Below are 57671 nucleotides of genomic sequence, written 5' to 3'. Positions count from 1 at the left end.
ATAAGTACCTCCGTTTCACTCCATTGGTCATTTTGGAGCTCAAGAACGACGATCGCGTTAAATGGCTGCCCATCTTCTTCGTATGTGTAATACGCATACGCCTCATTTGTTTCTTTAAAATCAGGTGCGAGCACAAAACCGAGCAGACCTGCTTCTGCAGCAGAAGAAAGCGGTCTTTGCAGTTCAACAGATTGCCGGATGCTTTCTCCATTTTCCACTTTTGTAATTGTGCCTGTCCGTTCAGACAAGTAAAAATCACCATCTAGATGGTTAATTTGCCAAGGTGTGTTCAGCTTTGCTGCTAAAGATTCCTCATTCTCTACTGTTGCAGTTGTGACTTCCTGATCCTCCTGCTGCCTGTTATGTTCATCAGAACATCCAGCCAGAATCAATAGTATAGAAACAAGTGCAGCTGCTTTTTTCATCCCATCACCTCTTGTTTATAATACGTCTAGAATCGCTTTTCCTACACCGCTCTCTTCATTTGTGAGGGTAACCATGTGGCATTGCGACTTAATGTAATCGTCTGCATTGCCCATAGCAACCGCTCTTCCTACAACTTTAAACATCGAAAGGTCATTATAATTATCGCCAAGCGCCATCGTTTCTTCTAAAGAAATCCCTTTTTCTCTGACAAACGCTTCTAATGCAACACCCTTCTGTGCACTTTTGCTCGTAAGCTCCAAGTTTCCATGCCCGGATGAACTGATGATTAAACCTTCGAAATTCTGCAATGCTTCCTTTGCTTCTTGCATACGCCCTGGATCAAACGTAAAGGCTAAAAGCTTATATATTTGATGATCTTCACTTTCAAAAAGGACATCATAGCTGTCCACTTTATGTACGAGGCCTTTTTCAAACCTTTCTTCAGCCGCCTTCAAAACCTTTTTAACATCGGCTTCCTGATTACCGCTAAGAAAAATGTCAGCCATAATGGTAATGCCTCTTTTTTCATCTACTGTATATGTACCTTGATTAGTATATACCTCATAATAAACTTCCAGTTCTGTTAAAGCCTTCGCTGTGCGCGTAGCCAATTCTTTATCAAGCGGGCTGTTTGACACAATTTGTCCTTGTGCTGAACGGACTTCTGCTCCATTTGCACAAATGATCGGACACTCTAATCCTGCCTCCTCTAAGACAAAGATCGCTTCCTGATAGGATCTGCCTGTAGCTACAACCACTTCTATTCCCTTTTCCTGCGCTTTTTTTATCGCTGCAATATTTTCATCAGTGACCGTTTGAGTTGCGGTTAATAATGTACCATCCATATCACTTGCAATACACTTAATCATCCAATTCACCTCATATTTTAGTAACCTGTTATCTTGTCATTTTATCATGTTCCTGACACGAACCAAAATAATACACAAAGTATGAATCATGTCCTATATGGCTAATTTTTACTATATTTCTAAAAAATAGAAGGATCCGCCAGTACGAATTAAACAAAGAAAGCAAGCGTTACTTTACTGTAGACCTGCTCGTCCTTTAGGATGCAACAAAAAAGAAGATTCCTCCGAACCTTCTTTTTGCTGGGTGGAGACTTAAAATCCGCCTCCGCCATTATTATTATCTTTTATTTGGTCCATATATGATTCTGCATAAGCTCGTTCTGATGGTGACACATGTTTTGCATTTTCTTCTGGATCATAGTTGGTAAGCCCCTTTTTCTTGGCTCCCCAGTCTACCAAAAAACCAATTCCAAGTAATGCTGCACAAAGGATTAATATCCACATCTAAATCACCCCTTTTTATTGTACCAAATTTTTACTATTGTTTCCATTTTTATTCTTTTTTGCTATACACTAATCATATCCGAAAAAACAGAAAAATATTTTTATTTAACGCTTGATTCATACGTTACGTGAGGTTTTATGATAAAGACAGAAAGAATCTCAGGAGGGAACATATATGAGCGAAACATACTCAATTGGCCAATTTTCAAAAAAGACAGGAACAACCATTCGTACATTGCATTATTATGATGAACTCGAATTGCTTAAGCCATCCATAATTACAGAATCAGGACGCCGATATTATTCTGATGAAAATATCGTTCAGCTTCAGAAAATAATATCGTTAAAATTTCTAGGATATTCTTTAGAGGATATAAAAGAATTTTTGCACTTAACTGACTGGAAATTAATGGACTCCCTTCTTTTTCAAAAGGACGAAATGCTGAAAAAGAAGGCTCATATTGAACGGGTTATCCGTGCATTAGATCAAGCCATTGATATTACAGAGTCACAAGGACAAGTAGATTCCTCCATTTTTCTTATGATCATTCAAAATATTCAAATGGAAGAAGAGTTTAAAGATTGGCTAAAAAGATTATTGCCAAGTGATCGAGTGGAAGATATTTACAATATACCTGATGAAAAACAGCGCGAGCTGAATAGAACTATGACTACAACTTGTATTCAGCTTAAAGAAGCCGCTGGAAGTAAACCAGAGGACCCAGCTGTTCAAGAGCTTGTCGGTCAGTTATTCATGATGACAGCAGAATTATTAGGCGGAGAAGATGTGCTATTTCAAGAGATTATTGAGAATGAACAGATTTCAGAAGAAGACCTTGATAATGATCCATTTTCCCTTGCTTCACCATTTTCAAAGGAGGAAGAGGAATGGCTGGCTAAAGCGATGGAAATCTATTTACTGAATAGAGGTGCTGATGAATATGACAGCGAATAAGACCGAAGTTTCCGCCTCTGTTGGAGGATGGAAATCCTTCTGGCAGTTAATTAAAATGTCCAATCCCCCGAAATGGCTCTTCATTATAGCCATTTTGTTAAGTCTTGTTGAGACGGCTGCTGGTTTGGTTGTACCCCTTTTAACTAAATCACTTGTTGACCAAATGGCAGCTTCTGCACTTGAAGCTTCACTCATTATCTTTTTTGCAGCAGCATTTATTCTGCAGACCATCTCCTCAGGATTTTCTTATTATTTTATGACATATATGGGAGAAAAGATTGTCGCTTCCCTAAGACAGCGGCTTTGGAGGCATGTGTTAACATTGCCGATCCCGTATTTTGACCAGCACGAATCCGGAGAAACCATGAGCAGGATTACACAGGATACGAATATTGTGAAAGCATTGATTACTCAGCATTTAGTCACCTTTATTACAGGGTTAATTTCCATCATTGGAGCCATTATTATTTTACTTGTAATTGATTGGAAAATGACGTTAATTATGCTGATATCTGTTCCTATTTCCGTCCTGATCATCCTGCCATTAGGACAAAAAATTTATAAAATCTCTCTTTCTACACAAGATGAGATGGCTCATTTCTCGGGAAATTTAGGCAGGGTATTGGCTGATATCCGGCTTGTAAAAGCCTATCATGCTGAAAAGACAGAAATCCAACGCGGCGAAAAGGGAATAATGCATCTCTTTCAGTTCGGTTTAAAGGAAGCTAAAATCCAAGCCATCGTCTCTCCTTTTATGACATTGATTATGATGCTCGTTCTTGTAATTCTCATTGGATATGGAGGCGTAAAAGTCGCAGCAGGCACTCTCTCAGCAGGCGCACTAGTAGCCATCATTATTTATCTGTTTCAGATTATCGTTCCATTTACACAAATGGCTTCTTTTTTTACAGCCTATCAGAAAGCACTTGGTGCGACTGAAAGAATACAGGAAATGCTCGAACTTAACAGTGAAGCGTCTGGTTTGGCAGTGCCTGAAAATAGCAGCAGTCAAAATATTTCTTTTCATCAGCTTGTTTTTTCCTATCAAGACAAACCAGTTATACAAAAGATCAATCTTCAGGTTCCATCTGGTAAAACAACCGCCTTTGTTGGGCCAAGCGGCAGCGGGAAGACTACCCTCTTTGCCTTGCTTGAACGCTTCTACTCCCCATCAGACGGAGCCATCTTCCTGGGGGATCAGAATATAGATGAATTTGATCTTCACAATTGGCGCAGTCAAATTGCCTATGTGTCTCAGGAAAGCCCGCTTATGTCCGGTTCAATTCGTGATAATATCTGCTACGGTTTGGATCGTCCTGTTTCAGATGATGAATTGCTTCAGGCTGCAAAGGTAGCCAATGCAGCTGAGTTCATTGAAAACCTGCAAGATCAATATGAAACAGAGGTAGGTGAACGAGGAATAAAATTATCTGGCGGACAGCGACAAAGAATTGCGATCGCAAGAGCAGTCATTCGTGATCCTAAAATTTTATTATTAGATGAAGCTACTTCTAACCTGGACAGCGCATCTGAACAGCTCGTACAGGAAGCTCTGCAGCAGCTGATGAAAAATCGAACAACACTAGTGATTGCCCACAGGCTCTCAACCGTTTTGGATGCAGATCAAATTGTCGTGTTAGAAAAAGGCAGCATTACAGGAATCGGTACACACATGGAACTGTTTGAAACTCATGAATTGTATAAAAAGCTTGCAAAACAGCAGTTAAAAACTGAAGCATAGCATGAACCGAAAAACAGACCTCCAAAAAGGGGGCCTGTTTTTTAATGTCTTATTAATGAAATTCCAATTTCTTCTTTAAAAAAGGTTTAAAAAAGACAGCAATGGTGGAATTTAGGTAGAGGGTAAGCAAATAGTAAAGCAAATACATAAAAGAGTTGGCAATCTTACTAAAATGTATTAAAATTAGTTTTTGCTTATAAATATTAATAGAAAAGGTGAATGAATTGCAGCAAACAACAGAGAAGAAATATGCATCCGCTGATCTAATAAAATTCATCATCCCTTCCCTCATTGGGATTGGTTTTTTTATGGTGCCTATTTCTTATGACGGGGAAATTACGATCCCAATCGCCATTCTATCTAATTTCGTACAGGATATACTCGCAGGATATATCCCTGCGATCATGACGGTTTTGATCATTATTACATTATTCGGCACACTTGCGGCTAAGTGGATAAAGCCGGCTTTTATAAAAAACAGTTCATTTTTTACAACCTTATTTGATGTTAGCTATATTTGGGTGATTGCGCGGGTAATTGGCAGTTTATTTGCCATTGCAGCATTGTTTAAATTAGGTCCGGAAGCGGTTTGGTCTGAAAATACGGGCGGATTGCTGCTGTATGATCTGCTCCCGGTTTTATTTGCGGTCTTCTTATTCGCAGGTTTATTTTTACCACTGCTTCTGAATTTCGGGCTGCTGGAATTCTTCGGTACACTTTTAGCGAAATTTATGCGTCCTGTCTTTAAACTTCCAGGACGATCTTCCATCGATTGTGTTGCTTCATGGCTTGGCGATGGGACCATTGGTGTTTTATTAACAAGCAAGCAATATGAAGAAGGTTTCTATACAAAAAGAGAAGCTGCGATAATCGGCACAACTTTCTCTGTCGTATCGATTACATTCTCTTTAGTTGTCATCTCACAGGTTGGTCTTGGCAGCATGTTTGTCCCATTTTATATCACTATCTTAATTGCAGGACTGGCTGCTGCTTTAATTAGCCCGAGAATCCCGCCTTTGTCACGAAAACCTGATACGTATTATAATGGCGAAGCCAGCAAGGGTGATGAAAGCATTCCAGAAGGGTACACTCCTTTTAGCTGGGGAGTTACAAAAGCTGTGGCAAAAGCAAGATCTCATAGTGGAGTGGGTGCATTTTTTAAAGATGGAGCAAAGAATATTCTCGATATGTGGATGGGTGTTGCCCCTATTGTCATGGCACTTGGAACACTCGCCTTAATTGTTGCGGAATACACACCTGTTTTTCAAATTCTTGGAATGCCGTTTATTCCTCTATTAGAATTGATGCAGATCCCAGAAGCAAAGGCTGCTTCAGAGACCTTGGTTGTCGGCTTTGCTGACATGTTCTTACCATCTGTAATCGGTTCTGGCATTGAAAGTGAAATGACACGATTTGTTGTAGCAAGTGTATCTGTTACACAATTGATTTACATGTCAGAAGTAGGAGGCTTGCTGCTTGGCAGTAAGATTCCTGTTACATTCCTTGAGCTAGTCATTATTTTTATTCAGAGAACCCTTATTACATTGCCGATCATTGTGATTGCGGCTCACATTATTTTTTAATACTACTTAAATACCCGCCGTTATGGCGGGTATTTCTATTTCCTCCAGATTTACATCCTTCCAAATTTACAATATATTTACAAAAAATTAATAATCATGGTAAGTCCGTTTTTTCAATTCCGCATTATTTCAAGCGTCTAATTGAAAACAGAAAAAGTTTTGTAAATAATTTTACGTTAAATTTACATTATATTAATAATAAATTTACACTGAATGTTTATAGTCATTATGCGTAGATTAAATAGAAAAAAGCAATTTAAATGGGTCTGCTAAAACAAAAAAGTCAGAAGACTGTTTCATCTCTTTAATAGAGCCGTTTTCTCATCATCTTTTTTACAAATCCTTATGGTTTAGTTTTGTCCATATCACAGGATATACAGCGACAGCAAAAAATCGCACTTATCTTGATCATTCTTATGTTAAACAGGTTAGAAAACACGAAATGTATAAACTCTGGAGGTATTTCATGAACTTTAAGAAAAAACTCATGACAGGAATTGCTTCGCTTAGTCTCATACTTGTCATTTCTGGCTGCAGTCAAGATAACACGGATGCAGAGCCTTCATCAGGCAATCAATATACGCTTGCGATTTCGGGATCTACATCTGTTGGGCCACTGGCGGAAAAGCTCGCTGAGAAATTCGAAGGTAAAAATGCTGAAGTCAATATCGAAGTCAATCAGATTGGCTCTTCTGCAGGTATTACAAATTCTTTGAGCGGTGTTTCTGAAATTGGCATGTCCTCTCGCGATTTAAAGGAGGAAGAAAAGCAGGAGGGTTTGGCAGAAACCGTCATTGCTTATGATGGTATTGTCGTTGTCACGCACCCTACCAATAAGGTTAAAGATCTAACACTTGATCAAGTCAAACAAATATTCACCGGAGAAGTCACAAATTGGAAGGAACTAGGCGGAGATGACATGGAGATTGTGGTTGTCTCTCGTGAGGATGGTTCAGGTTCCCGCGATGCCTTCCAAGAAATTGTTGGATACTCATCAGGTGAACTTATTAGAAGCTCCATTGTAGCCAGCGGAAATGGAAATATTAAAACAACCGTTGCTATGAATCAGCATGCTGTAGGATTTATCTCATTTGAGTACATAGATGAGACGATATCTACGGTTAAAATTAATGGTGTTAAAGCAACAGCCGAAAATGTTCTGCAGCAAAAATACTTGCTATCAAGACCGTTTTTATTTGTTCACAAGCCAGAGAATTTAACTGAATCAGGTCAAAAATTTATTGATTACATTTTAAGTCCTGAGGGACAAGATATTGTGTCTGAGGCTGGAGCTATCAGAGTAAAATAATATCTTTGCAACATTATTTCCACACGAAAGACCTGGGAGGAAAACGGAATGCCAAATCATGCTAATGAAGAGTTAGTTTCTCAGATCGAGAGTTCAAATAAACGTAAATATTTCTTAGAGAAGTTGTCAGAAAAGGTCTTTCTGTTTTGCTCACTTCTCTCTGTGATCAGCTTATTACTGATTATTGGTTTCGTCTTTTACAAAGGCACCCACCCCTTCTTCGCTGAAGGATATAGCTTTATTGAATTTATTTTTGGATTAGACTGGGTTCCAAGCGAAGACAAGTTTGGTATATTGCCAATGATTGTAGCTTCCATCTTCGCTACAATCGGAGCCTTAATTATCGGCGTGCCTATCGGGCTATTTACAGCTATATTTTTAGCTGAGATTGCCCCTAAGAGTATTGCCAGGATCATATCACCAGCTGTCCAGCTACTGGCTGGGATCCCTTCAGTCTTATACGGTGTGTTTGGTCTAGCCATTATTGTACCTTTCTTACAAAATAATCTAGGCCTGGCTAAAGGGCAAAGCTTAATTGCCGTGATTCTCGTGCTGGCAATCATGATGCTTCCAACCATTGTTACTGTCGCCGAAACATCAATTCGCGCAGTTCCAAAAACTTATAGAGAAGGCTCTCTTGCATTGGGAGCTTCACCGATCGGCACGATCTTCAAAGTAGTTGTACCAGCTGCAAAATCCGGAATTATGGCGGCTATTGTCCTAGGCTTGGGAAGAGCAATCGGTGAGACAATGGCTGTTATTCTCGTCGCAGGAAATAGCCTCGTACTCCCGACTAGCCTTACAGATAGCGTTCGTCCTTTAACAACGAATATTGCTTTGGAGATGGGCTATGCATTCGGAACACATCAGGAAATGCTATTTGCTACAGGGATTGTTCTATTCTCATTCATTTTAATTTTAAACCTTGTTTTGGCTAAAATCGGATCAAAAGGAGGGAAATAGGTTGAGGAAAGCAAAGGATTATTTTTTCCAAAGTCTGCTTTGGCTATCAGCCATTATAACTGTTGCAACACTTTGTATCATTGTAGGGTTTATCTTCTATAAAGGCATTCATTTAATCAATCTGGACTTTATTTTTGGTGACTATTCTCCTTCTGGAGGAGGCGGTATTTTACCGATGATTGTTACCACCATTTATACTATCGTGATTTCGTTATTAATCGCGACTCCTATTGGGATATTAGCAGCCGTGTATTTGCAGGAATATGCCAAACAAGGCAGGCTGATCAGAGTTATCCGGTTTGCAACAGAAAGTTTAACAGGAATCCCCTCCATTATCTACGGATTATTTGGAGCTGTATTTTTTGTTACTGTCTTGAAAATGGGTATGTCCATTATTGCTGCATCACTGACATTAACTATTATTGTACTTCCTGTTATTATCAGAACCACGGAGGAAGCATTAAAAACGGTTCCTCTTACCTATCGGGAAGGTTCACTTGCACTGGGAACAACTAAGCTTCAAACCTTATATAAAGTAATTTTACCTAGCGCAATGCCTGGAATTCTCTCAGGAATTATTCTTTCAATCGGAAGAATTGTCGGGGAATCTGCCGCTATTTTTCTAACAGCAGGGACTGTAGCCGCAATGCCGGAGAACATTTTCTCTTCTGCAAGAACGTTAACGGTTCATTCATTTCTTGTGACTCAGGAAGCTGGAGATATTGAATTGGCAGCAGCAGTAGGCATTGTTCTCATCGTGATTATTTTGATACTTAACCTTTCAGCCACTTTTATTTCAAAAAAGTTAAACAAGGCCGACTATTAGTGAGGTGCTAAAGCATGAATACAACGAAGATGGATAGAAATAAAGGGAATGAGCAGCAAATACAGAATAAAATAAGTGTAAATGATTTAAACTTGTTTTACGGTGAAAAACAAGCCCTATTTAGTATCTCTATAGATATTCAGGAAAAAGGGGTAACGGCTCTAATTGGACCTTCAGGCTGCGGGAAATCAACCTTTTTGCGCACGTTAAATCGCATGAATGACTTAATTGACGGTGTAAAAATCAGCGGTGATATTGTAATTGACAACGAAAATATTTATCGATCAAATGATGTAATCAAGCTGCGCACAAAGGTTGGGATGGTGTTTCAAAAACCAAACCTATTCCCGATGAGCATCTACGATAATGTTGCGTATGGACCGCGTATGCAAGGCATTAAAAGCAAGAAGGTCCTCAATCAACTGGTAGAGGATAGCCTGAAAAGCGCAGCTATATGGGATGAGGTAAAAGACCGTCTGAAGAGCTCTGCTCTTGGTCTGTCTGGCGGACAGCAGCAGCGCGTATGTATTGCCAGAGCGATCGCAATGAAGCCTGAGGTTATTTTAATGGACGAGCCCACTTCAGCACTTGATCCTATTTCAACATTAAAGGTTGAAGAGCTGATCGCCAATATGAAAAAAGATTATACAATCGTTATCGTAACGCACAATATGCAGCAGGCTGCACGTGTTTCTGATAAAACTGCTTTCTTTTTAAATGGCGAAATTATTGAATATGCTAACACAGAGACCATCTTCTCAATGCCAAAAGATCAAAGAACAGAAGATTATGTAACCGGCCGTTTCGGTTAATTCAGGAGTGATATGAATGGTTGTTCGTGAAAATTTTGAAAATAATCTGCAGGAACTTCAAAATAAAATGTCTGAAATGAATACGCTGACGCTTGAAGCATTTGAGAATGCATTTACTGCATTTAAAACCCAAGATGTAGAGCTGGCTTTAAGAGTAATTGAAGAAGACAATGAAATTGATGTTTTGGAAACAGAGATTAACCAATTTATCGTATGGCTTATGGTAAAAGAACAGCCTGTTGCTCGTGATCTCAGAAGAATTATCGGTGCTTTAAAGATTTCGGCTGAGATTGAGAGGGTAGCTGATTTTGCAGTCAATATCGCAAAATCGACTATAAAAATCGGAAATGCCAATTCACTTATTAAAGGAACAAAATTAGAGGAAATGAAAATAATCTCTATGGATATGCTGCAAAAAGCAGTTAGTTCATTTATTGATGAGAATATCCTCCTTGCTAAAGAAGTCGGTTCATTAGATGATCAGGTAGACGATTTTTATAGTGAAAACTACAAACAATTGACAGTGTACTTGTCCAGCAGTGCTGCTGACACAAATCAAGCAGTTCAGTTATTATTTGTAAACCGTTACTTAGAACGTGCAGCTGATCATATTACAAATATAGCTGAAAGTGCTGCCTATTTAATTAAAGGTGAGATTTACGATTTGAACACATAATTAAAAGCCAAAAAATGCAGCAGTGCATTTTTTGGCTTTATTTTTTTAGAAATTAAAAACAGCGGAAGCTGCTGACTCTTCTTAAATCAGTTCCATAGTACGTCCAGCGGTTTCTTCTCCAGCGCCAGCCAGCTACTGAAGTTCTGCCTACAAATGTTGGATAGAACCAGAAACTGTTTCCATTCTCAAGCCACACATATGTGAAGCGGAACAGACAGCCTCTAATTGCTCCCGGGTCCACTGCAAAAACAGATGCTCCGCCGCTGCTGCTGAATTGCTGCTGCTGCATTTGCGGTATAAAGGATGGTGGTGGTGAAGATGGAGGTCCATCTTGTCCTTGGCCTCCGCCTCCGCTAAATCCAGGAGAGCCACCTTGGCCTGGTCCAAATCCCGGCGGCTGTGACGGAAATCCCGGTGGAAACCCTTGTGACGGAAATCCCGGAAAAATTCTCATTTGCTCTTCTTCGTACCCAAATGGATATGGATTAAAATACATGATTCAATCTCCCCTCAAGACAGTCTTTATTTGTGTTTATTCGAATTGGTTCAGACTATATTATGCAGTTTGGCTAAGGCGGGTGTTTGACCACTTTGATTTTTCCGGAAACTGATGACTTGTTTCTGTATTGTAGTTTTGCCCTTAAATGGGGATATACATTTATGTGGGATGATTAGATTTGATAGGAAATCGCGGGATTTGATTGGAAGTTTAATTATTTTGATAGGAAATCCTAAATGTTTGATAGGAAAGTCCGTTTTTTTGATAGGAAACATTAAATGTCTGATGGGAAAGTCCGTTTTTTTGATAGGAAACATTAAATGTTTGATGGGAAAGTCCAATTTTGGGATCGCATATACTCTTAGATGAATGCTACACATTGGCACTATCAGTGATTTACTTAATTCTGATTATAAATTGGTCATATTGATCGAAATTGATCGAAAATCTTTAAAGAGTGATCGAATAATTTCAGGAAATGATTGATATCCCATACATATCCGCCACCTCAAAAGATTCCTAAGCCAATTTACAAATACACACTATAATAATCTTGCTCCTTCCCCTTTCTGCACAGCAAAACAAAAAGAGACAGGTTCCCCCGTCTCTTAGTTTGCTGTGATTTCCGCCAGCTTAGCAGAGATCGCATTTATTAGTTGTTCTGTTTCTAATTCTATTTGGGCACCAATACGGCCGCCGCTGACGATAATACGCTTCAGATCGTCAGCCTCTTGCGCCAGGAAAGTTGGGTACAGCTTCTTCATGCCCAGCGGCGAGCAGCCGCCGCGTATATAACCAGTCAGCTTTTGAATATCGTTGACCGGCACCATTTCAATCTTCTTTTCTTCCGCTGCTTTCGCCGCTTTTTTTAGATCCAGTTCTTTTTCTACAGGAACTATAAAAACATATACACCATTGCTGGAGCCTTTTAGCACCAAAGTTTTATAGACCATCTTTGGATCTTTTTTAATTTTCTCTGCAACTGAGATTCCATCAATTCTCCCGTCATTTATTTCATAAGAAATAAATTCATAGTGAACTTTGTGCGAATCCAGAAAGCGCATCGCGTTCGTTTTTCCTTTGGCCATTTTTAAACACCCTATGTCATTTTAAAACCATTATAACATTTTTCCCCAATTCAAAAGCCAGGAGGGATCAATAGTTAGATTCTATATACACGGGCTTCATATGGCTTTAAGGAAATTTCCTTCGTTGGTTCATGAAGAATATCACGGTAATTGTGCAATAGTATCTTTTCTTGGTTCAGCGTAAATTCAGAGGTGAAAGTGGCTTCCTCCATGGATAGATTAGTGATGACCACAACCTGCTCTTTTTCATAAGTTCTTGTGTACGCATAGATTTGTTCATCCTCTTCCAGCAGTAAATCATAAATGCCATACGTAAAGAGCTCATGATTTTTTTTCAGCTGAATCATTTTTTTATAAAATGATAGAACAGAATTTGGATCCTTCTGCTGTTCTTCCACGTTAATATGGAGATAATTAGGGTTCACCTTCATCCAAGGCTGCGTGTTTGTAAATCCAGCTTGATCCTGAGAGGACCATTGCATCGGAGTTCGGCTATTGTCACGTGAAGATGCCCAAAGAATCTTCATAATTTCTTCATGAGGAACTCCTTCTTCACTCTTAAATCGATAAATATTCTTAGTTGCCACATCATCATAATCATCAATGGAAGGATAGTGCACATTCGTCATGCCGATTTCCTGCCCCTGATAAATAAATGGTGTTCCTTGCATAAGAAAATACATCGTTGCCATAGCTGTTGCACTTTCATACCAATATTTATCATCATTGCCCCACGTTGATACAATACGCGGCTTATCATGGTTTTCAATAAAAAGGGCATTCCAGCCATCATTTTCTAGCCCTTTTTGCCATCTTGAGAGGACTTTTTTCAATTCTACAATATCAAGAACAGGATTCGTTTCAGCATCCCATAACCCTAAATGCTCGAATTGAAAAATCATATCCATTTTTCCTTCTTTTTCACCAACCCATAGATCTGCTTCATCAACTGATACACCATTTGCTTCTCCAACAGTCATGACATCGTAGTTGGCATAGGTGCGCTCTTTAAATTCTTCTAAGAAAGGATGAATGCCTTCCTGATTCATATGCATATCAAATGATGACACATATTGTTTCTTTTTCGGGTTAGGCATATCAGGCAAGCCTGGACGTTTCTTTATGTGACTGATCGCATCAATTCTGAAGCCATCAATTCCTTTTTCCAGCCACCAATTAACTGCGTCATAAAGCGCATCTCGCACCTCTTCATTTTCCCAGTTTAAATCTGGCTGTTTTGTAGAGAAAACATGAAGATAATATTGATCTGTTGTTTCATCGTATTGCCATGCTGAACCTCCAAAGATGCTCTCCCAGTTGTTTGGTTCTTTGCCTTTTTTGCCATCTCTCCAAATATACCAGTCACGCTTTGGATGATCCTTTGAGGATTTTGATTCAATAAACCATTCATGTTCGTCACTTGAATGATTTAAAACGAGGTCAAGAATCAGCTTCATCCCGCGTTTATGAACTTCTTCTAAAAGTTCATCAAAATCCGCCATTGTTCCAAAGTCTTCCATTATATCCTGATAATCTGAAATATCATATCCGTTATCATCGTTCGGTGATTTATACATTGGACAAATCCAAATGACATCTATTCCTAAATCTTTAATATAATCCAGCCGTTGTATGATCCCTTTAAGATCACCAATTCCATCACCATTTGAGTCTTGAAAACTGCGGGGATAAATTTGGTACCCTATAGCTTCTTTCCACCATATTTTTTTCATATGAACCCCCCATTAAATAGAGTTTCTATCCGTATTTTTTCCTCGTGCGCAAACGTTTGCATTTCACTTCAAAAAAAAGCTGTGAAACATTCACTATTGCTATGCTCAGTGTAACGCTTACAAAGAATTTTTTCAACTGTTTTTAGATAATAAAAAAGACTTAGGAACTTTCGCGAACAGGTGCTTATTTTTAAGGATTTTACATTAAAACAACAACAAGCCCCACACCCAAAATGCCGACAGCCAATGAAAGGATATACTGTTTGGACCCTTTAAGATATTTCCAGTCTATGAAAGTTTGAAACCCCATTGTTGTGATGACAACAGCAATGAAGAACCACTCTATCATATTTTCTTCTATAAAGAGTGAACAGATCATAATCATCATGAGAAAAAGAAGAGGCTTTCCAATTAGATCTGCTTTTACTGCCCCGTACTCCCGCTCTGCTTTTTCATTGCCAAAAAAGAGTTTTCTTAATAATAAATGAGAAAGAGAAAGAAGGATCACGATTAATGGCAGTATGATAAGATTGTCCATTATTTATTCCTCCCTCTCATTATCGGCCATGCATTTTATAAAAGAATTAAGCTCCTACCAGCAGTTGATCTCGATATGGCTGAAGAGAATGCGTCTTGATGACTTGGAAGAGTTCATTGTCGCTACCGATGACATTCTCAGCAAAATTCCAGGCATTTTCTTCAATCTGCAGCGCTATGCCAAGCCTTTCTGTTTCTGTTTCAGCAAGATCAAGCTGATCAGCAAGCCATAGTAAATTTCTGTCTTCAGCATGACCAATTTCATGCGCAAAAACAATTTCTATGTATTCATTAAAGAAATCTAATGATGAAAATAACTGCAAACATTGACCTTTTATCTCTTCTAAATACAATGTAATTGTATGTGTACCAATATGGTATTTGCCTCCAGCAAAACGCTCTCCCGGGAAAAATGCTTCAAATTGAACGATTGCTTTACTTCCGGACCGTTCCAGCAAAGAATAAAGCCTATTTTTTAGTCCTGTTTCCAAAATTTCACCTTTTCTATATTTAATCTTACACCATTATATGCAAAAACAGGAAGTTAATAAATGTTATTTTATTCCTTTCTAATCTTTTTACTGATTCGGCATAAGTGATTTATGAATCCAAATGGCTGCTTGTGATCCATCGCCCATTGCAATGGTGACCTGCTCCGAGTGAGCAATCACATCACCAATTGCCCATACATTAGGAACATTTGTCATTTTTGTTCGCGGGTTTACAATGATATGCCTGTTTTCCATAATTTCAGCCCCAAGCTGCTGTGCTAAGCTGGAATGAACCGCCGTACCTCCAAACCCTAAAAAGGCCTTTTCAGCATATAAGCGTTCTCCATTTTTTAAAAGAACGCCTTGAAAAGCATCCCCTTCTGACATTACTTCTACTATTTCTGCCTGAATGAGCTGTATTCCTTTTCTTTGCATTTGTTTTTGCAGAATCTCATCCGGCATTCCTTCTTCATGATTAATCATGACAATATCAGTGGTCCAGTAAGCGATTGTAAGAGCTTTATTCGCTCCTGCATTGCCAGAACCAATGACAATTGTTTTTTTATTTAATACTTCATAGCCATCACAGTCTGGACATACATAAATGGATGTACCAAGACATGGCATGATACCGGGAATTGGAGGAATTCTGTCCATTACGCCTGTTGCAAGCAATAATCGGCCACTTTGAAACGCTTCTCCTGATCCAAGCGTAATAACAAACTGGTCTTCTTCCTTCTGAGCCTTAACGGCCTTTCCTTTTACAAACTGAATTCCCAGGCTTTCTGCTTGTTTCTTGCCAAGATCTCTCAGAGTTTGACCGCTTACTCCGTCGGGATATCCAAGAATATTATGATAGCTTTTGCAGATTTCTGATCGTCCTCCTCCAGCATCGATCACCAGGACACGATGTTTATATCTTCCTAACTGAATAGCTGCCTGCAACCCCGCTATGCCGCCGCCGATAATTAAACAATCATAGTTCATTTTCAAGACCCTTCCTATTTAAAGAATAAAAAACAAAAGGACACCCTAATAAAATAGGATGTCCTTCTCACATATTAGCGATTCATATGAGCTAAAAATCCGCCTAAAAGCTCGTCCAAATCCTCTGTTTTTTCTTCACTTTTAACTGAGCGCTCCTGTTCAAGATCTTTTTTAGCATCTTCCCAATTAAAATCTGCAAAATCATCATCTGAATCACCTTGCATGATGTCATTTTGCTCTTGAAACAGTTCTTCCTCCAGGGTGTCAGGCAGAGCAGACATTTCCTCAGCCGACTTATCGGAAGCAGCCGCTTCCTGTAAGTACAAAGCTTCTTCAATATCAGTTGATTTGCTGTTAAGGGCCGCTAGCAGTGTTGTTGCTCTGACCGGGTCATTAATGAGCTGATAAACAATACTTCCCAGCAAGGCCTCAGAGTGCTCATGCTTCAGCCAGTCTTTCTGTGACTTCGTTAAGTTCCTTGGCATTGGAATACGAATCGTTTCCCGTCCGCTTGAGCTCATGGTGCTGACTCCGTTTATAACGAATTCCGCCATCTTGCTCGAAAAATTTCTTCTTTCCGTCTCACGGAGCTTTTGTAAACTCTTTATAATATGGTCAGGAGTATCAGAGGGGATGCGGAAGGAAATCGATTGCCCTCTTTTCATTTCAGAAGCCATACAGCATCACCTAGTTCGCCTCTACTGGCTTTTTATTCTGCGCAGCAGAATCCTTGTCCACTCTTCTTTTATAATCTGATATTAGCTTATAATAAGCATTGGACATCATCCAAATACTTTCTTTTTCATCCTCAAAAAAGTCGATATTATAACCGTCTAAGCTATTATTTAAGGCCTTTAAATAATCCTTTAATACGGTTGACCCGCCGCCAACAAAATAGCAAATTTCAGTCTGTGAATTCTTCTGCCATATATTGCGCAGAAGGCGATACTGTTTTTTGGCAAGGTCTAGCAGGATTCTATCTGTAATATCATGAACGCTCGTTCTGCTTCCTTTTACCATAATATGATTGCGGTCATTCTTTTTTGTAATAATTTCTACGACATCTCTGCGGCTGTCTAATTCAACACCATGCTTGCTGCGAATCTCTTCGCGGATGGCTTCCAGTGCTTCTGACACACCTAGATTAAAGCCCTGAGCCTTATCATCATCTACATTGCGGTCTTTAATGACTGCAATATCAGTGGAAAGTCCGCCAATATCCTGAATTAAAATTCGCTTATCAATTAAATCCTTATTAATGATGTTTAAGTCATTGTCCATGACCAAATTAATAAACGCTGCAAAGCCTTCCGGATAGACCTTTACTTCTTCAAATTTTATATTTACTTTAAGCCCTTGATATTTAGGTGTGATCAAAAATTCCACTTGATGAACAGAGCCTAATAGCTTAGAACGATAGCCGGCATCCTTTCCTTCTTTTACTTCACGAAGCGGCAAACCTGTTCCAAGCATATAGCTTGCATCAATGGTATTTCCTGACTTTTTGAATTTTTCCGTTTTTTCAGCTTCTACTGCATCCAGTGCAAGTGCAGCGAATAGCATAATGAGCGTTTGATCTTCTTCCGACTTGCTGCTGCCCGGATCTAATTCTGATGCATTATCACTTTTAGTGGCTAAACTGCCCACTCTGTATATTGCATTATTTTCTTTTAAAGCAGGGGAGTGGACTCTAATATGTAATCCGTCTAAAGGGTTTTTACTGTCCAGCTCTTCAATACCAATAACTGGTCTGTCCTCAATATCTCGCGCAATTACATTTGGGATGCTCATCTCTGTTTCAAGCTTACCAAAAATGGCTTTTACCGAATCATTTCCAACATCAACAGCAGCAATCCTTGAATTAACCATCCTTCATCCAATCCTTTCAACTCTTTTAATAGAAAAAAGAGGTAATACATCAAGAGTAAATGAGATTCGTAGATTAATCAATTACTCTTGTAAAAACGTAATATAAGCGTAAAAACGTAAACAAAGTGTAAACAACTGTGATTTGTCTGCATTCTCCGTTTACACGTATACACATCTGCATACATGCTGATATAACAGCATGTATGCGTATTTGCAAACATGTATACACTTTTGTTTACATTTGTATTCAATAATGTATACAAGTTTTCAAATTTGCATACAAACCTTTTTCTGTCTTTCATTCATAGATTTCAGCACACCGAGATCTGCTTCATCCTCTATAACACCGTATAAAGCTGGCAGCAGGACACGACTTACGGAACTTGACCCGTGTTTAAGCTGCATGTAATCCATAGCATACCAGCAATGATCCTATTTATAGATGTAAGTTTACAAAATAAACAAACTATTATTTTAGAAAAATGTAAGGATAATCGTTCAGAGTAAATACATTCCATATTTAAAAATATTTCAGAGTATTTCCAGAATAAAGTTTTGACACAAAAACCAAAAAAGTATTATATTAATATATTATACAAGGAGGTTGTACAATGTCAGACTTTAATAAACAGAAAATTGTGGCCAGTGTCCCTCAACGTGGCTTTTTTGGACATCCTAAGGGACTCTTCACCCTGTTCTTTACAGAGTTCTGGGAACGATTCTCTTACTATGGAATGCGCGCTATTCTCGTCTATTATATGTATTATGAAGTATCAAAAGGCGGCCTTGGCATAGATGAACCTACAGCTTTAGCTATTATGTCCATTTATGGCTCCCTCGTTTATATGTCAGGTATTATCGGAGGATGGCTGGCTGACCGCATCTTTGGCACCTCAAAAGCTGTATTTTATGGCGGAATCTTAATTATGCTGGGACATATCGTTTTAGCGATCCCTGGAAGTCTCGCAATGTTCTTTACTTCTATGGTATTAATTGTTCTAGGTACAGGTTTATTAAAACCGAATGTTTCAAGTGTTGTTGGTGATATCTATAGTGAAGAAGATCATCGCCGTGATGCCGGCTTTAGTATCTTCTACATGGGGATTAACCTTGGTGGTTTCCTTGCACCGCTGATTGTTGGTGAAGTTGGAATGAAGCACGATTTCCACCTTGGCTTTGCAATCGCAGCAGTTGGTATGTTTATTGGATTATTGGTATTCTTATTTACAAAAAAGAAAAACTTAGGTTTAGCAGGCACATATGTAGCAAACCCGCTCTCCCCTGCTGAAAAGAAGAAAGTATATACAATTTTCGGAATTGGTCTAGTTGTCATAGCCATTCTTGTTGCCATAACAATTCCGCTGGGTATCTTAACTTTTGATAGCTTTATCACGCTGATTGGTATACTGGGCATCGGTATTCCTACTGCTTACTTTATTGTCATGTACCGCAGTCCAAAAACAACGGCAGTCGAGCGTTCAAGAATTATTGCATATATTCCTTTATTTATTGCGTCAGTTATGTTTTGGGCTATCCAAGAACAAGGGTCTACGATCTTAGCAAATTATGCAGATAAGCGAACACAGCTTGAGATTGCAGGCTTTGATATTTCACCAGCTTGGTTCCAATCATTAAACCCATTATTCATTATCATTTTTGCGCCGGTATTTGCTTGGCTATGGGTAAAGCTTGGAGATCGCCAGCCATCTGTTCCTAAGAAGTTCTCCTTAGGTCTTCTATTTGCAGGAGTTTCATTCTTAGTTATCCTATTGCCTGCATATTTTGGCGGCACAGATTCACTTGTAAATCCTTTATGGCTTGTTTTAAGCTACTTTATCGTCGTTTTAGGTGAACTTTGCTTATCACCTGTTGGTCTTTCTGCAACAACAAAATTAGCACCTGCAGCATTTTCTGCGCAAACCATGAGTTTATGGTTTTTATCTAACGCAGCTGCACAAGCAATCAATGCGCAGATCGTTAAATTTTACACACCGGAAACAGAAATGCTGTATTTTGGGGTCATCGGAGGAGCATCAATTCTTCTTTCCATTATCTTATTTGCCCTATCCCCTAAGATTCAGTCATTTATGAAGGGTGTCAGATAATCTAATAAGTAAAAAAGACAGGTCATTCGCCACACGGCGCGCGTCCTGTCTTTTTTATTTTGCTCGTCTAAAATTGTTACTCCCCTATCGCTTCATTTCAATCATGAATTTATACCGATCTGCGCGATAAATGGATTTAACGTATTCAACTGGTGTGCCGTCATGTAAAAATGTATTTCGTTCAATTAGAAGCACTGGTCCACCAGATTTAATTCTAAGATAGTCAGCTTCATTCTGACTGGAAATAGCTGATTCTATCGTTTGAGTAGCATAATCTATCTGCAGGCCAAGCTTCCCTTCCATATATGCATATAACGATTGATTAACAATTTCTTCTGTAAGCCCCTTCATTAAATTGGCTGAAATATAATTCGTTTCTAATGCCATTGGGACATCATCTGCTAATCGAATTCTTTTAATTTCATATACTGGACCATGTTCAGGGATGGAAAGCTGCTGTGCTATTTTTTTTGTAGCCGGGATTAGCTGAAAGTGAACTAGCTGGCTTCCAGGTATCATTCCTCTTTTTTTCATATCTTCAGTAAAACTAGTAAGTCCCTGTAATGGCTGTTCAAGCTTACGCTCCGCCACAAATGTGCCTTTTCCTTGGACACGATATAAAAAGCCATCGTTCACAAGTTTAGTAAAAGCTTGTCTTACAGTCATTCTGCTGATTTGGAACCGTTCAGCGTACTCTCGCTCTGCTGGCAGTGCATCACCTGGCAAAAGCTCACCCTTTTCAATTAACTCTTTTATAATTTCCTCTAGCTGATAATAGATCGGGACGGGGGAATTTTTATTAATCATGCTCCTCTCAACTGCTTCCTTTCTATATAAAGTTTCCTGGATATATATCTATTTTAAGCTTCTGTTCACGTATGTATAGAAAATACGTTAAGATCTAGTATAAAGTTTCATTATCATCAAGACTACTAGGAATTATAAACCGGGAATTATGTTTGCAGTCCAAAGCCTGCTAGTTATAGGTAAGGTTTAATCTGTCTGTCTAATTTCCGGAACGTTCTATAGTCTATTTTCACCTTAAAGAAAAAAGCCAGAAGAACCGTTCCTCTGGCTTATTCACCAATTGCCGCTTTGTCTGCAATTATTGTAACATATGGGTGATTTCTTAATATAGATGCTGGGAAGTTTTCTTGGATTTCTCCCTCTATTAGCTGCTTGTAAGCTTCATGCTTGTTTTCACCAGATATCAGCAGGAGGATTTCTCTGCTCTTCATAATAGAGGCAATGCCCATGGTGATTGCTTGGTTTGGCACCTCATCAATATTGGCAAAATATCTCGCGTTTGCCTCTTTCGTTGATTGAGCAAGATCGACAATATGCGTAGGGCTTTGAAAGCTTGTTCCCGGTTCATTAAATCCGATATGGCCATTTCCGCCGATTCCAAGGATTTGCAGATCAATGCCGCCTACGCTGGCCATTAGAGCTTCGTATGCTTCGCACTCTGCTTCTGCATCAACTGTGTTGCCTCGTGGCACATAGGTATTTTCCTTGTTAATATCAATATGATTAAAGAAGCGCTCATTCATGTAATGACGATAGCTTTGGGGATGATCTCCTGATAATCCTACATATTCATCCAGATTAAAGGTTGCAACTCCATCATAAGAAGTTCCATTCTGATCATGGTCCTCAATCAATCGCTTATAGGTTCCTTCTGGCGTTCCTCCGGTAGCAAGACCCAATACCATTTTTGGATTTGCTTTCACTTTATCTATAATATACTGAGACGCTTTTTCGCTCATTTCCTGATAATCATTTACTTTAATAATGTTCACTTTATTCATTCTCCTTTCGGTAGGCAACTTCACCACGGCATAAGGTCATAACAACATCATGCTCTTCATTCAAAATAACGATGTCTGCATCTTTTCCTGCTTCAAGGCTTCCCTTGCGGCTAAATACACCAAGCTGTTTTGCAGGATTAACGGAAGCCATCTGGATCGCATCCTCTAACGAACACCCGGTAAATTCAATCATATTTTTAACTGCGTGTCCAAGGCGTAATATACTTCCTGCTAATGTCCCATCCTGAAGTACTGCTTTCCCATCAGCAACGGTAACATCCTGCCCGCCTAAATCATAATGCCCATTTTTTAGGCATTTGGCTCTCATGGAATCTGTGATTAAAATTAATCCTTCTTCACCCTTTTGCTTAAAAGCAAGCTTGACCATTTCAGGTTTGACATGAACACCATCTGCGATGAGCTCAACCATCAATTCATCATGCAGCAGGGCTGCTCCTGCAACACCTGGCTCACGATGATGCAGACCGCGCATTTGGTTAAATAAATGGGTAACATGCGTGCATCCCGCCTCGATTGAATCTTTCACTTCTTCGTATGTGGCATTTGAATGGCCAATGGAAGCAACAATGCTTTTGCTGTTTAAGTATGATGCCAAATCCTTGCCGCCCGGCCGTTCAGGTGCAAGGGTTACTAATTTAATATTCCCTTGAGATAGGTTTTCCCATTTTTTAAAAAGTTCTACATCAGGATCAATAATATATTGAGAAGGCTGTGCTCCTGCCATCTCTTTGTTCACAAATGGGCCTTCAAGATGCACCCCTAAAATTTCAGCTCTTCCCCCAGGCTGCGGTTTACTCATATAGACTGCTGCAGTTTTTAGCGCTTTTTCAATTTCTTCCTGCTCTTGTGTCATGGTAGTTGCTAAAAAGCTGGTCGTTCCTTCTGCAGGCAAGCTATTCGCCATAGTCATAAGAGCAGATTCCGTTCCATCCATTACATCTGCTCCGGCAGCACCATGTATATGCACATCTATAAAACCCGGTACCGCTGTAAGATTTTCCTGAAAATCAAAGACGACAGCTTCAGTTATATCTTGCAGATCTTCTAATCGACCGATCTCACTTATTTTTTGGTTCGTAATTTTAATATATCCTGTATAAAATTGATTCTTTTCTGAATAGATTTGCATACCCTTTAACAAAATAGGCTTATCCATCATATTTCATCCTTTCATTTTCAAGGTCATTTTAGCATTATACTCATATAGTTGTCTATACCAATTACTCGTAAATTCATATAGACAACTAATAAACTAGCTGTTATGATTATTTTCATGAAAAGCGCTTTCAGCTTAACAAGCAAAACAAAAATATAATTAAGGAGTTGGTATTTATGTTAGGTTTTTTACAGCGTATTGGTAAAGCTCTAATGCTTCCGATCGCAGTACTGCCGGCAGCAGGTTTGCTGCTTCGCTTCGGTCAGCCTGACTTACTGGATATTCCCTTCATGGCTAATGCAGGGGACGCTATTTTTGGAAATTTAGCTTTGATTTTTGCTATTGGTGTTGCCATGGGATTTGCAAAAGACAGCAACGGTGCGGCCGCTTTATCAGGAGCGATCGGCTATTTAGTTTTAACAGAAGGTGCTGTAGCTATTGATCCGGATATTAATATGGGTGTTCTTGGTGGTATCATTGCCGGAATCATTGCAGGGCTATTATATAATAAATTTCATGATATTAAATTACCGGATTGGTTAGGCTTTTTCAGCGGACGACGGTTTGTTCCAATCGTAACATCTGTTACCATGATTTTGCTCGCATTTATTGCAGGTTATGCATGGCCGCCTGTTCAGGCAGGAATAGATGGAATTGGGAATTGGATTATTGAATTGGGTGCAGTTGGTTCTGGTATCTTTGGATTTTTAAACCGTTTATTGATTCCATTAGGACTCCACCATGTTCTGAACAGCTTATTCTGGTTCCAGTTTGGTGAATTCAATGGTGCAGCTGGAGATATTGCCCGTTTCTTCGCTGGAGACCCAACAGCCGGCGGATATATGACAGGCTTCTTCCCAATCATGATGTTTGGTTTGCCTGCAGCAGCGTTTGCAATTATCGCAACAGCAAAGCCGGAAAACCGTAAAGCAGTCTCTGGTATGTTTATTGGCCTAGCGTTAACTTCCTTCTTAACGGGAATTACTGAGCCAATTGAATTCTCATTTATGTTTATTGCACCACTTCTTTACGGAGTGCATGCTTTATTAACTGGGGTATCAATGTGGTTAACATCCATGTTAGGCATTAGAGATGGTTTTACCTTCTCAGCTGGTGCAATTGATTATTTGCTCAACTTTAATATTGCCGAAAAGCCGCTTCTTCTTTTACTAATTGGTCTCATCTATGCGGCAATCTACTTTGTCCTATTTTACTTCCTGATTCGGGCCTTTAACTTAAAAACACCTGGCCGCGAGGATGAAGATGAATCTCTTACTGAAGATGAAGACACGGAAACAATTGGCGGTACTAAATATGATAAAATGGCTAGTCAATTCATCAAAGATATTGGCGGCACAGAGAACATCGATGTCATTGATAACTGCGCAACCCGCTTACGTTTAAATGTGCATGATATGAATAAAGTAAATGAGTCTGCATTAAAAGCACACGGCGCCAAAGGCGTTATGAAGCTCAACAAAACAAATCTGCAAATCATCGTAGGTACAGACGTTGAATTTGTCGCAGATGCTATGAAGAAACAGAATAAGTAAAATGAAAGCTGACCGGGGACTTTTCCAGTCAGTTTTTTTATACCTTTTCCCCTTTTCTGTAATGAGGCGAGGCGGGGCTTCGTTTGATTCTAACTTAATATCTCTTCTCAATTTATGGGATTAGCACTGTTAAAACTTTATTTATGTAATTGATTACCCTTTTATAGTGTTTATAATTCAGCTTTTCGTTAATCTCTGCTTACTAGTCACGGATTTCAGAGCTGTGTTTCTGCTCTTTTTGTATTTTTATACCACTTATTGGGTTCCGTGTCCTGGTGCTGCTCTTTTTGTCTCTCTATTTTCCACTTACTGGGTTTTAGTGTCCTGTTTCCGCTCTTTTCGTCTCTCCATTTTCCACTTACTGGGGTTCAGTGTCCTGTTTATGCTCTTGTCGTCTCTCTATTTTCCACTTATTAGGACTCACTGTCCTGTTTATGCTCTTTTCGCCTCTCTATTTTCCACTTATTGGGACTCAGTGTCCTGTTTATGCTCTTTTCGCCTCTCTATTTTCCACTTACTGGGATTCAGTGTCCTGTTTATGCTCTTTCCGTCTCTCCATTTTCAACTTACTGGGGTTTAGTGTCCTGTTTCCGATCTTTTCGCCTCTCTATTTTCCACTTATTGGGATTCACTGTCCTGTTTATGCTCTTTTCGTCTCTCTATTTTCCACTTACTGGGTTTTAGTGTCCTGTTTATGCTCTTTCCGTCTCTCCATTTTCCACTTACTGGGGTTTATTGTCCTGTTTATGCTCTTTCCGTCTCTCCATTTTCCACTTACTGGGGTTTATTGTCCTGTTTATGCTCTTTCCGTCTCTCCATTTTCCACTTACTGGGGTTTATTGTCCTGTTTCCGCTCTTTTCGTCTCTCTATTTTCCACTTACTGGGGTTTATTGTCCTGTTTCCGCTCTTTTCGTCTCTCTATTTTCCACTTATTAGGTTTACGTGTCCTGGTGCTGCTCTTTTTGTCTCTCTATTTCCCATTCACTGGGGTTCACTGCCCTGTTTCCGCTCTTTTCGTCTCTCCGTTTTCCACTTACTAGGATTCACTGTCCTGTTTATGCTCTTTTCGCCTCTCTAATTTCCACTTACTGGGTTTTAGTGTCCTGTTTATGCTCTTTTTGTCTCTCCACTTTCCATTTTCTAGGATTTAGTGTCCTGTTTATGCTCTTTTCGCCTCTCTATATACCATTTAATGGGATTATATGTCCTATTTCAGCTCTTTCAGTCTCTCTACTTACCATATATCATGATCCCCCGTCCCGTTTTTCTCATCTCTACTAACCTATATACCCATTATTGGATTTCCGATTCGTTTTACTTGTCTCTAGCTATAATATGCTGGTCTATATGTTTATACTTCTGAGATTTTTTGAACGCATCCTTAACGATTTCACACTCATTACTCATTCTGATAAGCTCTCCTGCAGAAATTTTCCCTCTCTCACAACCTTTTCCAGTTTTAGGTACATTTGCATATCCATTGCTATCGAGAAAGCAGTCTATTATACTATGAATATATTGTCTTTTTTCGACAATATTGGACATAATGCGTAATTTTTGCATGAACCCCTGAAAAAAGGAGGTCTATTAATGAAAAAAAATCAGCGCAAAACGGAGTTCACTTCTGCACAGGAGGAGGTAGCTGCAACTGCAGTTATGCGAAGCAGCCGAAAAACAGGATTTTCATTCTCCTTTTTCAAGCCTCTTAAATTGAAGTTGTTTTTTGCTGTCCTTTTCACCGTGATGCTTATTGGTACAGGGATTTTTATGTACCAAAAACTTTTTACAGGCAGTACCTATGCCAGTGAAACCGTGAGTATTGTTGAGGAAGTTCGTGAACTATCTTCTCTCGCGACTGCTGAAGCCGTGATTACTACTGTCATCAAAGAAGAAAACAATAAAATTTTTAATAAAGATATAAATGTAAACTTCCCTGGTACGAAAAGAACGATCCTGCTTGTTGTTCCAGCAACTGTTCTTGCAGGTGTGGATTTACAATCAATCAGCAATGAGAGCTATACGGTAGACGAAGAAAAGAAGCATATTACGATGACACTTCCGCATGCAGAGCTGCTGCAGGAGCCATCAATTCAAATGGACAAGGTTCAGACATTCTCCGACCAAGGAATCTTCCGAAGTGATGTAGATTGGGAGGAAGGCTTCGATTTAGCAGCTGTCGCTTCAGATGATATAAAAGAACAGGCTGTTAATTTAGGACTGTTAACAAAAGCAGAGCAAAGTGCAGTTAATGCGCTCACTGGCCTTTTCAGCGGTCTTGGCTACACAGCGTCTATAGAATTTAAATAATAGAAGCGAATGCAAGTGGAGAATGATCTCTGCTTGCTTATTTTTTGTCTAGCGGAAGTTTGTTTATTGACCTTTCTTTTTTCTCTTTTATTCCTTATCATGAAAGAGAGTAATCGTATACATATTAGATCTCACTGGAGATACAGCCAGTGAATTGGAGTGACTGATCAGTGGAAACCAAAAAAGCTTTGCCTGTTCTTTTTGCCGTGATGTTTCTTGTCATGGTTGGTTTTGGAATTATTATTCCGGTTATGCCCTTTTACGCGGAAGAGATTGGAGCTTCTCCTACACAACTCGGATTGTTAATGGCAGTTTATTCCCTTATGCAGCTGCTTTTTGCACCGATGTGGGGAAGAATTTCAGATAAAATCGGCCGGAAACCTGTCATTATGATTGGGATTTTTGGTTTAGGTATTTCCTTTCTTTTGATGGCACTCTCGACGGAGCTGTGGATGCTCTTTGCAGCGCGTGTGCTTGGCGGCTTTCTTTCCAGTGCCAATATGCCGACTGTTATGGCATATGTAGCAGATATTACGAGTGAAGAAGATCGCGGCAAAGGGATGGGTATTGTTGGAGCTGCCGTTGGCATGGGTTTCGTGTTTGGACCTGCTATTGGCGGTGTGTTTTCCAGCGAAAGCCTGCATATACCATTCTTTATTGCCGGAGCTTCTTCCTTTATCACATTCTTTTTCGTATGGTTGGTTTTAAAAGAATCACTCACACCTGATCAAAGAAGCTCTGCAAATAAGAGAGCTCCGCTTCGGCAGGCATTCAATGGGCCCACCTCCATGCTGTTTTTACTGCAGCTCTTTGTTTCTTTATCTCTATCAGGACTAGAAGCGACTTTTGCCTACTTTGCTGCTGAAAAGGCAGGCTTAGGCACTGTTCAGCTCGGCTATATCTTTATGATCATGGGACTGGCAGGAGCCATTGTCCAGGGAGGAATCGTTGGCAGACTGACGAAAAAATGGGGTGAAGGTGCAGCTATTCAAATTGGAATTGTTGTCTCAGCTATCGGTTTTGGACTTATTCTGCTGACTGACAGCTTTTGGAGTGCTGCTTTATTTTTAAGCGTGTTTGGAATTGGAAATGGCTTTATTCGGCCAAGCGTCTCTTCTTTGCTGACCAAGCAATCTGTTTCTGGCCACGGAAGTATGACAGGGCTATTATCATCCTTTGATTCGTTCGGGCGTATTATTGGCCCTCCCCTCGGCGGCTGGCTTTTTGCCGTTGCGATTGGGCTTCCTTATATTTCTGGTATGCTTCTATCCCTGCTGGCGCTGTTTCTTTTCCAAGTCTATAAGAGAAAGTCAAGAACAGCTATTGATCACAGCGCTCCTATAAAATAGATACATTGAAACTCGGCTGACATTCGCTGCTGCATAAGAAGCGAATGTCAGCCTTTTTCCTGCTCCATTATGATTGCACAGGTATTGAAGATTAGGATCTTAACACTCATGGTTTAATAAAACAATGATTCGGGGAAAAATACTGTCATCTTTACCTAGAGTTAATGATTAGGAGGATTTTATATGGACCTTCATAACGGTAAATTGTTTTGGGAGGAAATTACTGAGGATATTGAAGTGAAAACAGAATCTCAGCCAAAAAGTCATTATGATGTCATTATTATCGGCGGAGGCATGTCAGGAGCATTAAGTGGATACATACTGGCAAAAGAAGACTTAAGAATTGCCATTGTTGATAAACAAAAAATGGGCACAGGGAGCACACTGGCTAATACTGGTTTGCTGCAGTATTCGAATGACATCATGCTTTCTGAATTAATACAACAGATTGGCAAAGATAAGGCCGTCCGATTCTATCAGCTTTGCCGGGAAGCAATGGATCAGTTGAGAGAGGTCGCAAAAGAAATCGGTTCACAAGCTGACTTTTTGGACAGAAGCAGTTTTTATTATGCAAGCGAAGAATCTCACATTGAACTGCTGAAAAAAGAATATCAGGCTCTTGCTGAAAATGGTTTTGAGGTCGAATACTTATCAGAAGAGGATATCAGGGATCAATACCCTTTCACAAAACCGGCTGCTCTTAGAACGCACGGCGATGCTGAAGTGAATCCTTTTAAATTTAACCGGGACATTTTAGCAGAACTGAGTAAAAAGGAAAATGTTGATTTATTTGAGAATATTGAGGTAACAAAAACAAAAGAAAAGGATAATGAAATTGAACTTGTGACGTCTTTAGGGGTTTTAAAAGCAAAACACCTGATATTTGCAACCGGTTATAATAAATCACTTGCATTTCCCGGTACAGAAACTGAAATCAACCGTTCTTATGCCATAGCAACTGAACCGATTGCTGATTTATCACCTTGGAAGGACAGAGAAATGATCTGGGAGACCAAACGGCCGTATCTGTATTTGCGGACAACAGCAGACGGACGCATTATAGCTGGCGGGCTTGATGAAGATAAATCCCAAGCACCTAAAAAAGAGAGAACCATAGAAGAACATGCTAAAGAACTGCAAGAAAAAGTGCAGGCTCTGTTTCCTATGTTTACGATTGAGATTGCTTATTCCTGGGGAGCTGTTTTTGGAGAGTCTGCAGATGGACTTCCTTTTATCGGGCGTATTCCAAATAAAGAGCGGACCTATTGCCTGTTAGGCTATGGAGGAAATGGTACAGTCTACAGTATGCTTGGGGCTCATATCCTGCGCGATTTAATAACAGACCAGCATAATCCGGACGCTGAGATCGTTCAGTTAAATCGAAATTAAGACTCCAGTTTTCTTGGTACTCATTATAAAGGCAAAAGGGTTCTCCATTCACAAAACTTTAAGAAAACCCTTTTGCTATTTAATTTGTTGGAGGCGGTTCTTCCATCCAGCTATGCTTGATCATCAGTTTTGCCCCTTTATGGGCATATTCGAAAACATCTTTCATAATCCCAGCTAATGTAGCTGCGATATCATTTCTTAGGCTAAAAGCTGTGCCTAATGAATTTCCTCCTAATGAGAAGCTGCAGAACAGACTGACACAATACATCATCAGTTTATCTGAAAAAGGAGCTAGTGTAGACTTTGTGATGTTTCCTCCCGGCGGTACAGGCACTTTTAAGTCACTTGCAGCCAGCAGCTGGCTTAAGTCCTTTATAATCTCCTGTGCTAACTTTCCGCCTTCAGAAAAATAATCCTTAACTTCCTGTTCATGAGCACATTGTGCAAATCCCTTAATGAGCGTCATGCCAAAGAGATTTGCTTCAATCGCATGGTACATATGCGAAACTTCCACTGTATTTAAAGATCTTTTAGTGGCAAGAGGGTTGATACCGCCTAAATAGCTGTTGTCTTTAACAAAGTCTACTTTAACTGGCATTGGTACACTAGGAGACCTCGTTAATAGCCCTCGCTGCAATAAATATGCTGTACAAATCTCATAATACCGCTGTGTGATGACCGTTAATTCTCTAAATAAGTTTATAATATCTTCCCGATACGCCATCGTTAAGTTTAAGGTGTGCATGCCCATGCTTATTTGTTTTAAGAGGCGAAGAAGCATAATATCAAAGCCATTATCGTATAACTTTGGCACCCCTTTATTCACATCTGCTTCTGTAAAACCAAGAGGAACCACCATTCCTTCTTCTTTGAAAATATCAGCGATCCGTTGTATATACGGCTTAATTTCACTCTGCAGGCTTGTCATTATTTCCTTTGCTTCCTCATCATCAGCTTGCTCAATAAAATAGTCCAGCATGCGGGTAATCATGGTTTTCTGCTTATATGTCATCCAGAGTATGCCTATTTCAGAAGAAGTGATTGCAGTTCGCTTTGACATCCTTTTCCCTCCATGAAAGTTTACAATTCATCATTCCAAGTTATTTTTCACATGGAACGCAGAAATCATTCTCTCTAATAGAAAGTATTTAGCCTCAACTTTAGCGGGCTTTACACATTGCGAACCATTCCCCTCTTGCCTAGCTGCTGCTTGTCATTTAGAAACTTTTTCCTTTAGAATAAACATCATAAAGGAGAGTGCTTAACATGTTTTCTATTTTGCTGATTGAGGATGATACTTCCTTGTACACAGAGATAAAAGAACGGCTTGGTCAATGGTCTTACACTGTTCATGGTGTACAAGATTTCAGCAATGTTTTAGCCGAATTTTCACAATTAAAGCCTGATCTTGTCATCATTGATATACAGCTTCCTAAATTTGACGGTTTTCACTGGTGCAGAGTGATTCGCGCTGTTTCAAATGTACCGATTATTTTTCTGTCATCCCGCGATCATCCAACTGATATGGTGATGTCCATGCAGCTTGGCGCAGATGATTTTGTCCAGAAGCCATTTCACTTTGAAGTTCTCATTGCTAAAATTCAGGCTATTTTAAGGCGTGTCTACAATTACAGTTCAAATCAGTCAGAATTTAAAACCTGGTGCGGAGCTGCTGTTGACTTTGAAAAAAACACAGTTTCTAATGAACATGGAACGATTGAACTCACCAAGAATGAGATCTTTATTTTAAAACTGCTGATTGAGAAGAAAAATTCCATTGTTACACGAGATTCATTAATGAATAGCTTGTGGGACGATAAACGATTTATCAGCGACAATACACTTACTGTCAATGTAAATCGCTTGCGGAAAAAGCTTGATGAAATTGACTTAGGCAAGCAGATTGAGACAAAGGTCGGACAAGGCTATGTGGCGCTGGAAGAGGAAGTTTCATGATGATCGGCACTTATTTACGCGAAAGATTGAGCTGGATCCTTCTCTTTTTCGCAACACAGGTACTGGTTCTTTTTATTGTCTTTATTGATTCAAGTATTCCTTTTGGCTCTGTGCTGTACATACATTTGCTGTCATTCCTTCTGTTCGCCATTTTTTTAGCTGTTCGTTATCATAAAGAAACAAAATTTTACCGAAGTCTTGCAGAAAGAGAGTACAACCTGGATATTACAGGCATCATTCAGGCTGAAAGTCCATTTGAAAAGCTTGTTGAGGAAACCATTACAGAGCAGACGGCTCTGTTAAAGCGAGAGGCAGCTCAAAATTTTATCCTGCTTGAACAAGAGAAGGACGATTTGTTAGCGTGGATTCACGAGGTGAAAACACCGTTAACTGCCTTGAAGCTTATGATTGATCGTCTGGATGATGAAACGATGAAAAAGCAAATGACATACGAATGGCTGCGGGTTCATTTGCTGCTTGATCAGCAGCTCCATAAGAAACGGCTGCCTTTTATGCAGAATGATTTATATATCGAGAAAACAGAGTTAGAACCGATTGTTTTTGAGGAGATCCAAACATTGCGTGCATGGTGCATGCAAAAAGGGCTTGGCTTTCACATTGATCTGCATGAAGAAAAGGTCTACACGGATGCAAAATGGCTTGGCTTTATCCTTAGACAAATCCTGTCTAATGCAATCAAGTATAGTGAACATGGGGATATTACTGTAAGAAGTGAAAGAAAAGGTGATCAGCATATCCTTCAGGTGCAGGATTTTGGCAAAGGCATAAGTGCAAAAGATCTCCCCCGTATATTTGATAAGGGCTTCACATCAACTGAACAGCATCAGAATAACGCTGCAACTGGAATGGGGCTGTATTTAGCGAAGAACGCAGCAGACTCCCTGCTCATTCATATTGATGTAACATCAGCTATGGGCAGCGGTACTACCCTTACTTTAACCTTTCCTAAAAAGAATGATTTTGTAGATATGAAAGCATTGCATTAATCTATATATTCTTTTCAAGCATGTGACAGGAATGTCACATGCTTTTATCATTTGTTCGTCCAATCAAAGGAAAAGAATGTTCTCCCATTTTATAATAAAGACAAATTAACAGATTGAAAGGAAGGATATCAACTATGGTAATTTTAGAGGCTCAAAAAATATATAAAAGCTATGGAAATAAATTTAACAAACAAGAGGTTTTAAAAGGGATTGATGTCAGCATTGGAAAAGGAGAATTCCTTAGTATTATGGGTGCATCTGGATCCGGTAAAACGACATTGCTGAATGTCCTTTCCTCTATTGATCATGTAAGTACCGGAAGCATTAAAATTGAGGGCAAAGAAATCACTTCTCTAAAGGAAAAACAGCTGGCTGAATTTCGCAAAAAGAGTTTGGGATTTATTTTTCAGGATTATAATCTGCTCGATACTTTAACGGTGAAGGAAAATATCCTGCTTCCGCTCTCGATTGCGAAGGTATCAAGAAAAGCAGCTGATTCTCTTTTCAATTCTCTTGCATCGGAGCTTGGCATTCGTGAGATTGAGCATAAGTATCCGAATGAAATCTCAGGCGGGCAAAAGCAGCGTACTTCTGCAGCACGTGCGTTTATTCATGAACCGAGCATTATTTTTGCTGACGAGCCTACTGGTGCACTTGATTCGAAATCAGCATCAGACCTGCTGAATAAATTAAGCGAATTAAATATGAAGCGCGGTTCTACCATTGCGATGGTGACACATGACCCTGTCGCCGCAAGCTACAGCTCGCGTGTTATTTTCATAAAAGATGGGCAGATTTATACACAGCTGACGAAGGGTGAGCAGGACAGGCAGGCATTTTTCAAGGATATTATGAAAACACAGGCCGTTTTAGGAGGCGTCCAGCATGAGTCTTAACCAGCTAATTTTTCGCAACTTAAAGAAAAACCTAAAAAATTATTATTTATATGTGTTTGCGCTTATTTTTAGCTCGGCTCTCTATTTTTCCTTTGTGACGCTGCAATACGATCCTTCCATGGATGAGATGACAGGATCCATAAAAGGCGGCGCAGCATTGAGGGCTGCATCGATTCTGCTTGTCGCTATTGTTTCCATCTTCTTAATTTATGCAAATAATCTTTTCATCAAAAGACGCAGCAAGGAAATTGGTTTATTTCAGCTGATTGGGATGACCAAAGGGAAAATATTTCGCATTTTGACTTTGGAAAATTTCCTGCTTTACTCGGTATCCGTCATAATTGGTATTGGAGCAGGCTTTGCTTTTTCAAAACTGATATTGATGATTCTCTTTAAGATTATTGATATTGATATGCTTGCAGAGCTGCGGTTTTCACCAGAGGCGCTTCTTCAAACAGCTATTGTATTTGCAGTTATTTATCTGCTGATCATGCTCATGAACTATTTGTTTATTAAAAGGCAAAGCATCTTATCTCTATTTAAGGTGACATCGTCTACAGAGACTCGTGTCCGGAAGCTATCCATATTTGAAATTCTAATTGGAATTGTCGGAATCACCCTAATTTTAACTGGCTATTATGTTTCTTCTAAGTTATTTAGCGGTGATTTTACCAATATGAATCTTTTATTCATGGCGATGGCCTTTATACTGGCATCCGTGATTATTGGCACGTACTTGTTTTTTAAAGGCTCAGTCAGCTTTATCTTTAATTTAATACGAAAAAGTAAAAATGGTTACTTAAATATTAATGAAGTTCTTTCACTATCCTCCATCATGTTTCGCATGAGGTCGAATGCGATGCTGTTATCGATCATAACAACGGTATCAGCCCTGGCAATTGGACTCTTGAGCTTAAGTTATATTTCGTATTATTCGGTGGATAACGGTGCAGCCAGCAGTCAGCCAGATATGTTTACATTAGCTGATTCAGAAGATGCTGCAGCATTTACAGCAAAACTTGATGCAGAAAATATTGATTATAGCCAAAAAGAGATTGAAGTTTTGCAGGCGAATTTAAATATTGGAGATATTATGGACTCCGCCTTGGAAGAAATGAACTTTGACCCTGCTAATGTATCAATGGGAATTGTCAGTGATGAAGCATTGGAAGAAATTGATGCTGAAGCTGACGAAGTATTATTTGCTGGATATAATGATGCTTTAGGCAGATTTTATAATTTCGAGGACGAAGGCAATATTACTCTTTTTTCAAAATCTTCTTCCATGGATCTGCGCTATATTGGGCTTGAGAAACAATCGGTTGTTCCCTACTTTTTTTCAGGCGGAGGATTCCCTGCCGCGATTGTAGATGAAGCTGTTTTTACACAGCTTCAGAATGATCTGGATCCTGAAATACAGCTTGAAACATCTACTTATATTGGGATGAATATTAAGGAAGAAGCACAATATGAACTTGCAAATGAAGTTTTTAATGACCTATTCGCTGATTCGGAGGGCATGAATATGTCCAGGATGAACAGCAGTGCTTCGCAAAAGCTTGTGATGGGTCTTGCGATGTTTATTGTCGGCTTCTTAGGACTAACCTTCCTGATTACTTCCGGGTGTATCCTTTATTTTAAACAGATGGACGAAAGTGAAGATGAGAAGCCAAGTTATGTCATTCTGCGCAAGCTGGGGTTTACGCAGTGGGATCTGCTGCGCGGTATACAAGCAAAGCAATTATTCAGCTTTGGAATTCCGCTTGTGCTGGGTCTCTCTCATAGTTATTTTGCGGTGCAATCGGGCTGGTTCTTTTTTGGGAACGATCTGTGGACACCAATGCTGATTGTTATGGTCGTTTATACTGGATTGTATTCAATCTTTGGGGTGCTTTCTCTAATGTATTATAAGCGTGTCATTCGGGAAGCACTTTAATTTAAAAACCAAGCAGTCTATTTCACTAGTTGAAATAGACTGCTTGGCTTTTTGTATTACATTTTCCTAATGGTTTGCTGCCTTTTTGAGTTCCGGCAGCAGAATCTTCTTTATAGGTAATGTGCTGGAACAGAAAAAAACATCCAACCACCTTGCTTCTTTGCAGAGTATTTGGTAAGATAACTGACGAACGTTCGTTAGATTCGAGGTGGTTGAGTTGAAAAGTACGGAAATTAAGGAAGCTGCTTTAAAGTTTTTTACCATTCATGGATATGAAGGGGCTTCTCTTTCACAAATAGCAGATGAGGTTGGCATTAAGAAGCAATCCATTTATGGACATTTTAAAGGGAAAGATGATTTGTTTCTTCAAGTGCTGCTCGATGCAAAGGATACAGAACTTTCTTCAAAGTTAACTTATTTTCAATCAACATTGGATGAAGCTCCAGAACAATCCTTATATGGTTATCTTCAGCTTGTCGTTGATCTGTTTCAGAAGAATGAGCATCTTAAGTTTTGGCTGCGTATGTCTTTTTTTCCACCGGCACATTTGGCAGAAGCCATCACAGCTGAAGTAATGGATCTGGAAGAACAGATGCAAGTCGTTATTGAAAAAAGATTTAGTGAATGGATTGAAAAAGGGCTGATTCACAATAGTGATCCTTCAATACCTGCTCTCGCCTTTATTGGGGTCGTCGATTCTATCCTTTTAGAACTTGTATATGTAAATGATGAAAAAAGACTATATAAAAAGCTGGAAGCATCCTGGTCCATCTTTTGGAGAGGAATTTCATCGTAGAAAAAGAGGTGTTCATTATGAAAAATCAAAAAGCAGTATTAGTCATCCTTCTTAGTAATGTTTTCATTGCTTTTTTAGGGATTGGACTCATTATTCCTGTTATGCCATCATTTATGAATATAATGCATTTGTCAGGAGCGACGATGGGCTATCTTGTCGCCATGTTTGCTGTTGCCCAGCTTGTAATGTCACCGTTCGCCGGGCGCTGGGTGGACCGGTTTGGGCGGAAAAAAATCATTATTCTCGGACTCTTCTTATTTGGGGTATCTGAGCTTATCTTCGGTTTAGGCGAAAGTGTGCCTGTCCTTTATCTATCAAGAATATTAGGCGGGTTTAGTGCAGCCTTTATCATGCCTGGTGTTACTGCATATGTAGCCGACATCACGTCCCTGAAAGACCGGCCTAAGGCTATGGGCTATGTATCTGCGGCTATTAGCACTGGATTTATTATTGGCCCTGGAATCGGTGGGTTTATTGGAGAATATGGTGTACGGCTTCCCTTCTTTTTTGCAGCTGGCATTGCTTTTGCAGCCTGTATTCTATCGGCCTTTATATTAAAAGAGCCGCTTTCTAAGGAGAAGCTTGCTGAATTAGCAAACAATCAGGCACAATCTAATTTCTTCTATGATCTTAAAAAATCACTTCGGCCCTTATACTTTATTGCCTTTTTAATTGTATTTGTACTTGCATTTGGCTTATCTGCCTATGAAACAGTTTTCAGCTTATTCTCAGATCATAAATTTGGATTCACACCAAAAGATATTGCGGGCATTATTACGATCAGTTCCATCTTTGGTGTTATCTTTCAGTTATTTTTGTTTGGGAAATTAATCGATCTGCTTGGAGAAAAGAAGCTAATTCAGCTTTGTTTGATCGTTGGTGCTGTTTCTGCATTTTTATCAGCCGTTATCTCAGGCTATTTTGCTGTTTTAGCTGTCACATGCTTCGTTTTTCTTGCTTTCGATCTCCTGCGTCCAGCCTTAACGACATTCCTGTCTAAAGCAGCTGGAGAGGAGCAGGGCTTTGTGGCCGGCATGAACTCAACATATACGAGCCTCGGTAATATTGTGGGTCCAGCTATTGGCGGGATTTTATTCGATGTGAATATTCATTACCCTTACCTCTTCTCAGGTGTGGTCATCATAGTTGGACTTCTCATTACGGTCATCTGGAAAGAAAAGCAGTTTTCACAGAGTTTAGCGAAATAAATGGACGTACCTCTGTATGGAGCTTAGTGAGGTTAAAACATAATAAAAGGCATAGCGGAACATACCGCTATGCCTTTACTTTTAAGCACCTGCTCTTTTACAGAGCTCCTTAAATGTTTGAAGCAGTTCCACATCGATTTCATGCAATAGGCTTCTATTTTTCCGTACTCCTGAGCCAACATGAATTTCACGAGGTGAAACACCCTTTAAAAAATCCTCGATATTCTCTGGTGTTATGCCTGATCCCGGCATAATCGTCAAATGGCTGTCTTCACAAGAATTTATCAGCTTCTGCAGCTGTTCTTTAGCCTGAGGAGCTTTTTCTGCTCCTCCAGATGTTAAAATACGTGATATCTTTTTGTAAGTCTTTAACACTTCTAATGCTTCCAGCTGATTCTCCACTTGATCAAAAGCACGATGATACGTGACATCCAGGCCTTCTGCATCTTCCAGCAGAACAGAAAGAGCCTCTTCATCGACTTTATTCTCTGCAGTTATTGCTCCAATCACAATTCCTGCTGCGCCAATATCTCTGCATGCTTTGATATCTGATTTCATGATCGCTAAATCCTGCTGTGTGTATGTAAAACTCCTGCTATGCGGGCGGATCATCACACTGACAGGAATTGAAACAGCATGGCAAACCGCCTCAATCAAGCCATAGCTCGGGGTAAGACCGCCTTCCCCTACAGCTGTAATTAACTCAATTCGATCTGCTCCGGCTTTTTCTGCTAAAATAGCATCGTTTAGCGTATCCGCAATGACTTCAATCAACATATGTTTTATAACTCCTTTAATTGAAAAACTTCATGGATTGTGCCTACTTCATGGCCTGAATCATTTTTCACTGAATTGGGCTTAAGTGCTCTCAAATTCCGAATGGTTTCTTTATTGCTATAGTCAATCTGCTCTAGGATAGAAGCAACAATATTCGGCCACACTTCTTCAGATCCATTGATTACCTTTAAAGCAAAACCAAGGCGCTCTCTTCTTAACCCAAAGCAGTATACACCCTGTGCTCCCCCTTTAGCAAAGATATTATCGTCCTGAAGCAGAATAGAGCAAATAAAATGATGGGAGGCAATAATATTTGGCTCCTTGTTCATGATCGCCCCGAGCCTTTGAACAGCGGATCTTAGTGCGGAGTCTTTAATCATATCTGGACATGCCAGTTTTAAATAAGTTAAAGCCATATTTTCCAGAGGGATCGCCAATACTGGAACGCCACAGCCGTCCGTCCCTGCCTTGATTAGATTTTGAGGCACTTCTGACAGCTCAGAAAAAATGTCATTGATTTGCTTCTGCAACGGGTGCTCCTGTCTCCAATAGCCGCTCACCTCATATCCTAATTCCCTGCAGACAGCGGCAAAACCGATATGCTTGCCTGCACAATTATGATAGAGACGCCGTTTTTCTTTGCCTTCTCGAAGCATTTTCTCATAAGGTCCCTTATTTAAAGGATAGGACGGGGGACAGAGCAGTTCTTCCTCCTGAACAGGCAACTTATTCAGCAATGACTCCAGTGCTGCAATATGATAATGCTCTCCGCGCTGAGAAGCGGCAAATAGTGCGGCTTCTTCATCTGTTACCCCATATTTGTCAGTGATATCTGTTAACAATAGAGGCAGTGCCTGAATTGGCTTAGCAGCTGATCGAAAGAAAACATTCTGCTTGATATCTCCAAATTTGCGGACTGTTTCTTTCTTGTCGTTTACACCTGCAATAATCCCAAAATGGACATTCTCAACACTTCCATTTCTTCTTTCTTCAATGATGGCATGATGCACGAAGATTCCCCTTTTCTGCTGTTTATTACCTATCATACTATATTGCCTGGCATATTTTCTAACCAGCCTATTCAAGCATATATTCCTTAGTGTAAACGAAGTATTACTAAACTATAAGTTGTTTGAGCAGCCCAGACCCGAAGATAATACTTGTCTTAAAAAAAATAATAAAAACACATAATAGAATTCTAAATATTTAAAAAATAATATAAAATAACATAAAAAGAGTTACGGGGGTTCTGTATGGGAAGATGGAAAATGATTTTATTAATAGTTGGTATCTTTTTGCTCATATTCGCCATTGTTACAGTATCACGTACCTTTATGACTGAGTCAAGGCAGCCTGAACCAATGAAGACTGAAGTGACAATTGATGAAGACAAAGCTATACGTCATTTTTCGGAAGCGCTTACCTTCAAAACAATATCCTATCAAGATCGAAATGCCTTTGATTATCCAGAGTTTGAGCGCTTTATTGATTTTTTAGAAGACACATATCCGGCTGTTCATCAGCAGCTGGAGGTAGAGAGAGTAAATGATTATGCGCTAATTTACAAATGGTCTGGAAGCGAATCCGGCAAAAAACCAATTGGTTTAACCAGTCATTATGATGTGGTCCCTGTTCTTGAAGGAACCGAAGCAAATTGGGAGCAAAGTCCATTTAGCGGTACTGTTATAGACGGCGAAATATGGGGGCGCGGCACCTTAGACGATAAAATTGGGGTAATTGGGATTCTTGAAGCTGCAGAACATCTTTTAGAGGATGGCTATGCACCGAAAAGAGATGTGTATTTTATGTTTGGTTTTGATGAAGAAATAGGCGGAGATGAAGGTGCCGCTGCGATTGTCGATCTGCTTGAAGAACGAGGAGTGTCATTTGATTTTGTTCTTGATGAAGGCGGAGCGATCGTGGAAAATATGGTTCCTGGCGTTGAACAGCCTGTTGGTGTGGTAGGTGTGTCTGAAAAGGGTTCGGCTACTGCTGAACTGACGATTTCCGGAAGCGGAGGGCACTCTTCTCAGCCAAAGGATCATACCAATATCGGCCGAGTCGCCAGTGCGATTGCAAAGCTTGAGAATACTCAATTTAACGCAGATTTGCGCGGTCCAGGTGAAACCTTATTTGAATTTGCCGCACCAGAAATGAGTTTTGGAATGCGATATGTGTTTGCAAACAAGTTTATTTTTGAACCGATCATTGAATCCATTTTACTAAAACAGCCAGCTACTGCCGCATTAATTCGAACGACCATTGCACCAACGGTTTTCCAGGCTGGTGAACAATATAATGCGCTGCCTGAACAGGCGACGGCCATTATTAATCTTCGTGTCATGCCAGGCGAATCGCTTGAGGATGTGAAAAAGTTTATTGAAGAAACCATTGATGATGATGAGATTTCTGTGTCGGTATCAGGCAGTGAAGCAACTAGCGTGTCTTCTACAGACAGCTGGCAGTTTCAAACCATCCAGCAGGCTGCCCGCAATGTCTACAGCGATGCTGTTATGGTTCCATACTTAATGTTTGCCGGATCAGACGCAAAGCATTATGACCGTATCGCTGATAATACGTACCGTTTTCTGCCCGTTCTCATCACCTCAGAGGATTTAACAAGGATGCATGGCACAAATGAACATGTCAGCATTGATAATTATTTGAATGCTATTGCTTTTTATATGGAGGTTATGAAGGAAAGTGATCGAAAATAAAAACTGCCCAAGAATGTCTGATCATTCTTGGGCAGTTTTTTATTTCCATTGTGCGATTGTATCGACAGGCAGACGGTAAGATTGGTATCCTTCTTCATCTGCTTTACCAATTGAAATAAGCATAATTGGTACATATCTGTCCTTATCCATATCAAACGCTTCAGCAATTTGATCCTTTTCAAAGCCGCCGATTGGGTTCGTGTCATAACCATGCGCTTTTGCTGCAAGCATAAGCTGCATAGAAACCAGACCGCTATCAACAAGCGTAAGCTCTTTATTGATTTGCTCTGGCAATGTGGAATAAATTTTTGAGATTGATTGAATTTGGCGCTCCTTTACTTCCTCAGGCATAATGCCAAATTCAACTGATTTTGTGAAGATTTCTTCCGCATACGTATGACTCTGCAGATCAGCGAATACTGCAATCACCGCAGAAGACGTTTGCACTTGTGATTGATTAAATTTAGCAAGCGGCGCAAGCTTTGCCTTTGCTTCCGGGCTTTCAATCACAAGAAAGCGCCAAGGCTGCAAATTAAGGGATGAAGGAGCTAAGCTTGCTTCTGTTAAAATTTCCTCCATCTCTTCCCGGCTGATTTTCACCTCAGGATCATATTTTCGAATTGATCTTCTGCCTTTTAAAACATCCATAAAATGGGTCATAACAATTCTCTCCTTATGTTTAATTTCCAGGCTGCAAACGTTGTTTGATAACTCCCCAAGCAGTGTGTTATTTTGATCCTTGATAGGTCAATGTTTAATAATTCCAATATATATTCTTTCCCTATAGTGGTCAAAAAAAGTGCTCAATGGGGAAAGTAATAGGAAATCCACTGGTTTTGATAGGAAATTCAATAAGTTTATTAGGAAAATAATTATGTTTGATAGGAAACTATTGAATTATTTGCATATTTATACAAGAACGTTCCATTGCGCTTCGGACCCTCGCTTTCCGCGGGGAGCAAGCTGAGCCTCCTCGTCACTCCGTTCCAGCGGGGTCTCACCCTTTGCTCTTCAGCCCCCAGGAGTCGAGGCCTCCGCTCCATTTCACTCATGTTTGAATGATATATGATCAATTAACAAATAAAAAACCGAATGATTAGAAAATGTTGTTTTCTAATCATCCGGATGTATAACTAAGGCTGAATACTTATGTCCAAGTCTTTTCTCCAACATCTTATACAGTCTTCAATGTCCTTTTTAAGAACTCTCTTGTACGCTCCTGGTCAGGATTGTTAAAGATTTTTTCTGGAGGTCCTTCTTCCGCGATGACGCCTTTGTCCATAAATACAACACGGTCAGAGACTTCTCTAGCGAATTCCATTTCATGTGTAACGATTAACATGGTTAAGCCTGTTCCGGCGAGCTCTTTCATAATTTTTAATACTTCGCCAACCATTTCAGGATCTAACGCAGATGTCGGTTCATCGAAAAGCATTACATCTGGTTCCATTGAAAGGGCACGTGCGATAGCAACACGCTGCTTTTGTCCGCCTGATAAGTGGCGCGGCTTGGCATTAATGTAATTTTCCATCCCTACAACACGCAAGTATTTGCGTGCAATTTGTTCCGCTTCTTCCTTTGAACGCTTTAATACCTTTATTTGTCCGACCATACAGTTATTTAATACATCATGATTATTAAACAAGTTAAATTGCTGAAAAACCATCCCAAGCTTTCGGCGGTATTGGTGGATATCATGACGGTCGTCCAAGATATTTTCTCCATTATAGATAATCTGACCGCCGCTTGGCTTTTCAAGTAAATTTACACAGCGCAACAGTGTTGATTTTCCCGAGCCTGAAGAGCCGATAATTGTAACAACTTCACCTTTTTCCACAGAAAAATGAATATCCTTTAAAACCTCATGCGAACCAAATGATTTGCTTAAGCGCTGGATTTCAATGATTGTTTCCATATATGTTCCTCCTCTCAGTCAAGAAATTACATCCCTTTATTGGCTTTCTTTTTCATATCTTCTGCTGTTTCAACATGCAAGTTATTGCCGATAACAGTGTAGTTATCCGGTCCCTCGAGTTTGCGTTCAAAGTAGCGCAGGATGAGAGTAATCGCAAACGTCATAATAAAGTAAATGATACACGCGACAAAGAATGATTCGAAATAGCGGAAATTATTGCCCGCCACCGTTTTCGTCTGGAAAAATAATTCTGTTACAGAAATAACACTTAATACAGCCGTGTCTTTAATATTAATAATGAATTGGTTCCCTGTTGCCGGCAAAATATTGCGGATTACTTGCGGCATAACTACATGTATCATGGTCTGCAAATGATTCATGCCGATCGCCTGCGCCGCTTCATATTGGCCTTTATCGACCGAAATAATGCCTCCGCGCACAATTTCAGCCATATATGCACCTGTATTAATTCCTACTACCACAATACCCGCAATAATCGGGTTCATATGAAAATTAAAGGCAAGTGCAGAGCCATAAAAAATGACCATTGCCTGTACAATCATTGGCGTGCCGCGGAAAAATTCAATATAAATGGTTAAAATGGCATTGATCAGTTTAAGCAGATTCTTTTTTATTCCTTTTTCAGGAGCAGGTATTGTTCGAACTACTCCTGCCAGCAAACCAATGAGCGATCCAATAATCGTTCCTGTTAAAGCGATGACTAACGTCCAACCAGCTCCGCGCAAAAACATCGGCCAGTTTGACTGTATGATTTGTATCATCCAATCGAGACTCATGGTGATCCTCCTTTTTTAATGAATATGTCAAAAAAGAAGCCGGCTACATGTAATGTCATGCAGCCGGCCGTGCAGCGTTATTAGTTAGCTGCTGGCTGATTTTTAATCGCCTCATCCATAATTTCTACACGCTCTTCTTCAGAGATTCCTGCTAAAATTTCATTGATCTTTTCAGTTAGCTCGCTGTCTTTTGCAACACCTACAGCAATAGCTGTATCGTCCTCAGATGTTTCAAAGCCTTCTGTAAATTCAACCATTGCAAAGTTTTCATTTGCAGAAGAAGCACTCACACCTTCAGGACGCTCGGAAACATAGCCGTCAATTACGCCAGATTCTAGCGCAACACGCATAGCAGGGAAGTTATCCATTGCCGGCTGCTGTTCAACGCCATCAATTTGTTCAATAACTGAGTAATGGAACGTATTCAATTGAGCCGTTACTTTTGCACCGCTGAAATCTTGAATAGAAGTGGCATTTTCATAGTCTCCGCCTTTTTTCACTACCATGACAAGGTCGGATTTATAATAGTTGTCTGAGAAATCGATTGTTTGCTTTCTTTCTTCAGTTGGTGACATCCCTGCGATAATTGCATCAATTTTATCAGAAGTTAAGGCAGGTACAAGACCATCCCACTCCGTTTTAACGATCACTAGCTCTTTCCCTAAGCCCTCAGCGATTTTTTTCGCAATTTCTACATCATAGCCGCCTGCAAATTCAGCGTTTCCATCAATTTTCACACCGCCATTTGCATCATCCATTTGTGTCCAGTTAAAAGGTGCATAACCTGCTTCAAGACCTACACGGAATACATCCTTCTCCGTATCAGACTCTGATCCTGATCCCGCAGAACCCTCATCTGAGCTAGTTCCGCACCCTGCTAAAAGCAATACTGCCGCAAGTGCCAATACACTTAAAAACGATAATTTTTTTCTCATATTTTTCTGGCCCCCATTTTTTCTTTTAATAAAAAACAAAAAAGACCTGAGATGAACTCAGGTCTTTGTATACATAGTTAGCCTAAATCCTCCACTTTTCCCTTAAAGAGATAGCACACCTCGAGTAAACCGGGAAGTTTACCGAGACAGTCCTGCAGCTCTTAACTGCAGACCCAGCATCCAATACTTGAGCATATTGCACACTTCGGCGGGATTTCCTTCTTTTTAGCATCATCGCTGCTCACGCTCAACTAAAAACTATTAAATACCGCACCTCTACCTCACCGAAAAGTGAGGTTTATTCAATTTTCATATAATCATAGGCTACAATAAAACATATAGTTCTGTCAACTAAGCAAATATTGACAATATATACTGAACATCTACTCTGTTATAATTTCAAGCTTTTCCCTGATAGAGGTCCTCGGTTTGGCTTCCGGCACATGCTCAGCATATCCGATCATCAATGTGCCAACGATCTTTTCACCTGGCTGCACACCCACCTTTTCACGGAACACCGGATTGTAAATCCAGTCATTTGTACGCCAAATCATGCCAATTCCTCTAGCCCACGCTGCAAGCTGGAAGTTTTGAATAAATGCCGAAACGGCACCGTAATCTTCGTCCCATGTTTTTTGACGAGGATCTTCAGGCATAATGACGACTAGATGTATGGGAATTGATCGGAAATACGCTGCTTTTTTTGCTGCCTTTTCTGCCGCTTCCTCTCCTGTGCCTTGAGTTGCTTTAAAAGCTTCTATAAATTTTTCTTTTCCTTCCCCGCTATATAAAAGAAAACGCCATGGCTCCGTCATTTTGTGATTTGGCGCCCATTTTGCTATCTCCAGCAAGTCAATGATTTCCTCCAGATCTACTGGCTTCTCCTGAAACTTCTTGATGGAGCGTCTTCCTTTAATCAATTGGTCAATACTTTGCTGCATTTCTCCTCATCCTCTCTCATTATTCCCCTCTTCTTATAAGCGTAATTTAAATTGATCTTTTAGGCAATTTAAGCGATCTTTTGGGGGTGTGGTACTGTGATTAATTCATCTTGACTGATTTATCTATTATGATCTACTTATTCAAATCCGACCTGCTTGGCATTCCTGCCTGGGCACCAAGTTTTGTTACAGAAAGACCTGCTGCTTTAACGGCAAATTGGCAGGATTCTTTTAAAGGCAAGCCCTCAGAAAGGGCAACTGCTAAAGCACCGGTAAATGTATCCCCTGCTCCTGTGGTATCAATTGCATCCACTTTTAATGCAGGTATCGAGACTCTTTCTCCTTGATCAAAATACTCCGCACCGTCTTTTCCTTTCGTGATAACCAGCTTTGAGAGAAGATTCTCTCTGTTTGCAAATGCTGAAAACAGCTGGTTAGCCTCCGCTTCATTTGGCGTAATATAAGTGATTTTACCAAGCCATTTTTCTGGTATGTCATGATAAGGAGCAGGATTGACGATCACATTTACATTGCCTTCAGCAGCTATTTCTAATGCTCTTTCTACCGATTCAAGCGGAATTTCAAACTGAAGCAGAAGCCAGCTGCTCTTTAAAATCTCTTCTCTATGCGACTCAACTATTTCTGGTGTAATTCTCTTATTCGCTCCAGGCACTACTATAATTTTATTATCGTTATTCCAAACTGTAATACTGGCTATCCCCGTTTTTTCATTCTTCAGCCTGCGAATATGCTTTATATCAATCTGATGGCCTTTTAAATGGTTTATATATTGTTCACCAAATAAATCGTCTCCCACACAGCCAATCATTTTTACTGGCGCTCCCAGTTTTGCTGCCGCAACCGCCTGATTAGCACCCTTTCCTCCTGGCACTGTAAGAAAGTTTTCTCCCAGTACAGTTTCGCCTATTGCAGGCTCTCTGTTTGTAATTGTAACAAGATCCATATTCATACTGCCGATTACAGTGATCATCTTCATTCTCCCTTCAATTAGTAAAAACATGAAGAATTATCTCCACTCTACTGTAAAGAATAAGTTAAATAAAAGTAAAAACCTTTGACAACTGCAAAAAATTCCTGTAAATTACCGTATGTACGAACATTTAATAACTAACACAATAATAATATTCGCTTTTAGGAGTGTTGAACCTTGGATAATGTATTTGATTACGAAGATATTCAGTTAATTCCTGCAAAATGCATAGTAGATAGCCGTTCTGAATGTGATACATCTGTTAAATTTGGCAAGCATACATTTAAGCTGCCTGTTGTGCCTGCGAATATGCAGACTATTATTGATGAGAAAATCGCTGCTTATTTAGCTGAAAATAATTATTTCTATATTATGCACCGCTTTGAACCGGAAACACGTATTGCATTTATTAAAGATATGCATTCTCGTGGTTTAATTGCCTCAATTAGTGTTGGGGTAAAAGAAGAAGAGTACGGCTTCATTGAGCAATTAGCGGCAGAGAAGCTTGTGCCGGACTATATTACAATTGATATTGCCCATGGTCATTCAAATGCTGTAATCCGTATGATTCAGCATATTAAGAAGCATTTGCCTGAAAGCTTTGTCATCGCCGGGAACGTTGGAACACCTGAAGCGGTAAGAGAACTTGAACATGCTGGTGCAGACGCAACAAAAGTCGGAATCGGGCCCGGGAAAGTTTGCATCACAAAGATTAAAACTGGTTTTGGCACTGGCGGCTGGCAGCTTGCGGCATTACGCTGGTGTGCAAAAGCAGCAAGCAAGCCAATTATTGCTGACGGCGGTATCCGTACACATGGCGATATTGCAAAATCAGTCCGCTTTGGCGCTTCAATGGTCATGATCGGCTCTCTTTTTGCGGGGCACGAAGAGTCTCCTGGGGATACGGTTGAGAAAGATGGAAAGCTCTTTAAAGAGTACTTTGGCTCTGCTTCAGAGTTCCAAAAGGGAGAAAAGAAAAACGTAGAAGGCAAAAAAATGTTTGTTGAGCATAAAGGCGCTTTGCAGGACACATTAACCGAAATGGAACAGGATCTGCAATCCTCCATCTCATATGCTGGCGGAAACAAACTTGAATCCATTCGCACTGTTGACTACGTGATCGTGAAAAACTCTATTTTCAACGGTGATAAAGTTTATTAATACTGTGATTAGGCCAGGGAGATGGATCACCTGGCCTTTTTATTTTGGATTGTGCAATTTGGATGAAGGCTATATCTGTAATTTTTTTGAATAAAAAAAGCAAAAGCCCGCTTGTCACCTACTGACTAGACCGGCTTTTGCTGCTTCCGTTGTAAAATGTGGAACACGATCTGTTCTCTCGTTTTTTACACGGTTAATGCCTCTTTCATTTTTTTCTTAACGATTTTAGCTGCATTAATTTTTGTGTGAAGATTTGGGGCAATGGAGCGTTTGTACTGGTTTCCTTTAATTGCTTCTCTTATTTCCTGGGCAGTGCTAAAGTCTCTTTCAAATACGTTTTTGACAACTCCAATGTGGATAGGGTGATGGGAGTCGCTTCCGCAAACGACTGGAATGTCCAGCTGTGCTGCAAATGCCAGAACCTCTTCCATCATTTCTTCAATCCCATGCTCATGCATATCTTTTCCATTCAAATCAAATGCATGGAACCTTTTGAGCAGAGCAGGATCGTGATGATGCAATGGTGTTGTTTCTCTTAAAGGATGGGCACCAATCATCAGCAGGTCATGATGCTCACCTAAGTCCAGTAAGTCAGGAAGAGCGATAAAGGATTCCTTATTAGTATGGAAATCAAGCAGTCTGCGGATTTGCAGAAGCTTCTCTTTATGTCCTACGAATAAAATATGACCTGTTTCGTAAACATCAATCTCCATTCCTGTAAACACTTTAAAGCCATCAACATCGTAATAATCATCTATATAATCAAAGTGCTCATCGAGCTGCTCGTAGATTTCATAGTAATTTTTCGTGTTAAAATGCTCCGTCATTGCGATTGCAGTCAGCCCTGCTTCTTTTGCATTCAAAATAACCTCTTTCAAGAATTCAATATCAAAATCCACTCTCTTTGCCAGTTTTACATGTGTATGAAAATCAATGATCATGCTGAATCTTCCTTTCTATTAAAGCGGGAATTGATATCCCACTATGTAGATCAATGCTGTTATCAGTGTACTAATTCCTATAAAATAGTAATCATATTTTGTCATTTTTAAATAATTCAATTTGATATCTTTTGCAATATTATTCTCCAGCGTATAACTAAATCCTCGTACCTCTAAAACCTCTACTGTTGTTCTGGTCCGCTTTGCTGTATTCAGCATCATCGGATAAAAGGCCATGATACACATTTTGATATAGTAAAAGACATAACGGCTGTAAAGGACTCCTGGTTTAGCCGGCAGTTTCCCTCTTAATCGGAAGGAATGAATAATGTTCTGGTATTCCTCGATTAATATGGGCAGCATACGATAACCATATGAAACGCCAAAGCTAAACTTTCCTGGTACCCCTAATTTAAGAAGTGCGTCACTGAACTTTTCTGGGTCCATACTTGTAAAAACAGCCATTGTCGCTAAGGAGACCGTAGCCACCTTCATCGTCACTGGAATAACAGCAATTAAGACTGTAAAGCTATTGCCTAAAAACATGGCGGCAAAAACCAAATACGTAAACTGCGAAATAACACCAACAATCAGAAGGAATATAAGCAGCGGGCTTACTCTCGACATATAGGCAAGTACTGCCGTAAATAAGGTCAGCCCAATTAGGATGGTCTGATTATGTGTCAGCCATGGAATGATTGAATAAATGAGCACCCACAGAATCAGCATACGCGGATCCAGCTTAGCAAGCGGAGTTGGTTCATTACCATATGCTGTTCGCATGAGTTCAATTTTAATATTTTCAACGGTCAGCTTGCTAAAGAACTTTTGAAAAACACTCACTTGCAGATTCCTCCAATTTGATTCTTCTTAAAAAGCCGTCAATCGTGAGTTCAACCGGGTGGATCTTCAATTCATGACATAAAGAAACGATTTGAGGCTCAACCAGTGAGGCTTCCTTTAAAAGAAACTGGTTTGAAAATAACTTCTGCGGTGTTGTATCAGCGATGATTTCTCCGCGGTTAAGAACAACCACCCGCGTTGCCCACTCAGCAACAAGCTGCATATCGTGGGTGGCAATCACAGCGGCCTTGACCGAAGAGTCCAGCTCCCCGAGCATAGCAATCATTTCTTTCCTTGTTGCAATGTCCAGGCTTGCTGTCGGCTCATCTAATAAAACAACCTCAGGCTGCATAGCCAGTCCGATGGCAAGGGATGCTCTTCTCTGCTGTCCCCCGCTCAATAAGCGTCCATCCCGATGCTTCAGCACTTCTAGGTTAAACTGCTGAACAATTTGATCCGTAATCTCCTCCTGGGCAGGGTGATTGCGCACTTTAAGGAAGAAGGATATATCTTTCCGGATTTCATCTTCAATGAACATCTCTTCTGGATTCTGATAGATATGGGCAATTTTCTCAGCTCTTTTTTCAGGAGAAACCTTTTTAAGAGAATCCCCGTTATAAAAGACATCACCCTGCAGCGGTTTAATCAGACCGGAAATAAGCTTGAGTATCGTTGACTTTCCCGCCCCATTACTTCCTACTAAGGCAATTCTGTCACCTGTCTGAATTTGAAGCTGAAGATCTTTAATAACAGGTACAATCTTGCGGGATAAGGTTTTATAGCCATAATGTACTCCATTGAATTCAACAATTGACTGCTGTTTTTCAGGAGAGACAGTAAACGGCATACCTTTCTCATGAATGGTGTAGTTTTCAAACCAGCGGCCCGCTTCCTCTATTGTCACAGGCAATTGCTCTGACAGAGGGCGTTCATGAAAGGCTGCCATTGTTACTTGAGGAGGATGTATATGTTTTTCTGTGAGCTCCTCAACCGAGTTCAATGCCTCTTTCACAGGCTTCTTCCACTTAACACTTCCTTTTTCCATCAGCATCACATCTTTGCAGTAGTTCGCAATAAATTCAGTATGATGCTCAATGACAAGAATCGTTAAACCTAATTCGGAATGCAGGTATTTTAACTTTTCGTACAATTGTATGGCATGCGCAGGATCCAGCTGTGCTACAGGTTCATCAATAATTAATACCTCAGGCGTAAGGGCAAGTGCACCTGCTAAAGCTACAAGATGCTTTTGCCCCCCGCTTAACTGCCAGACATATTCATCTGCTAAATGAGTGAGATCAAGAAGTTCCAGTGCCTTCTTGCCTCTTTCCATATAATCCTTATATCCGTAATTTAACGGAGAAAAAATGACTTCATCAAGCACCTTTGGACGAACTAACTGATTCTCAAAATCTTGATATACATAAGCAACTTTGCTAGAAAGGGATGCAACATTTGAAGCTGCTGCATCCTCTCCATTAATAGACATTTTCCCTTCAAAATCTCCTACATAATAATAGGGGATTAGGCCATTTATCACTTTGCAGAAAGTAGATTTACCTGCCCCATTTCCGCCTATGATAGCCGTAAATTCATGTTTTACTATTTCGACAGAAACATCCTTTAATACCCATTCTTCTGCCCCAGGATATCGAAATGAAACATTTTCAAATAGAATCATTGGAACTGCCCCCATCTGACTTGTTATTATGCTGCTTGATCAAGATCAGCTGTTCCGCTTCCTTTTTTGCGAACCAGTTTATAGATGATAAAGATTGCTCCAGCTGCTAAAATCCCCCATGCGCTATAGCCAATCCATTTTTGATCATCTGCAAACTGATTAATAAAATCGGCTGACCAGAAAGCTAAGTTCATATCCATCTCAGCAATAAACTCGGCAATCATACCAACAAATGTTAAAATCACAATCGCTGCAATTAACCCAGGTGTAATATAAGAACCAATAGATGTTTCTACTTTCGCATCACGCGGACGCATACCTAGTAAAGGTTCAATTTTTCCATATAATTTTGGTGTTAAGATCAACGTAGGAATAAGACCGACTAACACACCTGTAATGACCATTTCATTTAAAAAGCTAACACCTTCTAAGACGACTATACTTTCAGGCAATCCTGGTACGGCATCAAAGCCTTCTACTCCAAACCAGACCTTCCCGATATCAACAATTGTGCTGAGGAGCTGATCAATTCCCACACCAACAAGAGATGCAATCGCAAGCTGAACCTTGCTTAACGGGTTGCGGACAAGGAGACCGGCAACATAAATGGCAAGCGTAAATTCAATAAATCCTTCAATCTCACCAATTCCGCCAAAATCGCCCATTAGCAAACCTGCGAAAACGATATTTCCTACTGAAGCACCGACTGCAACATAAAGCGGATGAAATAAAGCTGCTAAGATGAGTGGAATAAAAGCAAAATAAGAAATAGAAAATTCAATTGGCCCCACTTCATTTGATGGAAGCAGCTCCGTAATCATTTTCGATAATCCAAATAAAGACATAGACAAAACAAATACCATCATTTTTTGTGACTGTGTTAACTTTCTTTCCTTGTTAATACTCATTTTCTTCACTCCCTTTTTTGATCTTGCCTTCAGTATAGAGATGGTTTGTGAAGATAGTTTTAAGATAATGTAAAATTAATATCTTTTTTATTTATATGTAATTTTTATTTCATTTTTGTAGTATACTCAGATTATGAAGATGAAGGAGGGCGCAGAGATTGGTAGATTTCACAAAGCAGCAGCTTTCAAAAAGCCAGCAGATTATTGCTGACTATATACAAAAAAACATCGATAACGTACCTTTTATGAATGAACTGGACATTTCAAAAGCTTGCGGGACAAGTGTTGCCACTGTATCCCGCTTTTGGAGTGCTGTTGGTTTTCAAAATTTAAAGGATTTTAAACAATATATTAAGACCGCGGCAAATCAAGTGACACCAGCGAGCAAAGTAGAGGCATCTCTGAGAAAATATGAAAACGGCTATACGCCGTTTATGCTTGATAGTGCACTCCACTATTTATCGGACACAAAAAAGCACTTAGCAGATCAAAGTTTTCAGCAATCGATTGAAAAAATTGCAAATGCGGATAACATTCATTTATTTGGAGCAGGATCTTCCCAAAGTCTTGTTTCGCTATTCGCCTTTCGTCTTAAAAGATTTAATAGTAATGTATACACCTTTAACTCAAGCGGCCATGAGATATTTGAGGATATGATTCATATGAAAAAAGGGGATGTACTCTTTCTTTTTGGTTTTGTACAAGCATCTGTTGAAATTAATGTCTTGCTCGATTACGCCAAGAAGAAAGAAATCTGCACCATTTTAATGACAGATATGCTGGTATCTCCATTGCTTGAACAAGCCACTTATACCTTGTATACAAGCAGGGGTGATGTGGGTGAGTTCCACTCTATGGTGGCTCCCATTGCTTTAATTGAAAGCATTGTTGTAAATGTAGGAAAGCAAATGGGAGATCAAGCCTTAGATAAACTGCATGAACTGCATCAGATTCGAAAGGATTATCATGATCGGCTGCCCCGAAAGTAGACCAGATAAAGACAAGTACTAATCAGAATCACATAACGACAAAAAGCTAATTGTCTGCATTCGGACAATTAGCTTTTTTTAATTTTATAATTTGAATTTCGTTACAGCATTTTGCAGTTCCAGGGCTAAGTCGCTTAAGTTTCGTGCAGATGAAGACATCTCTTCAATTGCTGCTAATTGTTCCTCGGCTCCTGCAGCCACTTCTTGTGTGCTTGAAGTAGTTGTTTTTGTAATAGTAGAGATTTCATTAAAGGAAGCAGAAACCTCCTCTGCCGCAGCTGATATTTCCTCTGACGTTGCCGACATCTCTGAAATATGATCAGCCACATCTTTCGTAAGCTCGACAATTTCCATAAAGAGCTCTCTTGTATCTTTTGCAACGGTTACACCACTTTGGACTTCTTCAATCACACTTTTCATCGATTTGCTTGATTGTTCAATATCATACTGTATTTCTGTTATGATATTTGAGATTTCTTTTGAAGATCTCTGTGATTCCTCAGCAAGCTTACGGACTTCGTCTGCTACAACTGCAAATCCTTTGCCATGCTCTCCAGCACGCGCTGCTTCAATAGCGGCATTGAGGGCAAGTAAGTTTGTCTGATCAGCTATAGCAGTGATTGCATTCAAGATCTTAGTGATATCCTGTGAACGAACGATGAGTGATTGTGTCAGTTGATCTGATCCAATCACCGATTCGTGGATCGCGTTCATTTGCTGTATTGTTTTTTCTACAGATCCACTGCCTGCGCCTGCTTTATCCAATGTTACATTTGACTTTTCAGTGATTAGAGCAGAGGCTTCGGCCATATGCTGGATGCCTTGTGCGACTTCATCAAGTGCCTGTACACTTTCAGAAACCATTTCCGATTGAGCTGAAGCACCTTCTGCAACAGTTTGCATGGACTCAGCAATTAACATGCTTGTTTGGTTGGATTGGTCTGCACTTGCTGCCAATTGTGCCGATGTGGAGGCAGTCTGCTCAGATCCCTCTTTTACCTGCAATATTAACGAGTGCAAATTCTCTTTCATGGTACTAATATCTTTTGCCAGTATTCCAAGTTCATCCTTTGAGCGTATTGCCAGCTTTTCTCCGGTTAAATCACCTGCTGCAATGGTTTGAACTTGTCCTGTTAATTGTTTAATTGGCTTACTGATTCCATTCGCAATGAGAACAGCTGCTAGAGTAATTAGGATAAAAGCAGCAATCATAATAATGATCGCTATGTTTCTAATGCTATCCGTAACTGCTAAAACAACATCTAAAGGTGTAAATAAGTAGATGCCAAATCCTCCAGCTTGCAATGGGGCATAAGAAACTAACAGATCTTCTCCATTTTCTTGAACTGTTTTTGTCCCGCTAGCTGTTTTCCCCTCTTGTAAAAGATTCGCTAAATCAGCAGAAAACGCGGCTTCATCCACCCTTTTCCCAACTAAATCTGTTTCAGGATGATATTGAATGACATTTTCCTGATCAATTAAGACAGGATATGTGCCATTATTTGCTCCTTCTTCATCTTCTAAAAACTGCTGCACAAGACTTTCAAAATTAACGGAGGCAGAAACTACGCCAATTACATCTCCCTGCTGGGATGTAATTGGCGTAGCAACAACAATGATCCGATTTCCTGTTGCTTTCGATACGATTACATTTGAAATCGTTTGCTCTCCCTTCATCCCGTTTATAAAATAATCCCGGTCTGATAAATCTAATGTCCCGACATTACTTGCGGTTGTATGGGCCTCAACGATTCCATCCTTTCCAGTGACAACAACTGTCTCATAATTTGGATCTTGTTCTTTTACAACACTCATTATCTGACTGCGTTCTTCTAAATCTCCATTGATAATGGCATTTGATTTTGAAATAATCGTTATTTCATCTAATCTCTTTAAAATCCAATCTTCCATGCTTGAAACTGTATTCTCTGTTTCCGCTCCTAACCACTCTTTCTCATTTGAAACAACTTCCTTACTGCTTGTTTCATAAATAAGGTAAGAAGCAGCTGCAAGAGGAATTAATCCAATTAATAAAAAGTATAAAATAAATTTAGTGCGAATGTTTGCTGATCTTGATGCACGTTTTTTCATAGATTATTCCCCTTTAAATTTTCTAAGCTGTAGCTTACTTTACATATCGGTGAAATTTAAAATAAATTCACTAATATGCCGAGGTTTTTGTGGGTTTTTTTATTACCAGTTTCTTCATCTATAAAAATATCTATATTAGTATAATATATGACCTGATATAGAGACGCTAAGCACTTCATTAACTTTACTAGTTAAGAATTAGGTTCATACTTGTTGCTGCCAGGACGCTTTTTGATTTCATTCCACGCTTCGATTGCTTCATTGCGGCTTCTTCCTCTGTTTCTTAAATCAGAAAAGTAGTCTTGAATAAATTGATTATATTCAAACTGAGGGGCAATAGCCTTCTTATAAGAAGGGGCTTTCTTTCTTTTTTCTTCCTCATGCCAGGCATCTGCAGCATCACGATATGTTTTTCCAATATTACTTTTAAAGTAGTTTTGAATATATGTAGAAAAATGAAAATTTGCTATAACACTCTTAAAAAAGGCTCTTACATCCTGACTGCAGCGATGATTTTCTGTAATAACAGTATCAAGACTCAAATCACCCTTTGACTCCGCTTTCTTTCTTATGTTTGAATTTCTACCAGGTTTTCTGACCTCTCCAGTCTGAAGATAGATTTCTATTCTCTCAGCAATCTCCATTTTCGAACCTGAAGCACTGATGCCATTTTCCCTGCAAAATGTTTGCAGTTCAGCTTTTAGCCAATAGTACTCTTTAAAAGTATCAATATTTATACCCTTCGTAAGAACTGGTCTCAAAAGAATTCGCCTCCTATAACGATTTTACTTCATTTTAGAACAAATGTTCCTTTTTTACAATATTATCCTTTATCATGAGTTTTTCTCTAGAATCCCACTCTGCTTTTGATTACTTGTTCACAAAGGTGTTTCAGCCTTAATGAAAAAGGTATTAACACTATAAGCAGTTATTTGGGAAAGGGTGATTTTTTTTCATGTCTTTAGGAGTTGCTGGTTTTGCGCTTGTTCTTTTGGCAATTTTACTTGTTCTGGCAATGTGGGTTCGGTTGAAGATTAGTATTCTGCAAAAGTTGTTTTTACCGGCATCACTGATCGGCGGTTTTCTCGCTTTGCTTCTGGGTCCTGAGGTGCTCGGCCGACTCGTAAGCAATCTTGGTTTCAGCCGTTTAGAGTCTGGTTTATTTACAGAGGAAATTGTGGAGGTCTGGGCAGATTTGCCGGGACTGCTGATTAATGTGGTTTTCGCATGCCTATTTATCGGAGTTTCCTTGCCGAAACCAAAGAGAATCTGGAAAATTGGCGGACCACATACTGCATTAGGCTACACTATTTCTTTAGCTCTTTATGTTGTTGGAATTCTGCTTACTATTACAGTTATGACACCTCTTTTCGGTTTAAACCCTGCAGCTGGCGCCTTACTCGAAATCAGTTTTGTAGGCGGTCACGGCACGGCTGCAGGTCTGCAAAGCACTTTTGAAGAGTTAGGATTTCCAGAAGGATATGACCTAGCGATCGGACTTGCTACAGTAGCGATATTATCTGGAGTTATAATTGGGATGGCTTTAATCAATTGGGCAGCACGAAAAGGAAAAACAAAGATATTGGATCATCCCGATGAAATCTCTGTCGAGCAGCGCTCTGGCATTATTAAAGAAGAAAATCGGGAAGGTGCCGGTCTTAAGACGACTTCACCTATGTCTATTGAACCGTATGCTCTTCATCTGGGCTTTATTGGGATTGCTATTTTCATAGGATATATTTTATTGGAAGGTTTCATCTGGCTGGAGGAAGCTACATACGGAAGCGCCTATGATGTTTATTTATTTCAGTATGTGCCGCTCTTTCCCTTTGCCATGCTTGGCGGAATCCTCCTTCAACTTTTACTTGGACGGTTCGATTCTCATAAACTGACAGATCGCGAAACCATTAATCGCATCCAAGGTGTTGCGCTCGACTTTTTGATTATTAGTGCGATGGCGTCTCTCAGTCTCCAAGTAATTGGAGAGAATCTGCTTCCGTTTATTATTTTCGCTGCAGCCGGAATTATGGTCAATCTACTATTATTCTTGTATCTTGCTCCCCGAATGATTCCAAATTATTGGTTTGAACGGGGGATTGGAGATTTCGGCCAAGGAGTAGGTGTGGCTGCAACAGGTATCATGCTGATCCGAATTGCTGACTCAGACAATAAAACACCTGCACTGACTGGCTTCGGCTATAAGCAAATTCTATTTGAGCCCATGCTCGGCGGAGGCCTTATCACTTCGGCCGCTGTCCCCTTTATTATTCAATTTGGCGCTATCCCTGTTCTAATTGCAGTCACACTCCTGATGATTGGCTTTTGGTGTTTAGGCGTGCTGTATTTTGGCCGGAAAAAAGAGGAAGAATGAGAGCTCTTCTCTTCATTCTAAAACAACAATGGATATTTAGATCATTCTCTACTAAGAGGATGGGACAAATCGAAATTAATATTTCTAAAACACGAATATTCAATATCTTAGTTTCGGTATTTAATCAAGTCCGTTCCATTGCGCTGCGGACCCTCGCTTTCCGCGGGGAGCAAGCTGAGCCTCCTCGTCACTTCGTTGAGGGCACTGATTTTCTTATAATTTATGTTTCTTGTTTAACCCAGTGGGAATCTATACTGAATTTTATAAAGTAAAAAAGCCATTTTCTGTCTTTTATCAGATAGAAAAGTGGCTTTTTC

At 39.8% G+C, this 57671-nt stretch carries 54 protein-coding genes, 1 pseudogene and 1 riboswitch (1 of these 56 running past the window's edge); of the genes and pseudogenes, 23 read left to right on the top strand and 32 right to left on the bottom strand.

Going from position 1 to position 57671, the window contains the following annotated elements; genetic code table 11:
- The 3 genes from F7732_RS10035 to F7732_RS10025 all read right to left on the bottom strand — a co-directional run.
- Positions 1-425: the beginning of a PQQ-dependent sugar dehydrogenase gene (locus tag F7732_RS10035; protein ID WP_151573749.1), read on the bottom strand. The gene continues 634 nt to the left of window position 1, outside the view; only the first 425 of its 1059 coding nucleotides appear in the window; the start codon lies at positions 423-425; its stop codon lies beyond the left edge, outside the window.
- Between the two features lie 15 nt (positions 426-440).
- Positions 441-1295 carry an HAD family hydrolase gene (locus tag F7732_RS10030; RefSeq protein ID WP_151573748.1) on the bottom strand — a complete coding sequence of 285 codons (855 nt, stop codon included), beginning with the start codon at positions 1293-1295 and terminating at the stop codon, positions 441-443.
- A 252-nt stretch (positions 1296-1547) separates the two neighbouring features.
- On the bottom strand, positions 1548-1739 hold the full coding sequence (locus F7732_RS10025) for a hypothetical protein (protein WP_151573747.1): 192 nt from the start codon (positions 1737-1739) through the stop codon (positions 1548-1550).
- 175 nt (positions 1740-1914) lie between these two features.
- Between F7732_RS10025 and F7732_RS10020 the strand changes: the two genes are divergently transcribed.
- The 8 genes from F7732_RS10020 to phoU all read left to right on the top strand — a co-directional run bounded on the left by F7732_RS10020 (position 1915) and on the right by phoU (position 10604).
- Positions 1915-2694, top strand: coding sequence for a MerR family transcriptional regulator (locus F7732_RS10020; protein ID WP_151573746.1), 780 nt, complete (start codon positions 1915-1917; stop codon positions 2692-2694).
- Positions 2681-4435, top strand: a complete 1755-nt coding sequence (locus tag F7732_RS10015; RefSeq protein ID WP_151573745.1) for an ABC transporter ATP-binding protein — start codon at positions 2681-2683, stop codon at positions 4433-4435. Before F7732_RS10020 ends, F7732_RS10015 begins: the two co-directional genes overlap by 14 nt.
- A gap of 308 nt (positions 4436-4743) precedes the next feature.
- Positions 4744-6018 carry a YjiH family protein gene (locus F7732_RS10010; protein ID WP_151574482.1) on the top strand — a complete coding sequence of 425 codons (1275 nt, stop codon included), beginning with the start codon at positions 4744-4746 and terminating at the stop codon, positions 6016-6018.
- A 466-nt stretch (positions 6019-6484) separates the two neighbouring features.
- Positions 6485-7327 carry a phosphate ABC transporter substrate-binding protein gene (locus tag F7732_RS10005; protein ID WP_151573744.1) on the top strand — a complete coding sequence of 281 codons (843 nt, stop codon included), beginning with the start codon at positions 6485-6487 and terminating at the stop codon, positions 7325-7327.
- Positions 7328-7375: 48 nt separating this feature from the next.
- Positions 7376-8290 (top strand): phosphate ABC transporter permease subunit PstC, encoded by a 915-nt coding sequence (gene pstC / locus F7732_RS10000; RefSeq protein WP_151573743.1) that lies wholly within the window; start codon positions 7376-7378, stop codon positions 8288-8290.
- Position 8291: 1 nt separating this feature from the next.
- Entirely contained in the window at positions 8292-9116 is an 825-nt protein-coding gene (pstA, locus tag F7732_RS09995; RefSeq protein WP_151573742.1) for a phosphate ABC transporter permease PstA, read from the top strand.
- Positions 9117-9130: 14 nt separating this feature from the next.
- Positions 9131-9928: a phosphate ABC transporter ATP-binding protein PstB gene (gene pstB / locus F7732_RS09990; RefSeq protein WP_205068213.1), complete on the top strand. Its 798-nt coding sequence runs from the start codon at positions 9131-9133 to the stop codon at positions 9926-9928.
- Between the two features lie 16 nt (positions 9929-9944).
- Entirely contained in the window at positions 9945-10604 is a 660-nt protein-coding gene (phoU, locus tag F7732_RS09985) for a phosphate signaling complex protein PhoU (RefSeq protein ID WP_151573741.1), read from the top strand.
- Positions 10605-10656: 52 nt separating this feature from the next.
- Here the strand turns inward: phoU and F7732_RS09980 are convergent, their stop codons facing one another.
- The 9 genes from F7732_RS09980 to F7732_RS22615 form a co-directional block, all read right to left on the bottom strand.
- Entirely contained in the window at positions 10657-11100 is a 444-nt protein-coding gene (locus F7732_RS09980; RefSeq protein WP_151573740.1) for a transporter, read from the bottom strand.
- 611 nt (positions 11101-11711) lie between these two features.
- Positions 11712-12191, bottom strand: coding sequence for a Cys-tRNA(Pro) deacylase (gene ybaK / locus F7732_RS09975; protein ID WP_151573739.1), 480 nt, complete (start codon positions 12189-12191; stop codon positions 11712-11714).
- 74 nt (positions 12192-12265) lie between these two features.
- Complete coding sequence (locus F7732_RS09970) at positions 12266-13924, bottom strand: glycoside hydrolase family 13 protein (protein WP_151573738.1); 1659 nt, start codon at positions 13922-13924, stop codon at positions 12266-12268.
- 199 nt (positions 13925-14123) lie between these two features.
- Positions 14124-14462: a DUF4181 domain-containing protein gene (locus tag F7732_RS09965; protein WP_151573737.1), complete on the bottom strand. Its 339-nt coding sequence runs from the start codon at positions 14460-14462 to the stop codon at positions 14124-14126.
- Between the two features lie 46 nt (positions 14463-14508).
- Positions 14509-14952, bottom strand: coding sequence for a hypothetical protein (locus F7732_RS09960; protein WP_240056591.1), 444 nt, complete (start codon positions 14950-14952; stop codon positions 14509-14511).
- Positions 14953-15039: 87 nt separating this feature from the next.
- Positions 15040-15939, bottom strand: coding sequence for an NAD(P)/FAD-dependent oxidoreductase (locus F7732_RS09955; protein WP_151573735.1), 900 nt, complete (start codon positions 15937-15939; stop codon positions 15040-15042).
- A 74-nt stretch (positions 15940-16013) separates the two neighbouring features.
- Positions 16014-16616 carry a hypothetical protein gene (locus tag F7732_RS09950; RefSeq protein ID WP_151573734.1) on the bottom strand — a complete coding sequence of 201 codons (603 nt, stop codon included), beginning with the start codon at positions 16614-16616 and terminating at the stop codon, positions 16014-16016.
- Positions 16617-16626: 10 nt separating this feature from the next.
- Positions 16627-17808, bottom strand: a complete 1182-nt coding sequence (locus tag F7732_RS09945; protein ID WP_151573733.1) for a ParM/StbA family protein — start codon at positions 17806-17808, stop codon at positions 16627-16629.
- A 267-nt stretch (positions 17809-18075) separates the two neighbouring features.
- On the bottom strand, positions 18076-18222 hold the full coding sequence (locus tag F7732_RS22615) for a hypothetical protein (RefSeq protein WP_161598860.1): 147 nt from the start codon (positions 18220-18222) through the stop codon (positions 18076-18078).
- A 197-nt stretch (positions 18223-18419) separates the two neighbouring features.
- Between F7732_RS22615 and F7732_RS09940 the strand changes: the two genes are divergently transcribed.
- Positions 18420-19913, top strand: coding sequence for a peptide MFS transporter (locus F7732_RS09940; protein ID WP_151573732.1), 1494 nt, complete (start codon positions 18420-18422; stop codon positions 19911-19913).
- Positions 19914-19997: 84 nt separating this feature from the next.
- On the opposite strand, the gene F7732_RS09935 is transcribed toward F7732_RS09940, so the two are convergent.
- From F7732_RS09935 to nagA, 3 genes are all read right to left on the bottom strand, one after another.
- On the bottom strand, positions 19998-20720 hold the full coding sequence (locus tag F7732_RS09935; protein WP_151573731.1) for a GntR family transcriptional regulator: 723 nt from the start codon (positions 20718-20720) through the stop codon (positions 19998-20000).
- A 269-nt stretch (positions 20721-20989) separates the two neighbouring features.
- Positions 20990-21712: a glucosamine-6-phosphate deaminase gene (gene nagB / locus F7732_RS09930; protein WP_192913017.1), complete on the bottom strand. Its 723-nt coding sequence runs from the start codon at positions 21710-21712 to the stop codon at positions 20990-20992.
- A 1-nt stretch (position 21713) separates the two neighbouring features.
- On the bottom strand, positions 21714-22898 hold the full coding sequence (nagA, locus tag F7732_RS09925) for an N-acetylglucosamine-6-phosphate deacetylase (protein WP_151573729.1): 1185 nt from the start codon (positions 22896-22898) through the stop codon (positions 21714-21716).
- Positions 22899-23074: 176 nt separating this feature from the next.
- Between nagA and nagE the strand changes: the two genes are divergently transcribed.
- Positions 23075-24451 (top strand): N-acetylglucosamine-specific PTS transporter subunit IIBC, encoded by a 1377-nt coding sequence (nagE, locus tag F7732_RS09920; RefSeq protein ID WP_151573728.1) that lies wholly within the window; start codon positions 23075-23077, stop codon positions 24449-24451.
- Between the two features lie 1315 nt (positions 24452-25766).
- Here the strand turns inward: nagE and F7732_RS09915 are convergent.
- Entirely contained in the window at positions 25767-26015 is a 249-nt protein-coding gene (locus F7732_RS09915; protein ID WP_151573727.1) for a hypothetical protein, read from the bottom strand.
- Positions 26016-26042: 27 nt separating this feature from the next.
- Here F7732_RS09915 and F7732_RS09910 point away from each other — a divergent pair, with 27 nt between their 5' ends.
- From F7732_RS09910 to F7732_RS09900, 3 genes are all read left to right on the top strand, one after another.
- The gene (locus F7732_RS09910) at positions 26043-26759 is read left to right on the top strand and encodes a DUF4230 domain-containing protein (RefSeq protein ID WP_151573726.1); all 717 of its coding nucleotides are present in this window, start codon (positions 26043-26045) and stop codon (positions 26757-26759) included.
- Between the two features lie 170 nt (positions 26760-26929).
- Complete coding sequence (locus F7732_RS09905; protein ID WP_151573725.1) at positions 26930-28108, top strand: MFS transporter; 1179 nt, start codon at positions 26930-26932, stop codon at positions 28106-28108.
- Positions 28109-28291: 183 nt separating this feature from the next.
- The gene (locus tag F7732_RS09900; RefSeq protein ID WP_151573724.1) at positions 28292-29497 is read left to right on the top strand and encodes an NAD(P)/FAD-dependent oxidoreductase; all 1206 of its coding nucleotides are present in this window, start codon (positions 28292-28294) and stop codon (positions 29495-29497) included.
- 79 nt (positions 29498-29576) lie between these two features.
- On the opposite strand, the gene F7732_RS09895 is transcribed toward F7732_RS09900, so the two are convergent.
- Positions 29577-30557 (bottom strand): DUF3231 family protein, encoded by a 981-nt coding sequence (locus F7732_RS09895; RefSeq protein WP_151573723.1) that lies wholly within the window; start codon positions 30555-30557, stop codon positions 29577-29579.
- 206 nt (positions 30558-30763) lie between these two features.
- Here F7732_RS09895 and F7732_RS09890 point away from each other — a divergent pair, with 206 nt between their 5' ends.
- The 6 genes from F7732_RS09890 to F7732_RS09865 all read left to right on the top strand — a co-directional run bounded on the left by F7732_RS09890 (position 30764) and on the right by F7732_RS09865 (position 37296).
- On the top strand, positions 30764-31453 hold the full coding sequence (locus tag F7732_RS09890; RefSeq protein ID WP_151573722.1) for a response regulator transcription factor: 690 nt from the start codon (positions 30764-30766) through the stop codon (positions 31451-31453).
- Positions 31453-32460 carry a sensor histidine kinase gene (locus F7732_RS09885; RefSeq protein WP_151574480.1) on the top strand — a complete coding sequence of 336 codons (1008 nt, stop codon included), beginning with the start codon at positions 31453-31455 and terminating at the stop codon, positions 32458-32460. The genes F7732_RS09890 and F7732_RS09885 overlap by 1 nt, the downstream gene beginning before the upstream one ends.
- A gap of 134 nt (positions 32461-32594) precedes the next feature.
- Positions 32595-33356, top strand: a complete 762-nt coding sequence (locus tag F7732_RS09880) for an ABC transporter ATP-binding protein (protein ID WP_151573721.1) — start codon at positions 32595-32597, stop codon at positions 33354-33356.
- The gene (locus tag F7732_RS09875) at positions 33346-35292 is read left to right on the top strand and encodes an FtsX-like permease family protein (protein WP_151573720.1); all 1947 of its coding nucleotides are present in this window, start codon (positions 33346-33348) and stop codon (positions 35290-35292) included. Before F7732_RS09880 ends, F7732_RS09875 begins: the two co-directional genes overlap by 11 nt.
- A gap of 217 nt (positions 35293-35509) precedes the next feature.
- The gene (locus tag F7732_RS09870; RefSeq protein WP_151573719.1) at positions 35510-36088 is read left to right on the top strand and encodes a TetR/AcrR family transcriptional regulator; all 579 of its coding nucleotides are present in this window, start codon (positions 35510-35512) and stop codon (positions 36086-36088) included.
- Between the two features lie 17 nt (positions 36089-36105).
- The gene (locus F7732_RS09865; protein WP_151573718.1) at positions 36106-37296 is read left to right on the top strand and encodes an MFS transporter; all 1191 of its coding nucleotides are present in this window, start codon (positions 36106-36108) and stop codon (positions 37294-37296) included.
- A gap of 81 nt (positions 37297-37377) precedes the next feature.
- On the opposite strand, the gene F7732_RS09860 is transcribed toward F7732_RS09865, so the two are convergent.
- Both F7732_RS09860 and F7732_RS09855 read right to left on the bottom strand, forming a co-directional pair.
- Positions 37378-38073, bottom strand: coding sequence for a copper homeostasis protein CutC (locus tag F7732_RS09860; RefSeq protein ID WP_151573717.1), 696 nt, complete (start codon positions 38071-38073; stop codon positions 37378-37380).
- 5 nt (positions 38074-38078) lie between these two features.
- Entirely contained in the window at positions 38079-39083 is a 1005-nt protein-coding gene (locus F7732_RS09855) for an asparaginase (RefSeq protein WP_240056590.1), read from the bottom strand.
- 243 nt (positions 39084-39326) lie between these two features.
- Between F7732_RS09855 and F7732_RS09850 the strand changes: the two genes are divergently transcribed.
- The gene (locus F7732_RS09850) at positions 39327-40790 is read left to right on the top strand and encodes a M20 family peptidase (protein WP_151573715.1); all 1464 of its coding nucleotides are present in this window, start codon (positions 39327-39329) and stop codon (positions 40788-40790) included.
- Positions 40791-40829: 39 nt separating this feature from the next.
- Here F7732_RS09850 and F7732_RS09845 read toward each other — a convergent pair whose 3' ends face one another.
- The 6 genes from F7732_RS09845 to rbsK form a co-directional block, all read right to left on the bottom strand.
- Positions 40830-41450 carry a nitroreductase family protein gene (locus F7732_RS09845; RefSeq protein WP_151573714.1) on the bottom strand — a complete coding sequence of 207 codons (621 nt, stop codon included), beginning with the start codon at positions 41448-41450 and terminating at the stop codon, positions 40830-40832.
- Between the two features lie 514 nt (positions 41451-41964).
- Positions 41965-42705 (bottom strand): amino acid ABC transporter ATP-binding protein, encoded by a 741-nt coding sequence (locus F7732_RS09840; RefSeq protein ID WP_066442124.1) that lies wholly within the window; start codon positions 42703-42705, stop codon positions 41965-41967.
- 26 nt (positions 42706-42731) lie between these two features.
- Complete coding sequence (locus F7732_RS09835; protein WP_151573713.1) at positions 42732-43502, bottom strand: amino acid ABC transporter permease; 771 nt, start codon at positions 43500-43502, stop codon at positions 42732-42734.
- 80 nt (positions 43503-43582) lie between these two features.
- The gene (locus F7732_RS09830; RefSeq protein WP_066451267.1) at positions 43583-44437 is read right to left on the bottom strand and encodes a transporter substrate-binding domain-containing protein; all 855 of its coding nucleotides are present in this window, start codon (positions 44435-44437) and stop codon (positions 43583-43585) included.
- Positions 44438-44540: 103 nt separating this feature from the next.
- Positions 44541-44724: riboswitch (Lysine riboswitch) on the bottom strand.
- A gap of 96 nt (positions 44725-44820) precedes the next feature.
- On the bottom strand, positions 44821-45378 hold the full coding sequence (locus tag F7732_RS09825; RefSeq protein WP_151573712.1) for a nitroreductase family protein: 558 nt from the start codon (positions 45376-45378) through the stop codon (positions 44821-44823).
- 133 nt (positions 45379-45511) lie between these two features.
- The gene (gene rbsK / locus F7732_RS09820) at positions 45512-46399 is read right to left on the bottom strand and encodes a ribokinase (protein WP_240056589.1); all 888 of its coding nucleotides are present in this window, start codon (positions 46397-46399) and stop codon (positions 45512-45514) included.
- Between the two features lie 147 nt (positions 46400-46546).
- Here rbsK and guaC point away from each other — a divergent pair, with 147 nt between their 5' ends.
- The gene (gene guaC / locus F7732_RS09815) at positions 46547-47530 is read left to right on the top strand and encodes a GMP reductase (protein WP_151573711.1); all 984 of its coding nucleotides are present in this window, start codon (positions 46547-46549) and stop codon (positions 47528-47530) included.
- A gap of 185 nt (positions 47531-47715) precedes the next feature.
- Here guaC and F7732_RS09810 read toward each other — a convergent pair whose 3' ends face one another.
- Genes F7732_RS09810 through F7732_RS09795 form a run of 4 tightly spaced genes read right to left on the bottom strand, consistent with a single transcriptional unit; the run spans position 47716 to position 51903 of the window.
- The gene (locus F7732_RS09810; RefSeq protein WP_151573710.1) at positions 47716-48471 is read right to left on the bottom strand and encodes a PHP-associated domain-containing protein; all 756 of its coding nucleotides are present in this window, start codon (positions 48469-48471) and stop codon (positions 47716-47718) included.
- A gap of 18 nt (positions 48472-48489) precedes the next feature.
- Complete coding sequence (locus F7732_RS09805) at positions 48490-49314, bottom strand: energy-coupling factor transporter transmembrane component T family protein (protein WP_240056588.1); 825 nt, start codon at positions 49312-49314, stop codon at positions 48490-48492.
- Entirely contained in the window at positions 49289-50995 is a 1707-nt protein-coding gene (locus F7732_RS09800) for an ABC transporter ATP-binding protein (RefSeq protein WP_240056587.1), read from the bottom strand. Before F7732_RS09800 ends, F7732_RS09805 begins: the two co-directional genes overlap by 26 nt.
- A 26-nt stretch (positions 50996-51021) precedes the next feature.
- On the bottom strand, positions 51022-51903 hold the full coding sequence (locus F7732_RS09795; RefSeq protein ID WP_151573708.1) for a DUF8171 family membrane protein: 882 nt from the start codon (positions 51901-51903) through the stop codon (positions 51022-51024).
- 158 nt (positions 51904-52061) lie between these two features.
- Here F7732_RS09795 and F7732_RS09790 point away from each other — a divergent pair, with 158 nt between their 5' ends.
- Positions 52062-52892, top strand: a complete 831-nt coding sequence (locus F7732_RS09790) for a MurR/RpiR family transcriptional regulator (RefSeq protein ID WP_151573707.1) — start codon at positions 52062-52064, stop codon at positions 52890-52892.
- 84 nt (positions 52893-52976) lie between these two features.
- Here F7732_RS09790 and F7732_RS23425 read toward each other — a convergent pair whose 3' ends face one another.
- The 3 genes and pseudogenes from F7732_RS23425 to F7732_RS09780 form a co-directional block, all read right to left on the bottom strand.
- Positions 52977-53795, bottom strand: a complete 819-nt coding sequence (locus tag F7732_RS23425; RefSeq protein ID WP_420837691.1) for a methyl-accepting chemotaxis protein — start codon at positions 53793-53795, stop codon at positions 52977-52979.
- Between the two features lie 123 nt (positions 53796-53918).
- Positions 53919-54803: pseudogene (locus F7732_RS23420) on the bottom strand (cache domain-containing protein); the annotation flags it as partial.
- Between the two features lie 371 nt (positions 54804-55174).
- Positions 55175-55744 carry a DUF6434 domain-containing protein gene (locus tag F7732_RS09780; RefSeq protein ID WP_151573705.1) on the bottom strand — a complete coding sequence of 190 codons (570 nt, stop codon included), beginning with the start codon at positions 55742-55744 and terminating at the stop codon, positions 55175-55177.
- Between the two features lie 194 nt (positions 55745-55938).
- Between F7732_RS09780 and F7732_RS09775 the strand changes: the two genes are divergently transcribed.
- Positions 55939-57354 (top strand): sodium/glutamate symporter, encoded by a 1416-nt coding sequence (locus F7732_RS09775; protein WP_151573704.1) that lies wholly within the window; start codon positions 55939-55941, stop codon positions 57352-57354.
- The last annotated feature ends 317 nt before the right edge of the window (positions 57355-57671 follow it).

Source organism: Bacillus mesophilum, assembly GCF_008923265.1.
GTDB lineage: Bacteria > Bacillota > Bacilli > Bacillales > Cytobacillaceae > Cytobacillus > Cytobacillus mesophilum.
The sequence above is the reverse complement of the archived record's forward strand: the minus strand, read 5'-3'. Positions and strand labels throughout refer to the sequence as shown.

What these genes read in the sequence shown, in the direction of transcription:
- nagA (WP_151573729.1), bottom strand. Translation starts at nt 22,898, where the DNA reads ATGGATAAGCCTATTTTGTTAAAGGGTATGCAAATCTATTCAGAAAAG.
- F7732_RS09915 (WP_151573727.1), bottom strand. Translation starts at nt 26,015, where the DNA reads ATGCAAAAATTACGCATTATGTCCAATATTGTCGAAAAAAGACAATAT.
- ybaK (WP_151573739.1), bottom strand. Translation starts at nt 12,191, where the DNA reads ATGGCCAAAGGAAAAACGAACGCGATGCGCTTTCTGGATTCGCACAAA.
- F7732_RS09880 (WP_151573721.1), top strand. Translation starts at nt 32,595, where the DNA reads ATGGTAATTTTAGAGGCTCAAAAAATATATAAAAGCTATGGAAATAAA.
- F7732_RS23425 (WP_420837691.1), bottom strand. Translation starts at nt 53,795, where the DNA reads ATGCAAACTGTTGCAGAAGGTGCTTCAGCTCAATCGGAAATGGTTTCT.
- F7732_RS09875 (WP_151573720.1), top strand. Translation starts at nt 33,346, where the DNA reads ATGAGTCTTAACCAGCTAATTTTTCGCAACTTAAAGAAAAACCTAAAA.
- F7732_RS10030 (WP_151573748.1), bottom strand. Translation starts at nt 1,295, where the DNA reads ATGATTAAGTGTATTGCAAGTGATATGGATGGTACATTATTAACCGCA.
- F7732_RS09890 (WP_151573722.1), top strand. Translation starts at nt 30,764, where the DNA reads ATGTTTTCTATTTTGCTGATTGAGGATGATACTTCCTTGTACACAGAG.
- F7732_RS10010 (WP_151574482.1), top strand. Translation starts at nt 4,744, where the DNA reads ATGGTGCCTATTTCTTATGACGGGGAAATTACGATCCCAATCGCCATT.
- F7732_RS09940 (WP_151573732.1), top strand. Translation starts at nt 18,420, where the DNA reads ATGTCAGACTTTAATAAACAGAAAATTGTGGCCAGTGTCCCTCAACGT.
- F7732_RS09935 (WP_151573731.1), bottom strand. Translation starts at nt 20,720, where the DNA reads ATGATTAATAAAAATTCCCCCGTCCCGATCTATTATCAGCTAGAGGAA.
- F7732_RS09950 (WP_151573734.1), bottom strand. Translation starts at nt 16,616, where the DNA reads ATGGCTTCTGAAATGAAAAGAGGGCAATCGATTTCCTTCCGCATCCCC.
- F7732_RS09895 (WP_151573723.1), bottom strand. Translation starts at nt 30,557, where the DNA reads ATGTCAAAGCGAACTGCAATCACTTCTTCTGAAATAGGCATACTCTGG.
- F7732_RS09910 (WP_151573726.1), top strand. Translation starts at nt 26,043, where the DNA reads ATGAAAAAAAATCAGCGCAAAACGGAGTTCACTTCTGCACAGGAGGAG.
- F7732_RS09980 (WP_151573740.1), bottom strand. Translation starts at nt 11,100, where the DNA reads ATGTATTTTAATCCATATCCATTTGGGTACGAAGAAGAGCAAATGAGA.
- F7732_RS09825 (WP_151573712.1), bottom strand. Translation starts at nt 45,378, where the DNA reads ATGCAGCAAAGTATTGACCAATTGATTAAAGGAAGACGCTCCATCAAG.
- F7732_RS22615 (WP_161598860.1), bottom strand. Translation starts at nt 18,222, where the DNA reads ATGGATTACATGCAGCTTAAACACGGGTCAAGTTCCGTAAGTCGTGTC.
- F7732_RS09945 (WP_151573733.1), bottom strand. Translation starts at nt 17,808, where the DNA reads ATGGTTAATTCAAGGATTGCTGCTGTTGATGTTGGAAATGATTCGGTA.
- F7732_RS10020 (WP_151573746.1), top strand. Translation starts at nt 1,915, where the DNA reads ATGAGCGAAACATACTCAATTGGCCAATTTTCAAAAAAGACAGGAACA.
- F7732_RS09860 (WP_151573717.1), bottom strand. Translation starts at nt 38,073, where the DNA reads ATGTTGATTGAAGTCATTGCGGATACGCTAAACGATGCTATTTTAGCA.
- F7732_RS09955 (WP_151573735.1), bottom strand. Translation starts at nt 15,939, where the DNA reads ATGAACTATGATTGTTTAATTATCGGCGGCGGCATAGCGGGGTTGCAG.
- F7732_RS10005 (WP_151573744.1), top strand. Translation starts at nt 6,485, where the DNA reads ATGAACTTTAAGAAAAAACTCATGACAGGAATTGCTTCGCTTAGTCTC.
- F7732_RS09885 (WP_151574480.1), top strand. Translation starts at nt 31,453, where the DNA reads ATGATCGGCACTTATTTACGCGAAAGATTGAGCTGGATCCTTCTCTTT.
- F7732_RS09900 (WP_151573724.1), top strand. Translation starts at nt 28,292, where the DNA reads ATGGACCTTCATAACGGTAAATTGTTTTGGGAGGAAATTACTGAGGAT.
- F7732_RS09795 (WP_151573708.1), bottom strand. Translation starts at nt 51,903, where the DNA reads ATGAGTATTAACAAGGAAAGAAAGTTAACACAGTCACAAAAAATGATG.
- F7732_RS09970 (WP_151573738.1), bottom strand. Translation starts at nt 13,924, where the DNA reads ATGAAAAAAATATGGTGGAAAGAAGCTATAGGGTACCAAATTTATCCC.
- F7732_RS09800 (WP_240056587.1), bottom strand. Translation starts at nt 50,995, where the DNA reads ATGATTCTATTTGAAAATGTTTCATTTCGATATCCTGGGGCAGAAGAA.
- F7732_RS09865 (WP_151573718.1), top strand. Translation starts at nt 36,106, where the DNA reads ATGAAAAATCAAAAAGCAGTATTAGTCATCCTTCTTAGTAATGTTTTC.
- nagE (WP_151573728.1), top strand. Translation starts at nt 23,075, where the DNA reads ATGTTAGGTTTTTTACAGCGTATTGGTAAAGCTCTAATGCTTCCGATC.
- phoU (WP_151573741.1), top strand. Translation starts at nt 9,945, where the DNA reads ATGGTTGTTCGTGAAAATTTTGAAAATAATCTGCAGGAACTTCAAAAT.
- F7732_RS09775 (WP_151573704.1), top strand. Translation starts at nt 55,939, where the DNA reads ATGTCTTTAGGAGTTGCTGGTTTTGCGCTTGTTCTTTTGGCAATTTTA.
- pstB (WP_205068213.1), top strand. Translation starts at nt 9,131, where the DNA reads ATGAATACAACGAAGATGGATAGAAATAAAGGGAATGAGCAGCAAATA.
- F7732_RS09845 (WP_151573714.1), bottom strand. Translation starts at nt 41,450, where the DNA reads ATGACCCATTTTATGGATGTTTTAAAAGGCAGAAGATCAATTCGAAAA.
- F7732_RS10015 (WP_151573745.1), top strand. Translation starts at nt 2,681, where the DNA reads ATGACAGCGAATAAGACCGAAGTTTCCGCCTCTGTTGGAGGATGGAAA.
- rbsK (WP_240056589.1), bottom strand. Translation starts at nt 46,399, where the DNA reads ATGTTTTTACTAATTGAAGGGAGAATGAAGATGATCACTGTAATCGGC.
- F7732_RS09965 (WP_151573737.1), bottom strand. Translation starts at nt 14,462, where the DNA reads ATGGACAATCTTATCATACTGCCATTAATCGTGATCCTTCTTTCTCTT.
- F7732_RS09835 (WP_151573713.1), bottom strand. Translation starts at nt 43,502, where the DNA reads ATGAGTCTCGATTGGATGATACAAATCATACAGTCAAACTGGCCGATG.
- F7732_RS09810 (WP_151573710.1), bottom strand. Translation starts at nt 48,471, where the DNA reads ATGATCATTGATTTTCATACACATGTAAAACTGGCAAAGAGAGTGGAT.
- pstC (WP_151573743.1), top strand. Translation starts at nt 7,376, where the DNA reads ATGCCAAATCATGCTAATGAAGAGTTAGTTTCTCAGATCGAGAGTTCA.
- F7732_RS10025 (WP_151573747.1), bottom strand. Translation starts at nt 1,739, where the DNA reads ATGTGGATATTAATCCTTTGTGCAGCATTACTTGGAATTGGTTTTTTG.
- F7732_RS09840 (WP_066442124.1), bottom strand. Translation starts at nt 42,705, where the DNA reads ATGGAAACAATCATTGAAATCCAGCGCTTAAGCAAATCATTTGGTTCG.
- F7732_RS09850 (WP_151573715.1), top strand. Translation starts at nt 39,327, where the DNA reads ATGGGAAGATGGAAAATGATTTTATTAATAGTTGGTATCTTTTTGCTC.
- F7732_RS09830 (WP_066451267.1), bottom strand. Translation starts at nt 44,437, where the DNA reads ATGAGAAAAAAATTATCGTTTTTAAGTGTATTGGCACTTGCGGCAGTA.